At 34.2% G+C, this 57,671-nt stretch carries 55 protein-coding genes and 2 tRNA genes (2 of these 57 cut by a window edge); 26 read left to right on the forward strand and 31 right to left on the reverse strand.

The window, feature by feature from the left end:
* A protein-coding gene (locus FJV36_RS04725; protein ID WP_158729603.1) for a GAF domain-containing protein crosses the window boundary here: on the reverse strand, positions 1–385 show its 5' portion. 71 nt of this gene lie to the left of the window's left edge; only the first 385 of its 456 coding nucleotides appear in the window; the start codon lies at positions 383–385; its stop codon lies beyond the left edge, outside the window.
* Between the two features lie 77 nt (positions 386–462).
* Between FJV36_RS04725 and xrtF the strand changes: the two genes are divergently transcribed.
* The 6 genes from xrtF (at position 463) to FJV36_RS04755 (ending at position 5,287) form a co-directional block, all read left to right on the forward strand.
* Positions 463–1,011 (forward strand): exosortase family protein XrtF, encoded by a 549-nt coding sequence (xrtF, locus tag FJV36_RS04730; protein WP_158729604.1) that lies wholly within the window; start codon positions 463–465, stop codon positions 1,009–1,011.
* Positions 989–1,429, forward strand: coding sequence for an exosortase F system-associated protein (locus FJV36_RS04735; RefSeq protein ID WP_158729605.1), 441 nt, complete (start codon positions 989–991; stop codon positions 1,427–1,429). Before xrtF ends, FJV36_RS04735 begins: the two co-directional genes overlap by 23 nt.
* Positions 1,430–1,489: 60 nt before the next feature.
* On the forward strand, positions 1,490–1,891 hold the full coding sequence (locus tag FJV36_RS04740; RefSeq protein ID WP_158729606.1) for a hypothetical protein: 402 nt from the start codon (positions 1,490–1,492) through the stop codon (positions 1,889–1,891).
* 72 nt (positions 1,892–1,963) lie between these two features.
* Complete coding sequence (locus FJV36_RS04745; RefSeq protein ID WP_158729607.1) at positions 1,964–3,976, forward strand: TonB-dependent siderophore receptor; 2,013 nt, start codon at positions 1,964–1,966, stop codon at positions 3,974–3,976.
* Positions 3,977–3,995: 19 nt separating this feature from the next.
* Complete coding sequence (locus FJV36_RS04750; RefSeq protein WP_158729608.1) at positions 3,996–4,337, forward strand: heavy-metal-associated domain-containing protein; 342 nt, start codon at positions 3,996–3,998, stop codon at positions 4,335–4,337.
* A gap of 269 nt (positions 4,338–4,606) precedes the next feature.
* Positions 4,607–5,287, forward strand: a complete 681-nt coding sequence (locus FJV36_RS04755; RefSeq protein WP_158729609.1) for a DedA family protein — start codon at positions 4,607–4,609, stop codon at positions 5,285–5,287.
* Positions 5,288–5,556: 269 nt separating this feature from the next.
* On the opposite strand, the gene groL is transcribed toward FJV36_RS04755, so the two are convergent.
* The 8 genes from groL to miaB all read right to left on the reverse strand — a co-directional run bounded on the left by groL (position 5,557) and on the right by miaB (position 12,708).
* Positions 5,557–7,188, reverse strand: a complete 1,632-nt coding sequence (gene groL, locus FJV36_RS04760) for a chaperonin GroEL (RefSeq protein ID WP_158729610.1) — start codon at positions 7,186–7,188, stop codon at positions 5,557–5,559.
* Positions 7,189–7,263: 75 nt separating this feature from the next.
* A complete protein-coding gene (gene groES, locus FJV36_RS04765) occupies positions 7,264–7,539 on the reverse strand; it encodes a co-chaperone GroES (RefSeq protein ID WP_144889261.1) in 276 nt (91 codons plus the stop codon).
* Between the two features lie 139 nt (positions 7,540–7,678).
* A complete protein-coding gene (secG, locus tag FJV36_RS04770; RefSeq protein WP_158729611.1) occupies positions 7,679–8,017 on the reverse strand; it encodes a preprotein translocase subunit SecG in 339 nt (112 codons plus the stop codon).
* Between the two features lie 3 nt (positions 8,018–8,020).
* Positions 8,021–8,866, reverse strand: coding sequence for a tetratricopeptide repeat protein (locus tag FJV36_RS04775; RefSeq protein ID WP_158729612.1), 846 nt, complete (start codon positions 8,864–8,866; stop codon positions 8,021–8,023).
* An 85-nt stretch (positions 8,867–8,951) separates the two neighbouring features.
* A complete protein-coding gene (locus FJV36_RS04780; RefSeq protein ID WP_158729613.1) occupies positions 8,952–9,455 on the reverse strand; it encodes an LptE family protein in 504 nt (167 codons plus the stop codon).
* A gap of 52 nt (positions 9,456–9,507) precedes the next feature.
* Entirely contained in the window at positions 9,508–10,764 is a 1,257-nt protein-coding gene (locus FJV36_RS04785; RefSeq protein WP_158729614.1) for a sigma-54-dependent Fis family transcriptional regulator, read from the reverse strand.
* 51 nt (positions 10,765–10,815) lie between these two features.
* Positions 10,816–11,205, reverse strand: a complete 390-nt coding sequence (locus tag FJV36_RS04790; protein ID WP_158729615.1) for a GxxExxY protein — start codon at positions 11,203–11,205, stop codon at positions 10,816–10,818.
* A 57-nt stretch (positions 11,206–11,262) separates the two neighbouring features.
* Positions 11,263–12,708 carry a tRNA (N6-isopentenyl adenosine(37)-C2)-methylthiotransferase MiaB gene (gene miaB / locus FJV36_RS04795; RefSeq protein ID WP_158729616.1) on the reverse strand — a complete coding sequence of 482 codons (1,446 nt, stop codon included), beginning with the start codon at positions 12,706–12,708 and terminating at the stop codon, positions 11,263–11,265.
* A gap of 360 nt (positions 12,709–13,068) precedes the next feature.
* Here miaB and topA point away from each other — a divergent pair, with 360 nt between their 5' ends.
* The 7 genes from topA (at position 13,069) to FJV36_RS04830 (ending at position 22,705) form a co-directional block, all read left to right on the forward strand.
* Positions 13,069–15,600, forward strand: coding sequence for a type I DNA topoisomerase (gene topA / locus FJV36_RS04800; RefSeq protein ID WP_158729617.1), 2,532 nt, complete (start codon positions 13,069–13,071; stop codon positions 15,598–15,600).
* A 67-nt stretch (positions 15,601–15,667) separates the two neighbouring features.
* A complete protein-coding gene (locus FJV36_RS04805) occupies positions 15,668–16,819 on the forward strand; it encodes a formimidoylglutamase (RefSeq protein ID WP_158729618.1) in 1,152 nt (383 codons plus the stop codon).
* Between the two features lie 127 nt (positions 16,820–16,946).
* Positions 16,947–18,353 (forward strand): gliding motility lipoprotein GldK, encoded by a 1,407-nt coding sequence (gene gldK / locus FJV36_RS04810; protein WP_158729619.1) that lies wholly within the window; start codon positions 16,947–16,949, stop codon positions 18,351–18,353.
* A gap of 43 nt (positions 18,354–18,396) precedes the next feature.
* Positions 18,397–19,044, forward strand: coding sequence for a gliding motility protein GldL (gene gldL, locus FJV36_RS04815; RefSeq protein WP_158729620.1), 648 nt, complete (start codon positions 18,397–18,399; stop codon positions 19,042–19,044).
* Between the two features lie 43 nt (positions 19,045–19,087).
* Entirely contained in the window at positions 19,088–20,629 is a 1,542-nt protein-coding gene (gene gldM, locus FJV36_RS04820) for a gliding motility protein GldM (RefSeq protein ID WP_158729621.1), read from the forward strand.
* A 46-nt stretch (positions 20,630–20,675) separates the two neighbouring features.
* Complete coding sequence (gldN, locus tag FJV36_RS04825; protein WP_158729622.1) at positions 20,676–21,566, forward strand: gliding motility protein GldN; 891 nt, start codon at positions 20,676–20,678, stop codon at positions 21,564–21,566.
* Positions 21,567–21,652: 86 nt separating this feature from the next.
* Positions 21,653–22,705 carry an FAD-binding oxidoreductase gene (locus FJV36_RS04830; protein WP_158729623.1) on the forward strand — a complete coding sequence of 351 codons (1,053 nt, stop codon included), beginning with the start codon at positions 21,653–21,655 and terminating at the stop codon, positions 22,703–22,705.
* Here the strand turns inward: FJV36_RS04830 and FJV36_RS04835 are convergent.
* Complete coding sequence (locus tag FJV36_RS04835) at positions 22,702–23,091, reverse strand: DUF983 domain-containing protein (protein ID WP_158729624.1); 390 nt, start codon at positions 23,089–23,091, stop codon at positions 22,702–22,704. The genes FJV36_RS04830 and FJV36_RS04835 overlap by 4 nt on opposite strands.
* Positions 23,092–23,176: 85 nt before the next feature.
* Between FJV36_RS04835 and FJV36_RS04840 the strand changes: the two genes are divergently transcribed.
* Positions 23,177–25,084, forward strand: a complete 1,908-nt coding sequence (locus tag FJV36_RS04840) for an ABC-F family ATP-binding cassette domain-containing protein (protein WP_158729625.1) — start codon at positions 23,177–23,179, stop codon at positions 25,082–25,084.
* 32 nt (positions 25,085–25,116) lie between these two features.
* Here the strand turns inward: FJV36_RS04840 and FJV36_RS04845 are convergent, their stop codons facing one another.
* Positions 25,117–26,085 (reverse strand): App1 family protein, encoded by a 969-nt coding sequence (locus tag FJV36_RS04845; protein WP_158729626.1) that lies wholly within the window; start codon positions 26,083–26,085, stop codon positions 25,117–25,119.
* Between the two features lie 13 nt (positions 26,086–26,098).
* On the opposite strand from FJV36_RS04845, the gene FJV36_RS04850 reads away from it, so the two are divergent.
* Positions 26,099–27,037: a diacylglycerol kinase family protein gene (locus tag FJV36_RS04850; RefSeq protein ID WP_347752965.1), complete on the forward strand. Its 939-nt coding sequence runs from the start codon at positions 26,099–26,101 to the stop codon at positions 27,035–27,037.
* Here FJV36_RS04850 and FJV36_RS04855 read toward each other — a convergent pair.
* Entirely contained in the window at positions 27,030–28,178 is a 1,149-nt protein-coding gene (locus tag FJV36_RS04855) for an 8-amino-7-oxononanoate synthase (protein WP_158729627.1), read from the reverse strand. The two genes, FJV36_RS04850 and FJV36_RS04855, sit on opposite strands and share 8 nt — an antisense overlap.
* Before the next feature lie 241 nt (positions 28,179–28,419).
* Here FJV36_RS04855 and FJV36_RS04860 point away from each other — a divergent pair, with 241 nt between their 5' ends.
* Positions 28,420–28,698 (forward strand): 4a-hydroxytetrahydrobiopterin dehydratase, encoded by a 279-nt coding sequence (locus tag FJV36_RS04860; protein WP_158729628.1) that lies wholly within the window; start codon positions 28,420–28,422, stop codon positions 28,696–28,698.
* Positions 28,699–28,949: 251 nt separating this feature from the next.
* Positions 28,950–29,804: a leucine-rich repeat domain-containing protein gene (locus tag FJV36_RS04865; RefSeq protein WP_158729629.1), complete on the forward strand. Its 855-nt coding sequence runs from the start codon at positions 28,950–28,952 to the stop codon at positions 29,802–29,804.
* 364 nt (positions 29,805–30,168) lie between these two features.
* Here FJV36_RS04865 and FJV36_RS04870 read toward each other — a convergent pair whose 3' ends face one another.
* From FJV36_RS04870 to FJV36_RS04880, 3 genes are read right to left on the reverse strand one after another with little or no spacing between them, the layout of a single operon-like run.
* Complete coding sequence (locus tag FJV36_RS04870) at positions 30,169–30,738, reverse strand: hypothetical protein (protein ID WP_158729630.1); 570 nt, start codon at positions 30,736–30,738, stop codon at positions 30,169–30,171.
* A complete protein-coding gene (locus FJV36_RS04875; RefSeq protein WP_158729631.1) occupies positions 30,725–31,219 on the reverse strand; it encodes an RNA polymerase sigma factor in 495 nt (164 codons plus the stop codon). The genes FJV36_RS04870 and FJV36_RS04875 overlap by 14 nt, the downstream gene beginning before the upstream one ends.
* 1 nt (position 31,220) lies before the next feature.
* On the reverse strand, positions 31,221–32,057 hold the full coding sequence (locus FJV36_RS04880; RefSeq protein ID WP_158729632.1) for an alpha/beta fold hydrolase: 837 nt from the start codon (positions 32,055–32,057) through the stop codon (positions 31,221–31,223).
* 917 nt (positions 32,058–32,974) lie between these two features.
* On the opposite strand from FJV36_RS04880, the gene FJV36_RS04885 reads away from it, so the two are divergent.
* Complete coding sequence (locus tag FJV36_RS04885) at positions 32,975–33,625, forward strand: imm11 family protein (protein ID WP_158729633.1); 651 nt, start codon at positions 32,975–32,977, stop codon at positions 33,623–33,625.
* Between the two features lie 546 nt (positions 33,626–34,171).
* On the opposite strand, the gene FJV36_RS04890 is transcribed toward FJV36_RS04885, so the two are convergent.
* The 4 genes from FJV36_RS04890 to FJV36_RS04905 form a co-directional block, all read right to left on the reverse strand.
* Positions 34,172–34,426: a GIY-YIG nuclease family protein gene (locus tag FJV36_RS04890; RefSeq protein ID WP_158729634.1), complete on the reverse strand. Its 255-nt coding sequence runs from the start codon at positions 34,424–34,426 to the stop codon at positions 34,172–34,174.
* A 231-nt stretch (positions 34,427–34,657) separates the two neighbouring features.
* Positions 34,658–34,909, reverse strand: coding sequence for a GIY-YIG nuclease family protein (locus FJV36_RS04895; RefSeq protein WP_158729635.1), 252 nt, complete (start codon positions 34,907–34,909; stop codon positions 34,658–34,660).
* Between the two features lie 335 nt (positions 34,910–35,244).
* Positions 35,245–35,317: transfer RNA gene (locus FJV36_RS04900), tRNA-Met, on the reverse strand.
* A 130-nt stretch (positions 35,318–35,447) separates the two neighbouring features.
* Positions 35,448–35,520: transfer RNA gene (locus FJV36_RS04905), tRNA-Met, on the reverse strand.
* A 202-nt stretch (positions 35,521–35,722) separates the two neighbouring features.
* On the opposite strand from FJV36_RS04905, the gene era reads away from it, so the two are divergent.
* From era to FJV36_RS04930, 5 genes are all read left to right on the forward strand, one after another.
* Positions 35,723–36,604: a GTPase Era gene (era, locus tag FJV36_RS04910; RefSeq protein ID WP_144889172.1), complete on the forward strand. Its 882-nt coding sequence runs from the start codon at positions 35,723–35,725 to the stop codon at positions 36,602–36,604.
* 426 nt (positions 36,605–37,030) lie between these two features.
* Positions 37,031–37,579 (forward strand): DUF2975 domain-containing protein, encoded by a 549-nt coding sequence (locus tag FJV36_RS04915; protein WP_158729636.1) that lies wholly within the window; start codon positions 37,031–37,033, stop codon positions 37,577–37,579.
* Positions 37,580–37,582: 3 nt separating this feature from the next.
* Positions 37,583–37,792 (forward strand): helix-turn-helix transcriptional regulator, encoded by a 210-nt coding sequence (locus tag FJV36_RS04920; RefSeq protein WP_086453359.1) that lies wholly within the window; start codon positions 37,583–37,585, stop codon positions 37,790–37,792.
* A 170-nt stretch (positions 37,793–37,962) separates the two neighbouring features.
* Positions 37,963–39,273, forward strand: coding sequence for a ribosome biogenesis GTPase Der (der, locus tag FJV36_RS04925; protein ID WP_144889166.1), 1,311 nt, complete (start codon positions 37,963–37,965; stop codon positions 39,271–39,273).
* A gap of 293 nt (positions 39,274–39,566) precedes the next feature.
* On the forward strand, positions 39,567–40,565 hold the full coding sequence (locus FJV36_RS04930) for a hypothetical protein (RefSeq protein WP_158729637.1): 999 nt from the start codon (positions 39,567–39,569) through the stop codon (positions 40,563–40,565).
* Positions 40,566–40,713: 148 nt separating this feature from the next.
* Here the strand turns inward: FJV36_RS04930 and FJV36_RS04935 are convergent, their stop codons facing one another.
* The 8 genes from FJV36_RS04935 to FJV36_RS04970 form a co-directional block, all read right to left on the reverse strand.
* Entirely contained in the window at positions 40,714–41,460 is a 747-nt protein-coding gene (locus tag FJV36_RS04935) for a DUF2490 domain-containing protein (protein WP_158729638.1), read from the reverse strand.
* 130 nt (positions 41,461–41,590) lie between these two features.
* Positions 41,591–42,004 carry an Rrf2 family transcriptional regulator gene (locus FJV36_RS04940; protein ID WP_158729639.1) on the reverse strand — a complete coding sequence of 138 codons (414 nt, stop codon included), beginning with the start codon at positions 42,002–42,004 and terminating at the stop codon, positions 41,591–41,593.
* A 202-nt stretch (positions 42,005–42,206) separates the two neighbouring features.
* The gene (locus tag FJV36_RS04945) at positions 42,207–43,208 is read right to left on the reverse strand and encodes a hypothetical protein (protein ID WP_158729640.1); all 1,002 of its coding nucleotides are present in this window, start codon (positions 43,206–43,208) and stop codon (positions 42,207–42,209) included.
* A gap of 173 nt (positions 43,209–43,381) precedes the next feature.
* On the reverse strand, positions 43,382–44,191 hold the full coding sequence (locus FJV36_RS04950) for a YgcG family protein (protein ID WP_158729641.1): 810 nt from the start codon (positions 44,189–44,191) through the stop codon (positions 43,382–43,384).
* The gene (locus FJV36_RS04955; RefSeq protein WP_144889153.1) at positions 44,191–44,628 is read right to left on the reverse strand and encodes a TPM domain-containing protein; all 438 of its coding nucleotides are present in this window, start codon (positions 44,626–44,628) and stop codon (positions 44,191–44,193) included. The genes FJV36_RS04950 and FJV36_RS04955 overlap by 1 nt, the downstream gene beginning before the upstream one ends.
* A gap of 92 nt (positions 44,629–44,720) precedes the next feature.
* A complete protein-coding gene (locus FJV36_RS04960; RefSeq protein WP_158729642.1) occupies positions 44,721–45,302 on the reverse strand; it encodes a LemA family protein in 582 nt (193 codons plus the stop codon).
* Between the two features lie 63 nt (positions 45,303–45,365).
* Positions 45,366–45,698, reverse strand: a complete 333-nt coding sequence (locus tag FJV36_RS04965; protein ID WP_158980878.1) for a MerR family transcriptional regulator — start codon at positions 45,696–45,698, stop codon at positions 45,366–45,368.
* Positions 45,699–45,801: 103 nt separating this feature from the next.
* Positions 45,802–46,779: a M23 family metallopeptidase gene (locus tag FJV36_RS04970; protein ID WP_158729644.1), complete on the reverse strand. Its 978-nt coding sequence runs from the start codon at positions 46,777–46,779 to the stop codon at positions 45,802–45,804.
* A 317-nt stretch (positions 46,780–47,096) separates the two neighbouring features.
* On the opposite strand from FJV36_RS04970, the gene alaS reads away from it, so the two are divergent.
* Positions 47,097–49,733: an alanine--tRNA ligase gene (gene alaS / locus FJV36_RS04975; RefSeq protein WP_158729645.1), complete on the forward strand. Its 2,637-nt coding sequence runs from the start codon at positions 47,097–47,099 to the stop codon at positions 49,731–49,733.
* Positions 49,734–49,941: 208 nt separating this feature from the next.
* Here the strand turns inward: alaS and FJV36_RS04980 are convergent, their stop codons facing one another.
* Both FJV36_RS04980 and FJV36_RS04985 read right to left on the reverse strand, forming a co-directional pair.
* Entirely contained in the window at positions 49,942–51,687 is a 1,746-nt protein-coding gene (locus tag FJV36_RS04980; RefSeq protein WP_158729646.1) for an ABC transporter ATP-binding protein, read from the reverse strand.
* A gap of 221 nt (positions 51,688–51,908) precedes the next feature.
* Entirely contained in the window at positions 51,909–52,745 is an 837-nt protein-coding gene (locus FJV36_RS04985) for a hypothetical protein (protein ID WP_158729647.1), read from the reverse strand.
* 292 nt (positions 52,746–53,037) lie between these two features.
* Between FJV36_RS04985 and FJV36_RS04990 the strand changes: the two genes are divergently transcribed.
* Together FJV36_RS04990 and FJV36_RS04995 are read left to right on the forward strand one after the other, a co-directional pair.
* A complete protein-coding gene (locus FJV36_RS04990) occupies positions 53,038–53,994 on the forward strand; it encodes a GSCFA domain-containing protein (protein WP_158729648.1) in 957 nt (318 codons plus the stop codon).
* 2 nt (positions 53,995–53,996) lie between these two features.
* Entirely contained in the window at positions 53,997–54,617 is a 621-nt protein-coding gene (locus tag FJV36_RS04995; RefSeq protein ID WP_158729649.1) for a DUF4230 domain-containing protein, read from the forward strand.
* A gap of 118 nt (positions 54,618–54,735) precedes the next feature.
* On the opposite strand, the gene FJV36_RS05000 is transcribed toward FJV36_RS04995, so the two are convergent.
* A complete protein-coding gene (locus FJV36_RS05000; RefSeq protein WP_158729650.1) occupies positions 54,736–56,493 on the reverse strand; it encodes an aromatic amino acid hydroxylase in 1,758 nt (585 codons plus the stop codon).
* A gap of 222 nt (positions 56,494–56,715) precedes the next feature.
* On the reverse strand, positions 56,716–57,671 hold the 3' portion of the coding sequence (locus FJV36_RS05005; protein WP_233264935.1) for an esterase-like activity of phytase family protein. The gene runs 184 nt beyond the window's last position; the window shows 956 of its 1,140 coding nt (coding positions 185–1,140); its start codon lies beyond the right edge, outside the window — the gene reads right to left on this strand; it ends in the stop codon at positions 56,716–56,718.

Genomic DNA, 57,671 nt, shown 5'->3' on the forward strand with positions numbered 1-57,671 from the left:
TAACATGGCTATCAATATCAATTTGACCTATGTTTTGTCCGTTTACAAAAAGGGGTACAACAATTTCTGATTTTACGGTAAAACTGCAAGCAATATAATTATCTTGGGCACTTACATCAGGTACTACAAAATTAGCATTTGATTCAGCCACTTGTCCGCAAATTCCTTTTCCAAAAGGGATAACGGTATGGTCTGTTTCTGCGCCTACATAAGGACCTAAATGTAAAGTTTTGGCTTCATGATTAGCAAAGTAAAATCCTACCCAATTATAGTAGGAAATAGAGCTGCTTAATAATTGACAAACTTCTAATAATTTTTCGTCTCTTGTTTGTTCAGAACGTGCTATGATTTCGGTTACTTTTGGTTTTAAATCTTGAAATGTCATTTTTCTTAAATTTTAGTTAGTACAAAAGTATTTAAAGAGATTTCTTTATTTTACATAAATTTGTTAAAAATTTTATTTTGAAAAAATATTTAGAACGCTACAAACCCTTTTTACAATTCTTAGGATTGTTTTTTATGAGTTATTTGTTTTTTATGCTTTGTTATCAATATTATCTTGGGACTTATAGAAATAATGAAGTTGATGGTTTTACTAGAGTTGTAAGTATAAATACTGCCCAATTACTTCAAGTTTTTACAGAGGGATCTTATGTGGTTAAAGATGCATCTCAAGATTATATCAAATTGATTTATAGTGGGAAATATGTAGCTAAAATTGTGGAGGGATGCAATGCTATGAGTGTTATTATTTTATTTGCCTCGTTTGTAATTTCTTTTTCAGGAAGGTTTAAACCAACGGTTTTATATGTTGCTTTGGGTAGTTTGTTGATTTATGTACTCAATGTGATACGAATAGCATTGTTAAGTTCGTTGATTTTTCATTATCCTAAACAAGAACCTTTATTGCATGGGGTAATTTTTCCGCTGTATATTTATGGTGTGGTTTTTATTTTATGGATTTATTGGGTTCAAAAACATTCAAAGTATGCATCAAAAAAAACAAAATAAAACATTAAGAATCTTAGCGCTTGTAGCGTTACTTTTTGCAATAATACTTGTTAGAGCCTTCGAAAATCAATTGTTTAATGATCCTTTATTGGAGTTTTTTAAAAAAGATTTTTCTAGTTCGAGTCTGCCTGATGTTTCAAATTATGCTTATTTTTTAGGGTTGTTTTTTCGATATGCCGTAAATACAGTACTGTCATTAGGTATTATTTATTTTGTGTTTAATGAATTTGAATTGGTAACATTATCTCTGGTTTTATATGTGTTGTTTTTTGTGGTTTTGACCATTGGTTTTTTTACTGTTGCCAACATTTCATACGAGAACCAAAAATGGCATTTGTTTTACATTCGGAGATTTATCATACAGCCCATTTTTTTGTTGTTGTTTGTTGCGGGTTTTTACTATCAAAAAAGAAAATAAGATTCGTTTTTTTTACAATAATTTGATTTTCGGATTTGATAAAATGATTAATTTTGCAAAGTGAAATTTAACAGACATATAAGTTTACTTCTTGCTTTTTTCCTATTGGTTTCCAATATTGGATTCGCATTTAATGTTCGCTATTGTGGTAATGACATTACTTCGGTTACTCTTAAAACGTCTACTCAGGATGAGAAATTAGAGAAGGATTGTTGTGGCGTTGTGGAAAAAGAATCACATTGTTGCAAAGACAAAGAGGTTAAATTTGAAAAGAAAACAGATGATTTAATTCAAAAAACAGTTTCTTTTCATCCGGTTTTTATTTTGCAATCAAATGAATGGAATCCTTGTGTGTTTTCATTTGTTTCAAATTTTAAAAAAAACGCATTTACTTCGTATTATTGTGATGCAAATGCACCTCCTTTTTTTAAATTATACCACCAATATATTTTCTACGCTTAGTTTTGATGTTTTTACAAAAGTTAAATCACATTTTTTGTGGTGTTGTATTTTTTATAACATTAAAAATCAATAATGAAAAAACAAATTTCAATACTTTTATTGTTCTTATTTTCTGGGTATAATTCGTTTTCGCAAGATACTTTGCAAGAGATTAAAGTGCAGAATGAACGTAAAAGTTTAAAAAAATCATACAGTCTTACGGCTAATACTACAACAATGACAAGCAAAGAATTACTCAAAGCTGCATGTTGTAATTTGGCAGAAAGTTTCGAAACAAATCCTTCAATCGATGTCAATTTTTCGGATGCTTTGACGGGAACGAAACAAATAAAAATGCTAGGATTGACAAGTCCTTATTTAATGATCACGGAGGAGAATATTCCTTCGGTTCGTGGAGCTTCTCAAGCCTACGGATTGTCATTTACGCCTGGAACTTGGGTAGAAAGCATCCAAATTACCAAAGGCGCCGGAAGTGTTGTCAATGGCTTCGAAAGTATTTCAGGGCAAATTAATACCGAATTGATAAAGCCCATCAATGATATACCATTTTTTCTGAATTTTTATGGTTCAACAGATTCCCGTTTTGAATTAAATACTCATTTCAACAAGAAAATCTCTGACAAGTGGAGTAGTAGTTTGTTTGTTCATGGAAACACGAGAGTTTCAAAAAACGATATGAATGAGGATGGTTTTCTGGACAATCCATTAGCTAAACAAATTAATGTTTTGAATCGTTGGCAATACACCAACGCTGCAAAAGGGTGGGTGAGTTTCATCAATTTCCGGTATATGAATGATCAAAAACAAACGGGAGAATTAAATTTTGATCCTGATAGGGACAAGGGCACAACTAATTATTGGGGTTCTGAAATTAATACAGAACGTTTTGATGTTTCCACTAAATTAGGATATGTTTTTCCGGACATGCCTTATCAGAGTATTGGTTTTCAAAATGCTTTTAATAGCCATGATCAAAAGTCTTATTTTGGCTTAAACCAATATAATATTAAACAAAAAAGTTATTACTCAAATCTGATTTTTAATTCGATTATCAATAATACGAAACATAAATTCTCAACAGGTTTGAACTTCACGTATGATAAATACGGTGAGTTTGTCAATGTAAATGATTACAGCAGAATTGATAATTCGGTGGGTGCTTTTTTCGAATATACGTATGATAACACGGATAATTTTAGCGTAGTTCTTGGTGTTAGAATAGACAATCACAATCGTTTGGGGGCTTTTGCTACGCCAAGATTGCATGTGCGATACAATCCTTGGGAGAAAGGAGTTCTTCGATTTTCAGCAGGAAGAGGAAAGCGAAGCGCTAATGTTTTTGCCGAAAATCAGCAGCTTTTGGCAAGTTCAAGAACCTTTAATTTTTTAGATACGAATGGGAAAATATACGGTTTGAATCCTGAAATTGCATGGAATTACGGAGTTAGTTTTATGCAGGGTTTTTTGCTTTTTGGTAAAAGTGCTGATGTTGGTTTTGATTTCTACCGAACCGATTTTCAAAATCAAGCTGTTGTTGATGTATTGCAAAGTCCGCAACAGGTTTTGTTTTATAACTTAAAAGGGAATTCGTATGCGAATAGTTTGCAAGTAGAGTTTAATTATGAACTGAAAAAGCATTTTAATTTGAGAACAGCCTACAAATTCTATGACATTCAAACAGGCTATTTATCAGGAGTTTATCAAAGACCATTGCAGGCAAAACATCGTTTTTTTGGGAATTTAGGATACGAAACTCATGTTCTAGATAAGGGCAAACAATGGAAGTTTGATTATACTTTTAATTGGCTCGGGAAACAACAATTACCCAATACTTCAACTAATCCAGAAGTGGATAGGCTGCCTGATTTTTCGCCGTCATTTTCTGTGATGAATATTCAAGTTACTAGAACTTTTTCTTCTACTTTTGAAATGTACGTTGGCGGAGAAAATATTGGAAATTACAAACAAGAAAATGTTATTTTGGGTAGTGAAAACCCATTTGGACCTACTTTTGACGCATCAATAGTCTATGGTCCAGTTTTTGGACAAATGTATTACATGGGTTTGCGTTATAAAATTAAATAATCTTAAAAAAAGTTAAAGGATGAGAAATATAATAGTAGTGCTCTTACTGGTGTTTGCTGGGCTTACAGTTCAAGCACAAGAGATAAAAAATAAAAATGCCAAGGTTGAATTTCATGTTAGTGGGAATTGTGACATGTGTAAAAAGAGAATCGAGAAAGTAGCTTTGAGTGTTTCAGGGGTGAAATCTGCGGATTGGCATATGGATTGCGGTACGTTATACTTGATAGTGAACGAACAGAAAACTGATCTTCTTACGATTCAAAAAGCAATTGCAAAAGTGGGTCATGATACAAATGAGGTCAAGGCTTTACAAGAGGATTATGAAAAGCTTCATACCTGTTGCCAATACGAACGAAAATAATTTTAGAGAAAGCCAAAGTGAAAACTTTGGCTTTTTTAATGCCCATATATATTGTGTGAATAAATTAGGGTTGTAGTCACTTAAAAAGGATATTTTTAAGTGACTGCAATCTCGAAATGCAAAACCAAAATTTAATTGCGTGTGCAAGAAAGTAAATTTAGATAATTTAAATAGTTAATAAAACTTTAAAATAAGGCATTATTTTGCTCTAGAAACTTATTATGCTTACTTTCACGCACTATAAATTTAGGTTTAAAATATTTTTTAGAATGAACGAATTTGATTGGAAAAATTTAATTGACCCGCTTTTTTACATCCATTTTGACATAAACGGAATTAAGTTGGGAATTTATATAGTTTTATTTATTGTTTTTGCTGAAACCGGTCTTTTTGCAGGTTTCTTTCTGCCAGGTGATAGTTTGTTGTTTTTGGCTGGGATCTACAGCCGAGAATTAATTGAAAATATATTTATAATTGACAATGATTTTCTGAATGTAGTTTTGTTATCTACATTGGTAGCGTTTTCAGGGATTTTGGGTAATGTCGTAGGCTACTGGTTTGGTTCTAAAAGTGGCTATTATTTGTATAACAAAGAAGATAGCTTTTGGTTCAAACGTAAATATTTGGTTCAGTCTAAAGATTTTTTCGAAAAGTATGGTGGTAAGGCAATTATTTTTGCTCGTTTTTTGCCAATTTTTAGAACATTTGCGCCTATAGTTGCAGGAATTGTATCAATGGATAAGAACAAGTTTATGTTTTATAACATTCTGAGTTCTTTTATATGGTCATTCACATTAATTTTCGCAGGACATTATTTATATGGTTTCTTATTGGAGAATTATCAAATTGATCTAAAAGAGCATATAGAATTAATTGTATTAGCTTTAGTGGGAATTACAGTTCTACCAGTGATTTATAAGTTTAGTAAAAAATCAAAGGTTCAAGAGTAATTTAATTGGTACTTTAACAACAATTGTTTAGCATAAAAAAGGATGTAGTTTATAGAGAACTACATCCTTTTTTTATGTTGAAATTTTATGAGTTTAAGAGTTTTATATTTTCAAGAAAAAGTCTTTAGAATTTCCGCAGATAAAAATAATCTGAAATTCTAGTGTCCTAAGCGCGGATATAATATAATTCTATTTCTAGATGTGTAAAAAAAAACCGAAGCAACTTGCTTCGGTTTGGTTATTTTTAAAAGACAATTCTTAAATTAAGACTACATCATCCCTGGCATACCACCACCCATTGGCATTCCGCCGCCAGCGTTTTCTTCTTTAATGTCAATTAGAGCACACTCTGTAGTTAAGATCATCCCAGCTACTGATGCAGCATTTTCTAAGGCTACACGAGTTACTTTTTTGGGATCAATAATCCCAGCAGCAAGCATATCTACATATTCGTCAGTTTTAGCATTGTAGCCAAAATCTCCTGAACCCTCAGCAACTTTTGCTACTACTACTGAACCTTCAAGACCAGCATTTTCTACAATAGTTCTTAACGGAGCTTCTACAGCGCGGGATACAATTTGAATTCCTGTTGCTTCGTCAGCATTATCTGCAATTATGGTGCTTAGAACATTTTTAGCTCTTAATAGTGCAACACCACCACCAGCAACAATACCTTCTTCTACAGCAGCACGAGTAGCGTGTAATGCATCATCAACTCTGTCTTTCTTTTCTTTCATTTCAACTTCAGATGCAGCTCCTACATAAAGTACAGCAACACCACCCGCTAATTTAGCCAAACGCTCTTGTAATTTTTCTTTATCGTAATCAGATGTTGTTACTTCCATCTGACCCTTGATTTGGTTTACACGGTTTTTAATCATGTCTGCATCTCCAGCACCACTTACAATAGTTGTATTGTCTTTATCGATAGTTACTTTTTTAGAAGTACCTAACATTTCAATAGTAGTGTTTTCAAGAGTGTATCCTCTTTCTTCAGAAATTACAGTTCCACCAGTTAAGATAGCGATGTCTTCTAACATTGCTTTTCTTCTGTCACCAAAACCAGGTGCTTTTACAGCAGCGATTTTCAAGGCTCCACGTAATTTATTTACTACCAATGTTGATAAAGCTTCTCCGTCTACATCTTCAGCGATAATCAATAATGGTTTTCCAGATTGAGCAACTGGCTCAAGAACTGGTAATAATTCTTTCAGTGAAGAAACCTTTTTGTCATATAAAAGTATGTATGGATTTTCTAATTCTACTTCCATTTTTTCAGAATTAGTTACAAAATAAGGAGAAAGGTATCCTCTGTCAAATTGCATTCCTTCTACTACATCAACATACGTATCAGTTCCTTTTGCTTCTTCAACGGTAATCACTCCTTCTTTTCCAACTTTTGCGAAAGCAGTAGCGATTAATTCACCAATTACTTCATCATTGTTAGCAGAGATAGAAGCAATTTGTTTGATTTTCTCAGAATCACTTCCTACTACTTTTGCTTGCTGTGCTAAGTCGGCAACGATAGCTTCAACCGCTTTATCAATTCCTCTCTTTAAGTCCATTGGATTTGCTCCTGCAGCTACGTTTTTCAAGCCTTCTTTTACGATTGCTTGTGCTAAAACAGTTGCAGTTGTAGTTCCGTCTCCTGCTAAATCATTTGTTTTAGAGGCTACTTCTTTTACCATTTGAGCTCCCATGTTTTCTAATGGGTCTTTCAATTCAATTTCTTTGGCTACAGTAACACCATCTTTGGTTACATTTGGTCCACCAAATGCCTTTCCAATGATTACATTGCGTCCTTTTGGTCCTAATGTTACTTTTACAGCATTTGCTAATGCATCAACACCACGTTTTAATCCGTCACGTGCTTCTATATCAAATTTTATATCTTTTGCCATTTTTTCAAAAATTGTTTAATTGTTTTAAGTATTGAAAGTTTCAATTTTTTTATTCCCTTTATGGGATTCTCTAGACTATACTATTGCTAGAATATCGTCTTCACGCATAATTAAGTAGTCAACACCTTCTAATTTCAATTCTGTACCAGCATATTTGCCATAAAGTACGGTATCTCCAATTTTTACTGTCATAGTATGCTCTTTTGTTCCATTTCCTACTGCAACAACGGTTCCTTTTTGAGGTTTTTCCTTTGCTGTATCAGGAATATAGATACCAGAAGCAGTTTTTGTTTCAGCAGCCATAGGTTCAATTAGAACTCTATCCGAAAGTGGTTTAATGTTTAAATTCATGGTCGTATGTTTTTATATAAAATTAAAAAGTTGTGATTATCGTTTTTCAGAAATTGTGCCATCTTGCTTGAACTGACATATTTTCCTAAAAAAAATGCCAGCTTTGACAGGCTGGCATTTTATCTATATGGGTTTTTATTTATTTTGCTGGAGCTGGAGTAGCTGGAGCGTTTTGTACTGGTGCAGCAGGAGTAGTTGGCGCAGTTGTACTTGTATTTTCAATTATCTTAGAATCAGTATCGCTAAGCGTTCCTGTAAAACTTAAACTTGAAAACAAAATCAATAATATAAGAACTGTTGCTAAGGTCCATGTACTTTTGTCTAAAAAATCAGTAGTTTTTTGAACTCCGCCTAACATTTGTGAACCTCCAATGTTTGAAGATAATCCGCCACCTTTAGGGTTTTGAACCATGATAACGACGATTAATAAAAAACATACTATAGTTATTAAAACTAAAAAAATTGAAAATGTGCTCATTGTTTAATTATTATTATGTTGTAAAATCTTTATATCCGAAATGCGTTTCGCAAAGAAACTACTTTTTTCTGGATATTTCAAAATTAATATTTCATAAGCTTGAATTGCTTTTTGATATTTTTTTTGTTCCAAATACACTCGTGCAAGCGTTTCGGTCATTAATGATGAATTATCAGTTGTATTGATATCAATGGTAATTGGTATTATTGTTCCATGTTTTCCGGGTGTGATTTTGGGACTGGTTTCAATAAACTTGTCAATTAGTTCTAATTTTTTTCTTTTTTCTTCATCCATTAAAGTTTCTTGTTCAAGTACTGTTTGGTCACGTTCTATAGGTTCGCTACGAGATAATTGAAGCCATTCCTGGAACGAATGTTGTTCTCGTTTTGAAAAATCTAATGGTGTTCCTATGGCTAGTTTTTCCTCAATTTTATGGATTTGTTGTTCGGGCTCTACTGTGCTAGATTTAGAAATTGAGGTTAAAATCGATTTTTCAAGAGTATTAATTTTAGGATCTATTTCTTTTTCCGAAACATTTTTTTCATCGTCAATTACTTGATTGTCTAATATTTCTTGAGCTTTCTTTTCATACAAACTAGTGTGTATAGAGATAAAAGTATCAGATGTTATAAAGTCAAACAGTACAGATCTATCTGTGGTATAAGCTGCAGTTCGTTTTAAGGCGTAGTTATACTTGTAGCTATTTTCATTGTAAAGGCCTTTAAGCTGTAACGCTCGTGCACTTTGAAAATACGGAAATTCATCTATTACCTTTTCTAAATCCTGTGTTTGTTGCACATGAATAGTATCCGGTTTATTTATGATGTGGATAAAGTCAGTTACATTCATTTTTTAATTGTTCAATGTTCCGTAATTTCTTTTCTGTGATTATTTTTATTAGCTCGCAAAAGTATTTTTGAACTTACTTTTGAATTTACCATTTAGCTAATGACTCATTAAAAATTTCTTGTGTAATTCTTTCAAAAATTTCTTTTAAAGCATTGTTTAATGTTGTTCCAGTAAGTTGTTGATCAGCTGGGTAATCAAAAAAGAAGGAGAATGGTTTTTCAAAATTATCTGTTTCTTTCTTCTTGTTTGTAAAACGTACATTTACTCTTAGTGTTAGTCGGTTTTGCGCAGCACGTTGATCAGCAGTAGCGGTCATGGGACTAATACGGTATTCTACTATTTCCCCTTCATAAGTCAAATCGGCACTGTTTTTTACCAAATTTAAATTGGTTTGATTTTGAATTAAATCTTGAAGTTCACGTGTAAAAGTTAGGTCAATTCCAGGCTCAATAAGTTCAGCATTGTTTTGAAAAAAACCTACCTGAAACGTTTCGGCGTCTATTTTACCGGTTCCGGTGAAGTTATACACGGAGCATCCTTGGAAAGAAGCAGCAAATAATAATACAAGTACGAATTTTAAATATTTCATATAATGAGTAAAAGTTAATTTCGATTTGTTTGACTTTTATATTTAAAGGTTTTTACAAGTCAAATTGTTTGATTTTTCTATATAAAGTGCGCTCCGATATTCCTAACTCATCAGCAGCGGCTTTGCGTTTTCCTTTGTTTTTTTCTAATGATTTTTTGATCATTTCTATTTCTTTCTGCTCTAGTCTTAGGGTTTCTTCTTCCTCGATTGTTTCGGCAAATAAATAGTTTTCTTCTGGTTCTTGATACAAACTTTCGTTATTTAAAGTTGTAATTTGGTTATTTCTAGGAGATTCTTCAAAGTCTATTTCATTATCATTTTCCTTAGAACCGTATATTTTTTTGATCAAACTTTGATTGGTCTCTTGCACTTTTGAACTTCCGTTCTGAATCAGTTCCAGAGTCAGCTTTTTCAAATCATTCAAATCACTTTTCATGTCAAAAAGGACTTTGTATAAAATCTCTCGTTCAGTACTGAAATCGTTTTCACTTTTTTTATCCTTAATAACAGAGGGTAAGTTACTGCCTTGTTCTGGTAAGTAAGATTGTAAAGTGGTAGATGTAATATCTCTGCTTGTTTCTAAAACTGAAATTTGCTCGGCCACATTTCGCAACTGACGAATGTTACCGCTCCAGCGAAATTTTTGCAATACTTGTATGGCATTTTCCTCAAGTTTAAGAGGTGGCATTTTGTATTTGTGTGCAAAATCAGCAACGAATTTTCTAAATAATAGGTGAATATCGTCTTTTCTATCTCTTAAAGGAGGCAAGGAGATATCAACGGTACTCAATCTATAGTATAAATCTTCTCTGAATTTTCCTTTTTCTATGGCTTCAAATAAATTAACATTGGTTGCGGCCACAATTCGAACATCAGTTTTCTGTACCTGAGAGGAACCTACCTTAATAAACTCACCATTTTCAAGAACACGCAACAAGCGTACTTGTGTGGTAAGGGGTAATTCTCCCACTTCATCAAGGAAAATGGTGCCTCCATCAGCCACTTCAAAGTAGCCTTCTCTGGTACTTGTAGCGCCTGTAAAAGCTCCTTTCTCATGACCAAAGAGTTCACTATCTATAGTTCCCTCTGGAATTGCACCACAATTCACAGCAATATATTTTCCGTGTTTTCTATGCGAAAGTGAGTGTATGATTCTAGGTATATTTTCTTTTCCAACGCCACTTTCACCGGTTACCAGCACGGTAATATCAGTTGGGGCAACTTGTATGGCTTTTTCAATGGCACGATTGAGTTTTGGGTCATTCCCAATAATCTCGAAGCGCTGTTTTATTGATTGTACTGATTCCATAAATTTTTTTTCTCAACCACAAATTACACAAATTATCGCAAATTTATATTTTTAGGTGTTTATTAATCTTTTGTGAACTAATGATTTATTTTGGAAATTTGCTATTATTCCAATGGGAGTATCGGCTAATTTCATATAGTTTAATGTTTGCGCAATATGATCATTACTGATTTCTTTTATTGATTTTACTTCTAGAATAATATCGTTGTAAACCACAAAGTCGGCATAAAATTTATGAGGTAAAATTATTCCTTTATATTCCACAGTATACTCTTTTTCTCTTTCATACGGAATATTATGGTTTTTGAATTCTATTTCTAATGCATCTTTATAAACGATTTCTAGTAAACCAGGCCCAAGTAATCTATGTACTTCCATACAAAGTCCAACTATTTCGTAATTTTCATCTTTTTTATAATAATACTCATTAGACTCACTCATGTTTGATGCTTATATTAAATGAATTTGTGAAAATTTGCGTAATTTGTGGTAAGTAAATCAATTCATCTCACTTAAACTAATTGCTGTCCCTTTTAAAGTTCCGCTTGTGCAAGAAGTAATTTTGACATTTACAAAATCTCCAATTTTATAATTTTCTTTTGGGAAAACTACAGTTATGCTTTGTGAATTTCTACCTGAGAATTCTTCTGTTGATTTCTTTGAAACTTTCTCTACTAAAACTTCTACGGTTTGACCAATGAATTCTTCACTACGAAACCAAGCGTGTTTTTGTTGTAAATCTACAATTTCTTGTAATCTACGGGCTTTAGTTTCATCGTTAACATCATCTTCCATTTTTCTTCCAGCCAATGTCCCAGGACGTTCAGAATACGAATACATATAACCAAAATTATACTTTACGTACTCCATTAAACTCATTGTGTCTTGATGATCTTCTTCAGTCTCTGTTGGGAAACCCGCAATCATATCCTGAGAAATAGAGCAATTCGGGATTATAGTCCTAATTTTATCAATCAAAGTCATGTATTCTTCACGAGTGTGCAAACGGTTCATTTCCTTTAAAATTCGGTTGCTTCCAGACTGAACCGGTAAATGAATGTGTTTGCAAATATTAGGATGCTTAGCAATAACATGCAATACACTTTCATGCATGTCTTGTGGATTAGAAGTTGAAAACCGAATTCTCATTTTTGGGAAACTTAAAGCAACCATCTCAAGCAATTGATCAAAATCAACAGCAGTAGCTTTTTGCATTTCGCTAGCATTTTCAAAATCCTTTTTCAGTCCACCACCGTACCAGAGGTAGCTGTCTACGTTTTGTCCGAGTAAGGTAATTTCTTTAAATCCTTTGTCCCATAAATCTTGAACTTCTGCCATGATACTTTGGGGTTCACGACTACGTTCTCGGCCACGGGTAAAAGGCACTACACAAAAAGTACACATATTATCGCAACCACGAGTGATAGAAACCAAAGCCGTAATCCCGTTGCTCATCAATCTAACCGGAGAAATATCGCCATAGGTTTCGTCTTTTGATAAAATAACATTTATAGCATCTCTACCTTCCTCAACTTCTTGTAATAAATTGGGTAAATCTTTGTAAGCATCAGGACCTACAACAAGATCTACAATTTTTTCTTCCTCAAGAAATTGACTTTTCAAACGTTCAGCCATACAGCCCAAAACGCCAACTTTCATTTTAGGGTTAATGCGTTTTACGGCATTGTATTTTTCTAAACGTTTTCTAATGGTTTGCTCTGCTTTATCGCGTATAGAACAGGTATTTACCAGCACTAAGTCGGCATCCTCCAGAACTTGTGTGGTATTATATCCATTTCCAGATAAAATGGAAGCTACAATTTCGCTATCCGAAAAATTCATCGCACAGCCATAGCTTTCTATAAAAAGTTTCTTTGTGTTCTCAGGTTTATTCTCTAAAACAAGACTTTCTCCTTGTTTGCTTTCTTCAATAATCTTTTCCATGCTATTTTTTCAAAGCACAAAGATAAGCTAAAACAAATAAATATGACAACTTGTCAGATTAAGAATTAACAGTATTTTGTGTTTGATTTTTAAGGCTGTTATTATCTTTTAATTGAACATCTTCTGTTAGGCTCGTCCATAAATAAAAATTTTTTAAACTAAAAAAATAGCTTTCTTAGTTTGCTATGTTACGCTGGGGACAAATGTGTTTTGCTTTCTGATTTTTACTTTGGTCAGAGTAAAAAGGGATCATTGCAGATGACAAAGTCACTGGTGTTAAGGTTTAAAGTATTCAAATCTTACCGCAAAAGCTTAAATTTTAAAAAAAAATAGATACTTTTGTCCCAGAAAAATAGATCAATGGCAAAGAATTTAGTTATAGTAGAGTCCCCAGCAAAGGCAAAAACAATCGAAAAATTCCTAGGTACAGATTATCAAGTAGAGTCTAGTTATGGACATATTGCTGATTTACCTTCAAAGGAAATAGGAGTAGATGTAGAGCATGATTTTAAGCCTAAGTATGAGGTTTCTGCAGATAAAAAAGCCTTGGTCACCAAGCTGAAAGGGTTAGCTAAGAAAGCCGATATGGTTTGGCTAGCAAGTGATGAGGATCGTGAGGGTGAAGCTATTTCTTGGCACCTTGCCGAAGAGCTTAATTTAGATAAAAACAAAACAAAAAGAATTGTTTTTCACGAAATTACAAAAACAGCTATTCTTAAAGCTATTGATAATCCTAGAGAGATAGACTACAATTTAGTTAATGCACAACAAGCGCGACGTGTTTTAGATCGTTTGGTTGGTTATGAATTATCTCCTGTATTGTGGAGAAAAATTAAGGGTGGTTTATCTGCGGGTCGTGTTCAGTCAGTATCTGTACGTTTAATTGTAGAACGCGAACGAGAAATTCAAAATTTCAAAGCGGTTGCGACGTACTCGGTGGTAGCCGAGTTTACAAACGAGTCTGGAAAAATATTCAAGGCTAAATTGCCTAAAAATTTTAATACAAAACAAGAAGCTCAAGATTTTTTAAACAAAAATATTGGTTCTACATATAAGGTATCAGATTTAGAAACAAAACCTACCAAAAAATCTCCAACAGGTCCTTTTACTACTTCTACATTACAACAAGAAGCAGCTCGTAAATTGTATTTGCCAGTGGGTATAACCATGCAACTTGCGCAGCGTTTGTATGAGGCGGGATTGATTACCTACATGAGAACGGATAGTGTTAATTTATCCAAAGATGCAATGGAAGCTGCTCAAGCTGAAATCATCAAATCTTACGGAAAAGAGTTTTCTAAGCCAAGAACCTTTGTTAATAAAAGTAAAGGAGCACAAGAGGCCCACGAGGCAATTCGTCCCACTGATATGTCACGTCATACGGTAGACATTGACCGAGATCAAGCACGTTTGTATGATTTAATTTGGAAAAGAACATTGGCCTCGCAAATGAGTGACGCGCAATTGGAACGTACCAATGTGAAAATTGAAGCGAGCAACCACAATGAAATATTCACTGCATCTGGAGAGGTATTGCTTTTTGAAGGTTTCTTAAAAGTGTATCTTGAAGGTCATGATGATGATGAGGAAGAGCAGGAGGGAATGTTGCCTGCAATGAAAGTGAACGAAAAATTACAAAATAATTACATTACAGCAACCGAGAGATACTCAAGAGCTCCAGCTCGTTTTACCGAAGCTTCTTTGGTAAAAAAACTAGAAGAACTAGGAATAGGTCGTCCATCTACTTATGCGCCTACAATTTCAACGATAATTAATAGGAATTACGTTGAGAAAGGAAATCTAGACGGTCAAGAGCGTAATTATACGCAGTTGATTTTGCAATCTGGTAAGGTAGATGAGAAGGCACTTAAAGAAAATACTGGATCAGATAAAGGGAAATTAGTACCTACTGATATCGGAACTATTGTAACGGACTTCCTTGTTAAGAATTTTGGAAATATTCTAGATTATAATTTTACGGCAAAAGTAGAGCAAGACTTTGATGAAATTGCCGAAGGAAATATTGTTTGGACAAAAATGATGAAGGAGTTTTACGATCAATTTCATCCTACTGTAAAAGATGTGGAGGCAAATGCTGAGCGAGAAAGTGGCGAAAGAATTCTAGGGACTGACCCTAAAACAGGAAAACCAGTTTCGGTTCGTTTGGGGAAATTTGGACCGATGGCTCAAATTGGCGCTCCTGATGATGAAGATAAAAAGTTCGCCAGTTTGATGAACGATCAAAATATTGGTAATATTACGCTTGAAGAAACTTTAAATTTATTTTTATTGCCTAAGAATTTAGGAGAGTATAAAGGTGAAGAAGTTGAGGTGAGTAATGGTCGTTATGGTCCTTATATTCGTCATGGTGCTGCATTTGTATCTTTGCCAAAAGGCGAGAACCCATTAGATGTTGATTATAAAAGAGCTCAAGAATTAATTGATGAAAAAGCTTTAGCAGATGCGCCTATAGCGGTTTATAAAGGTGAAGGAGTTCAGAAAGGTGTTGGTCGTTTTGGGGCTTTCATCAAATGGAGCGGATTGTTCATCAATGTGAGTAAAAAATACGATTTTGATAATTTATCTCAATCAGATATTGAAGCTTTGATTGAAGATAAGCTTCAAAAAAATATCGATAAAGTATTACACAATTGGGAAGAGGAAGGGATTCTTGTAGAAAAAGCACGCTGGGGTCGATCTGTGATTACAAAAGGCAAAATTAAAATTGAGTTAAGTAAAGATGTAGACGCGTCAAAACTAACACTTGAAGAAGTTCAAGAAATGATTGCCAAAAAAACACCTGCTAAAAAAGTAGCTGCTAAAAAAGCACCTGCAGCAAAGACATCTGCAAAGAAAGCAGCCGTTAAAAAACCTGTCGTAAAAAAGAAATAATTAATAATTTAATTTGTTCGCTACACAATTTTAAGTAAATATCGTAGTGAAGATGAAAAAGGAATAAATGGAATTTGATTTTTTAAACCCCGTTGATGATGAGGTTCTTGAATATTGTTTTGGATTGACTTCACAACAACTTGGTAGTAAAGTTGTGATGCATACTCAGGAGCAATTTCCGGATATCAACAAAATCAAATTAGCAATTATAGGTGTTTTAGATAATAGAGGGCGATCTATTGAAACTAAAAATGTAAGTTTAATAGCTTTAAGAAAAGAACTTTACGGTTTATTTCCAGGTAATTGGGAAACATCAATTGCTGATTTAGGAAATATACAAGCTGGAAATTCGGTATCTGATACGCATTTTGCTGTTAAAAAAATCACTTCGGAGTTATTAAAAACAGGTGTGATCCCTGTTGTTTTGGGCGGTTCTCAGGACATTACGTATGGCATGTATAGGGCGTATGATGTGCTGGAGCAAATGGTAAATATTGTTGCAATTGATAGTAGGTTTGATTTTGGAAAAGATGAGGAAGAATTATCTGCAACTTCTTATTTGACAAAAATAATTGTAGATGAGCCTAATAATTTATTTAATTTTTGTAACTTGGGGTACCAAACGTACTTTAACTCGCAAGAAGAAATTGATTTAATTGAAAAATTATTTTTTGACGCATATCGACTTGGGGAAGTTTCGAACAATATAGTTATCTCAGAACCTGTTTTTAGAGACGCAGATCTTGTAAGTATTGATGTAAGTGCCGTTAAATCTTCGGATTCTGGTAATTTTATTTCGTTTCAGCCAAATGGTTTTAATGGGAAAGAAATATGCACTTTAGCGCGTTATTCAGGAATTAGTGATAAAGTAAGTTCTTTTGGAGTCTTTAATTTTAATGATACGGAACAAGAATCTCACCTCGTTGCACAAATTATTTGGTATTTTATAGAAGGAGTTCAATATAGATCAAATGAATATCCTTTCGGGAGTAAAGAATCATACTTAAAGTATATCGTACCACTAGAGGAAGAAGAATTAATTTTTTATAAAAGCGATAAAACAGAAAGATGGTGGATAGAAATACCATTTATTTCAAATGTTAATAATAAATTAAAAAGAAATACGTTATTACCATGTTCTTACGATGAGTACTTGCTTGCATGCAACAACGAATTGCCAGAAAGGTGGTGGAAAGCCCAAAGAAAAAACCTTGTTTAGAGATATTTAACATAGATATATGATTTTTTTATAAAAAGCGATTTGTTTAGTATAAAAAAATTGTTTTTGTTAAAAATAATAAATAGGTTTACACCCTCAAATTTAATGAATAGATAACCGAAATTATATGAATAAGTTCATAGCTTTTACGACGATTTTAACCCTATTGATTAGCTGTGCTAAATCAAGTGATAAAGGGGAATTAGTTGGTGTTAATGGTGGAAAGTGGCACCCTGAGAAACCATACGGAATGACTTTAGTCCCTGGAGGCTCATTTATTATGGGTAAATCTGACGCGGATTTAGCAAGTATTGAGGATGCTCCTACAAAAACAGTTACGGTGCGTTCTTTTTATATGGACGAAACTGAAATTACAAATAGTGAGTACCGTCAGTTTGTAGAATGGGTTAAAGATTCAACTATAAGAGTTAAATTAGCAATAATGGCTGATTTAAGTGGTCAGCCCGCCGCTGCTGGGTCAAATAAAGGTAAGAAATCAGGAAGTATTGCTGACTATGCTTTTAGTGACTCCGATACTACCAAGATGACAGCATATGATAAATATATGTACGATAATTATTATAGCATAGGTACTGAAGACGATCAGTATGCTGGTAGAAAATTAAATAGAAAAGTGAAATTGGCTAAGGGACCAAAAGAATATCCAGATGCAGCATACACTGAAGTTATGGATTCTATGTATTTACCAAGCGAAGAATCTTATAACGGCTTAAGAACAATTGATGTAAATAAATTGAAATTTCGCTACTCTTGGATGGACATACAAGCAGCTGCAAAAGCTAAAGTGGGTCGTAGAAAAGATTTTATCAAAACAGAAGAAGTTAATGTTTATCCTGATACCACGGTGTGGATTAAAGATTTTGCTTATTCTTACAATGAGCCTATGCATAACGATTATTTTTGGCACAAAGCATATGGTGATTACCCAGTGGTAGGAGTAAAATGGACACAAGCAAAAGCTTTTTGTGCGTGGAGAACATTAAATAAAAATGGCTATATAAAATCAAAAACAAAAGGACAAGATTTAATTAATCAATTTAGATTGCCTACAGAGGCTGAGTGGGAATACTCCGCTAGAGGTGGTTTAGAATCGGCCACATATCCTTGGGGTGGTCCTTACACCAAAAATGATAGAGGTTGTTTTTTAGCTAACTTTAAACCTAATAGAGGGGATTATGCTGCTGATGAGGCTTTGTATACATTAGAAGCTAAATCATATGAGCCTAATGGTTATAATTTATATAACATGGCTGGTAATGTATCTGAATGGACGGACTCATCTTATGATGCAAATGCTTATGAGTATGTTTCATCAATGAATCCAAATGTTTTAGATGCTTCTAACAAACGTAAAGTGTTGCGAGGTGGTTCATGGAAAGACGTTGCTTACTTCCTACAAGTTAGTACTAGAGACTATGAGTATGCTGATTCTGCAAGAAGTTATATAGGCTTCAGAACCGTGCAAGATTATATGGGACTTCAAACTACAGGTAACGGTAAAAAAAAGAAATAAATTAAACAAAAACCCAATCTATTAAAATTTAAAATTTATTATTATGGCATTATTAGGAAAAAAAGCAATGAATTTCGCTTACGGTATGGGGGCTGCAGTTGTAATCCTTGGAGCATTATTTAAAATTACTCACATTGAATTCGGTGTTATAACAGGGAATTTGATGCTTACTATCGGTCTTGTTGTTGAAGCTTTGATCTTTGCATTATCTGCTTTTGAACCGGTCGATGATGAATTAGATTGGACCTTAGTATATCCTGAATTGGCTAACGGTCAAGCTAAACCTGCCACTAAAAAAGCCGAACCTGTTGCTGATACTCAAGGATTATTATCTCAAAAGTTAGATGCAATGCTTAAGGATGCTAAAATTGATGGTGAATTGATGGCAAGTTTAGGTAGTAGTATAAAGAATTTTGAATCAGCTGCTAAAGGAATTGCTCCTACAGTAGATTCTATTGCTTCTACAAAAAAGTACAGTGAAGAGTTAACTCTTGCAGCATCTCAAATGGAATCTTTAAACAGTTTATATAAGGTACAATTAGAAAGCGCTTCTAGAAATGCTCAAATAAATGATGAAGTAGCACAAAATAATATGAAGCTTAAAGAGCAAATGCAATCTTTGACTTCAAATTTATCTTCTTTGAATTCAGTTTATGGAGGAATGCTTTCTGCAATGAATAACAAAGGATAATTAGTTTCGAACTATTATTAATTTAAACTAATTATTAGAAAATATGGCAGGAGGAAAACTAACCCCTAGACAGAAGATGATAAACCTGATGTACCTGGTTTTCATCTCAATGTTAGCATTAAATATGTCCAAAGAAGTATTGTCTGCTTTTGGAATAATGAATGAAAAATTTGAAGGTTCTAATAGTGCTGCTGAGCAATCAAACGCACAAATGTTGATGAGCTTAGACGCTAAGGCTGCTGAAGCCGGCGGAGAATTTGCTGCTGCATCTGGAACTGCTCATAAAGTAGAAGCGATTACAAAGAAATTTTATGATTATATCGCTAATATAAAAACGGATGTTTTAAAAGGAACTGAAATTGATGCAGAAACTGGTAAATTGCCTTATGAGTCTATGGACAAGGGTGATAATTTAGATCAATCTTGGTTTAGCCCTGCAGGTTATTCTGCAAAAGGGAATGAAGTGGTGAAAACGGTTGAACAATATAAGGCAGACATGAAAGCTGCTTTAGGAAGTAACAAAAAACTTTCAGCTATTGTTTCAGAAGTTGAGTCTAAATTCTCTTTACAACCTGTTAAAAATAAAGACGGAATTTCGATCCCGTATTTAGATTATAACTTTAAAGGTTTTCCGGCTGTTGCTTCACTTGCAAAGTTATCTGCTTGGCAGAATGATGTTAAGAAAATGGAGACTGATGTTTACAATACGTTATTAGGTAAAGCGGCTGTTGCTGCTGCATCTTATAGCAATTATCAGGCAATTGTAGTTCTTGACAAAAGTGCTTACTTTCAAGGAGAGCAAGTTACAGGTAAAGTAGTTTTAGGAAGATATGATGAAAACACTAAACCAACTTCATTTTCAGGACCTGGTAAAATTGTTAACGGTCAGGCTGTAATTGCTATGACTGCTGGGAATGTTGGTGAGCAGACAATCAACGGACAATTTACATTTCTTGAGGATGGCAAAAACATTCCATTAAAGTTCGCTGGTAAGTATGTGGTAGTTCCTAGACCTAATTCGGCTACTATCTCTGCTGATAAAATGAATGTGGTTTATAGAGGTGTTCAAAACCCTATCACGATTTCGTTTGCAGGTATTCCAGATAATCAAGTAAATGCATCAGCACCTGGATTGTCAAAAGTGGGTAATGGTAAATATGTTATGTCTCCTGGAGCTGGAAATGAAGTTATCATTAATGTTTCTGGAAAAATGGCAGATGGTAAAGTAGCATCTGATAAAAAAGTATTCAGAATTAAAGGTATTCCTGGTCCAACTGGTACAATAAGAGGTGAAATGGGTGTTGTTAAAGGACCTAAATCTAACTTAGAAATATCTACAGTTGGAGCTAAACTAGTAGACTTTGATTTTGAGGTAGGATTAAGTGTAATTGGTTTTAATCTTAAGGTTACAGGTCAGCCAACAGTTGTTGTACAAGGAAATAAATTAAATGCTCAGTGTAAATCTGTATTATCTAAAGCAGGTAGAGGCGATCAAGTTACCATTTCTGAAATAAAGACAAAACTTGACGGTGCTGGTAGTTATTTATTACCAAGGACTTCTCCGGTTATTTTTGAAATACAATAATAAATTGGGTTTTTAAATCCTTTTCAATATCAATAAGAATACCACTATGAATATTAGAAATTTATTTATCGCAATCTTCGCTGTAACGGGTTGTTTTGTGTCTAGTGCACAATCCAATTTGTTGAATGCGAAAACTCCAGATCAAATTGGATTAAAAACAGCTGCGCAACTTGACTCTGATAATGATAAGCCTCTTGCTTATGGTTATGTTCATGATAGAGACGTGTTGATGGGTAAAACAACGTGGGAAATTATAGATCTTAGTGAAAAGATTAATTTTTCTTTATACTTCCCTATTGATACCGCCAATATAGGTAATGACAGAAGATCGCTTTATGATGTACTATCTAAGGCAATTAAAAGTGGAAAAATTACTGAAGTATATACTGATAGTTATTTTAATACTAAAAAATCACTTCAAGATATTCAGGCGTCGCTAACAAGAATTGATACTACTGATGCTGGTAGAGAACAAATAAATTCAGGTACTAAGGTTTCTGAAGAGTATATCACAAGACAAGATCTTGCTGCTCAAGATGTAACGCAATATAAAATAAAAGGGTATTGGTACTTTGACAAACGACAAAGTGAATTAAAATATCGTTTGTTAGGTATTTGTCCTGTTACTCCTGATGTTTATACTATGAATAGTGACGAGAAAGATTACATTGAATTGTTTTGGATCTTTTTCCCTGCTGCTAGAGAGGTGTTGCATGATGCTAAATCTTTTAATGATAAAAACTCGGCATTGCCAATTTCATTTGATCAAATTTTAAACTCTAGACGTTTTAATGCCTTTATTTATAAGGAGGAAAATGTATACGGAGATAGAAGAATTGATGAGTATATGAAAGACAATGCTCAAAATCAATTATTAGAATCTGAAAGAGTTAAGGATAAAATTCGAAACTTTGAATCAGATATGTGGAACTACTAGTAGTTTTCAATAAACTTAAAAAACTCTTACCTTGTGGTAGGAGTTTTTTGTTTGAATCCCTTTTCCTTAAAATTTATTTTATTTAAATGTTAGATTATATTATAGTTGGTTCTGGTTTGGCTGGTTTGTCATTTGCTGAATATGCCTTGCGCAATCATAAATCTATTATGGTTTATGACAATAGTTCTCAAAACTCATCTAAAATTGCAGGAGGCTTATACAATCCTGTTATTTTAAAGCGATTCAGTGAAGTCTGGAATGCGCAACAACAATTGGATGTGATGAATGAATTTTATACCATTTTAGAAAAAACACTCGACAAACAATTTGATTTTAAAACTCCTATTTTAAGGAAGTTTTATTCTGTTGAAGAACAAAATAATTGGTTTTTAGCGGCAGATAAAAAAGGTTTAGAACCTTTTCTTTCTACTAATTTGATTTATAAAAATGTAAGTGGAATAGATGCCCCATTTGGCTATGGAGAAGTTTTACAAACGGGTTATGTAGACACTGCTTCTTTTTTAGAATCTTTCCATTCCTATTTAAAAAAACTAGACGTATTTATCTCAGAAAGTTTTGATTACAATGAATTAATTCAAGATGAAGAGGGAGTTTCTTATAAAGGTTTAAAAGCAAGACATATTATTTTTGCGGAAGGCTTTGGGTTAGATGCTAATCCTTATTTTAATTATTTACCTTTAGATGGGACTAAGGGTGAACTATTTATTATAAAAGCAAGTGATCTAGATCTAGACGTAATTATTAATACTAGTGTTTTTATTTTGCCTTTAGGAGATAATTTATTCAAAGTGGGAGCTACTTACAATTGGCGAGAGAAAGATGATTTTCCCACAGAAGATGGTAAAATAGAACTCATTGATCGTATTAAAGAGATATTATCCTGTGATTTTACTATAGAGGCGCATTTTGCAGGAGTTAGGCCAACGGTTAAGGATAGGAGACCTCTCATTGGTACACATCCTAATTACTATCGTTTTCATGTTTTGAATGGTCTTGGAACGCGGGGAGTAATGCTTGGGCCTACAATGGCTCAAGAATTATATAACCATATTGAACACCAAATAAAATTAGATCCTGTTATTGATATTAAAAGGTATGAAGCTAAATACTATTCTTAATTCTTGTTAGTAGTTGCTTTTGGATCGTAAGATATAAACATGTTGATGTATATATTTCTGGACCATCTAAGGACAAATGGAAAAGTTACAATGAGGGTAGCTATAATGGCAGCGAAAGCTATTTTTAAATTCGTTTTAAAAAAAATAAAAGAGACAATAAATGCAGCTACTCCTAAAGCAACATTAAGTCCGTAACTAACATACATGGCTCCATAAAAAAATGAAGGTTCTATTTGATAGCGCAATCCACAATGACTACAATTTTCTTTCATTTTTAGAATTTTTGTCAATTGAAATGGATTTTTTTCCAAATACATGCTCTCATTCTGGCATTTAGGACAAGTTCCTGTTAAAATGCTATATAATTTGGATCCTTTTTTTAACATTTGCAAAAAATTAATTTTTTCTTTTTGAAAAGCAGTGTTTGTTGTTACAAATTTACACATTCATTAAGGAAATAAATCATAATACATGCTTAATATACACAATTTATCTGTTTCTTTTGGTGGTACTTATTTGTTTGAAGAAGTTACTTTTCGTCTAGGTGCTGGAGACAGAGTAGGCCTAGTTGGAAAAAATGGAGCGGGGAAGTCTACCATGCTTAAAATGTTGGCTAGAGATTTTGCACCTGATTCTGGTGTGATTTCACAAGAGAAAGACATTAGAATGGGTTTCTTGCGTCAGGATATTGATTTTGAGCAAGGAAGAACTGTTCTTGAAGAAGCGTACGAAGCTTTTACTGAAATTAAAATTGTTGAAAAAAAGCTTGAAGAAATAAACCATCTACTTGTTACTAGAACAGACTACGAAAGTGATGCCTACAGTCAAATCATTGAAGATTTATCAGATTACACCCATCGCTTTGAACTTTTAGGAGGGTATAATTATGTGGGAGACACCGAAAAAATCTTGTTGGGATTGGGTTTTAAAAGAGAAGTTTTTGACAATCAAACTGAAACTTTTTCTGGAGGATGGAGAATGCGTATTGAACTAGCCAAATTATTGCTTCAGGCGAATGATGTATTGTTACTGGATGAGCCAACGAACCACTTGGATATCGAGAGTATTATTTGGTTAGAAAGTTTTTTAAGAAATTATCCAGGTGTTGTAGTGATTGTTTCTCACGATAAAATGTTTCTTGATAATGTTACGAATAGAACTATTGAGATTTCTCTAGGGAAGGCATATGATTTCAACAAACCGTATTCACAATATCTTGAACTTCGTCATGAAATTCGAGAAAAGCAATTGGCTACTCAAAAAAACCAGGCCAAAAAAATTGAAGAGACCGAAAAATTGATCGAAAAATTTCGTGCCAAGGCATCAAAGGCATCGATGGCTCAGTCTTTAATCAAAAAATTAGATAAAGTTGAACGTATTGAGGTTGATGAAGATGATAATTCGGTAATGAATATTTCCTTTCCTGTTTCTAAAGAACCAGGTAGAGTTGTTATTGAAGCCGAAGATGTAACCAAAAGTTATGGTGACACTACTATTTTAAAAGACATTAGTTTATTAGTAGAACGCGGTAGTAAAATTGCTTTTGTTGGTCAAAATGGTCAAGGTAAATCTACATTCATTAAAGCAATCGTAAACGAATTTGAGTATCAAGGGACTATTAAACTAGGACACAATGTGCAATTGGGTTATTTTGCTCAAAATCAGGCAGAATATCTTGATGGTGAAATTACATTGTTACAGACTATGGAAGATGCCGCTGCAGATACCAACCGTATGAAGGTGAGGGATATGTTGGGTTCTTTTTTGTTTAGAGGAGACGATGTGGAGAAAAAAGTAAAGGTACTTTCAGGAGGTGAAAGAAACCGTCTTGCGTTGTGTAAATTATTGTTACAGCCTATCAATGTATTGTTGATGGATGAGCCAACGAATCACTTAGATATTAAGTCTAAAAATGTTTTGAAAGCTGCCTTGCAAAAATTTGGAGGAACATTATTATTGGTATCTCACGATCGTGATTTTTTACAAGGAATGTCTAATATTGTGTATGAATTTAAAGATCAAAAAATTAAGGAGTATTTAGGAGATATCAATTATTTCTTGGAACAGCGCAATTTGGAGAACATGCGCGAAGTAGAGAAAAAAGATATCGAAAAGGCTGCTGCACCAAAGGAAAGCAATAAAACCTCTTATGAAGATCAAAAAAAGGGTAAAGCACTTCAAAATAAATTGAGTAAAATTGAAAGTCAAATTAAACAGTTAGAACGCGACATTCAGCAGGATGATAAAATGCTGACTTCTAATTATGACAAACATATTGAAGACGCTAAGTTTTTTACAGCTTACAATAAAAAGAAATCAGATCTAGATCAATTATTATTAGACTGGGAAATAATACAAGAAGAAATTGATAATTTATAATGTTACTTAGAGCTCCTTTTGGGGCTCTTTTTTTAGGTAATAACTCCAATAGATTTAGAATGAGAAATCGCCTCGCTACTTTCCTTAAAATAGCACACAGCAACGTTAAGTGTAGTTAAGTTGTTTAAAACTGAACAGACTTTTTCTTTTTTTGAACTTCCGGTTTGCCTGATGTAGACCGCTTTTACGGTTACTGGAAATATTTTACAAATGGATTGGTATAAGTAGGGATCGTGCTGCGAGTCATCACCAAGCAGTACATATTCTAGATTGGGATAAAATTCAAGAATGTGTTTAATTTTTTCGAATTTATGATTGTGACCACCTCTGCCAGTCATAAAAAAATCAGTTAAACTGCTTTTAATATCTTTTAATAATAACACCGCTTTTGGGAGTTTGTGAATTGCCGTAAAATTGATAATAAAACGGTATAAATTCCATTCACTGCTAGAAACATAAAAAAAAGCATTGAATTCGGCCTTGTTATTTCTTCCCGCAGTGCTCAACGCTTGGTAATGCGTTACTACATCATCGTAGATTTTACGTTTGTTAATATTTTTAAAAAGAAGGACATACAACTTCAATAAAGGATTGAAAGTATAGGAAACCAGAAAGGTATCATCAATATCTGATATGATCCCTAAATTTCCCTTGTGCGGCCTGATATAGCTTTCTTTTTTTATGATGGTTTCTTTTTCATAAGTCATGCTTACTTCATAGTCAATCCATCCATAATCGCTGTTGGGATCTAGAGGAATACAAAACTTAAAATAGCCATCATCAAGCGTTTTAGTGTGAATCTTAGTGCCATTTAGTTCTAAGTAAACATCGGCATTGGCTTGTGTTTTCATCTGAAACATTTTGATGACCGATGTAGCATTTTTGAGGTTTTTCTTTTGAAAATTATACTCTTCTCTAGTTGTGGGTTTAAACACATGCCCCATGACAATTAGTTCTTGATCATTTGCATAACCACGGTATAATTTTAAAATAGGCTTCATAAATTTTGTATTTTTGAAAAAAGTTAAAGTAGAGGTTTTAATCGAAAAAAAGAAAAGAAATTTGAAAAAGAATATCTTAATTGTTGTAAATCCTATTTCTGGAGATATCGATAAATCAGCCTTGATAGAATCTGTATCTCAATTTGCTGCAAAAGAAAATTTGAATATCAGAGTTTTTACTACTACTGGTGAAAACGATATTCAAAATATAAAAGACTTTTATACTAACTACAAGCCTGAAAGAATTATCGTTGCAGGTGGTGATGGTACCATTAAAATGGTTGCCGAAGCCATGGAAAAAGAGGATGTGATATTAGGAATATTGCCAGCAGGCTCTGCCAATGGTTTGGCTGTTGATCTCAATTTACCCACAACTGTAGAGGAGAATCTTTCAATTGCATTCTTGAATGATTACCTAGCTATTGACATGATTTCAATCAACGGAAAAAAAAGTATTCATTTAAGTGATATTGGTCTTAATGCAGCATTGGTAAAAAATTATGAAAGCAGTAGTGTAAGAGGAATGTGGGGATATGCCTTGCAAACCGTGTCAACGTTAATGGAGCTTGATGATCCTTTTATTGCAACTATCACTGGAGATTTTCCAACTATTGTGAGCGAAGCTAGAATGGTGGTTATAGCTAATTCTCAAAAATATGGTACTGGTGTTACTATAAATCCCCATGGAGTAATGAACGATGGGAAATTTGAATTGGTAATATTGAAAAATATGGATTTACTCTTATTGGGTAAAATAATAACGGGAAATATGCCTCTTGATGATGAGGATGTCACTATTATATCAACCAATAAAGCTCAAATTTCACTCAATGTGCCAGCAGATTTTCAAATAGATGGTGAGTATTGTGGTAAAGAAACCAAATTAAATATTGAAATACTTAAAGGGCAAATGAAAGTAGCTATTCCTTATACAGATCTCTCAATTATTTAAATGGATTGCGCTCTTGCCAAATGGTTTCGGGTTCTAAGTACCTGAATACTTTTGGTAGTAAAATATTAAAAAAATAAGATTCATGGCGCATCAAACCAAATACTTTTTCCGGTTTAGCACCTACTGAACTTTTTATTTCTAATGCTGTTCTGGCAAATACAATTGATTTAAATTTTTTATTTATGGAATAGGCTATCATATCATAAAGCATATTCAAATAAAGCATTTTTTCTCGTTGAATGGTTTCATCATAACCTAAAAAATAGGTATCCATAATAGATCCGTTTTTTATTAATGTGTTGAAACCAATGAGTTTTCCGTTCAAGAAATATCCATAAAAAAGAAATTTATCCTTAAACTGCTCTTTAAAAACACTAAAATGATTTTTGGGTAGAAAAAAAGTATTAAAAGGAGCGTTTTTAGCCACATACAGATACAATTCGTAGATAGTGTCTTCAAGGGCTAGGATTTCCTCTAGAGGCAATTTTCTTTTTTCAATTCCAATAGCCCTTTTACGACCTCTTTTATATTGATCTCTGTATTTTTTTGATAACGAATTGATATAATCAGTTTCTTGGTGCCAATTTTCATCAATTGTAAAAATCATATTGGGCTGAGTAGAAAACTTGAAGTCTTTTCTAAAAGCGGGGATTCTAAACAGTTCGAATTCTTTGGAATTGTAATCTTTAAAAGACGTAATGTGTATTTTTATACCTTTTTGTGCAAATTTATTTTTTAATTCTTGAACCGATTCATGTAACGTTTGAATTGCTCTTGTAGGATTAGCATTTGAGCTTAACGCAAATGAATTTTGGCCTGTGAGCATATTGTTGCCAACAATCAATACATGCGAAGCTATTTTTTTAAAAACAAAATTCCGTATCCTATTCTTGATGCTGTTATCACGTTCCCCAAAGCTATCAAGTGCATTTAAATCAATAAATTGAGAAATAGCAATCCCAATTAAGTGATCTTGGTTAAATATACCAATGAAATGGCATTGCATATTTGTTGGGCAAGCATTTTCAAGTACTTGAAGGTATTTTTTGGATAAAAAAACAGTCGTATTAGCAAGGGTGTCCCAATTTGCAGGTAAAGATGTGGTATTGTCGAAAATTTTGAACGAATATGATGAATCCAAATTGAGTACTACTATTTATACAAAATTAGGCATTAAAGTTTAATGATGCACATAAATGTATGGAAGTATTATTCTAAAAGCAGGTGTGTGTTTAGATTGAATTTCAAAGCAGGGAATCTAAGTTAATTTGTATAGTTTTAAAAGGTATTCGTAAAACATGTTTTAACAATAATCCTTTATTGGTTTATAATAGTTGTACCTTTATCAATATACATTTAGAGATTTAATTCAAAGAACGATTATGAAAACATATACCGAAACGACTATTCAAAAAGAATTAGTTGCATTGCAAGATTGGAATTTTATCGAAAATGCTTTAGAGAAAAAATATGTTTTTAAGAATTTTAATCAAGCCATGGGGTTTATCGTTCAAGTAGGTATTATTGCTTCGTCTGTTAATCACCATCCAGATTGGTCAAATTCCTATAATAAGGTGCACCTTAAACTCAGTACGCATGATGCAGGTGGAGTAACAATTAAAGACATTGAACTTGCAACGGCTATAAATGCAATTGTGTAATTTAATACCAGGGAATAATCTTAGGATATTGACTGCTAGTGTTTTGTGTTTTGGTAGCAATTGGTACTGAAGTTTCCTTTGTTTGATTTTTCGAGTTAAGAGTTATAAAATCTAAATTCTTAAATCAAAAGCATAAATGCGTAAGAAATTATGTTATTAATAAGTAAAAAAGATGTATTTCGTCGATTTTATTTGCTATACAGCTGTAAAAAAACTAATTTTATGTTAATAAGTAATATAATTTTTAGGACATGAAAAAAGCTTTACTATTATTTTTGATTTTATTAAGCAGTAATGTAATCTTTGCTGCAATTTCACCAAAAGAAAAAGAGGCTCTGATTAAATTGTATCATGCTACTGGTGGTCAGCAATGGAAAGTGAAGTGGGATTTAAACGCAACCGTTACAGCTTGGTATGGTGTTAAAATTCAGGATGATAAAGTGGTTGCTTTAGACTTATCAGATAATAATTTAACGGGTAAGATTCCTAGTGAAATTTCGAATTTAGTAAATTTACAGCTTTTAAATTTACACAAAAATCAACTTACTGGAGATATTCCACAATCATTAGGAAAATTGAAATTATTGCGCGTTTTAAATCTTTCTTTCAATCAATTATTTGGATCTATACCAACTTCTTTATGTCAGTTAGAAAGTTTAAATACTCTAGAATTATACATGAATGCCTTGTCTGGAAATCTTCCAGCACGATTAGGACAATTACAAAAATTAGAAACGTTATCGTTGTTTAGTAATGAACTTACAGGTGAAATTCCTATATCATTATACGAATTAAAAGGTTTGAAAACCTTGATGTTGAACAGTAATAAATTGGTAGGGAGTCTTAGCAAGGATGTTCAAAACATGGTTTTTTTAGAAAACTTAAGCTTGTTTGATAACAATATGAATGGTCAAATTCCTGTAGAATTAAGAAAACTTAATCATCTTAAAGAAATGAATTTGTCCTATAATAAATTTAATGGATTTGTATCTAAAGATTTAGCTTTATTAGATATTATGAATATGACGATGTTAAATGAAAAAGGCTTGGCAGTAGCATTAAAAGTAAATTCAGACCGAAATTCTGCTATTGTATCCGAAGATTAAATAGTTTTACGTAATAGTTGGTTTTAGATTAAATTTAATAAACGTAGTTGAATTAAACCTGCAAGAAATTGCAGGTTTTTTTATGAAGAGGTTTTAAGACAGGTTGGCTCGTTTGGTTTCTATATTTCTGTTATGTTTGAAGCACTGAATTTAAATGTTTATTTAGATCATTATTTTAGCAGATTTTCCCGCTCTCCAAAGAGTGTTTTGCCAGAAGCTGTGCCAATGTCTCTAACTTCGCACCTGCAATCTAAACACCAAAATAAGCGGATATTCAAAAATAAAGATATAAACTAGAAAAGCTCCAGATTTTTCCGAAGCTTTTCTAGTAATGGTAAACGGTACAATAGCTACCAATTGTTTTTTACGAAATGTTTTTCAAGAAGTGCAAAAGTTTTATTTCCTTTTGGATGAATCGTATCATGATAAATGCAAATAGAAATAAAAAAATATATCCGCTTAATAGAATGTAAAGATAAAAGCCTCTTGAGAAAATGGTTTTAAAAACTGGTAAAAGCAATGTAAATCCAGCAGTATACGTGAGGTAAATGATAGGTGTAAGGATGTAATGTATTTTTTTTCTCCAAGTATAAAACTGATGTGCTAGTTTACTGTATTCTATTAATGTGAGATCAGTATTTAAATTGGCTAGCTTTTTTATACTGATCCATTCTAAGGCTACACGGCTCACAAGCATTACAATCATAATGCACAAGCCAATACTAAACTGTATGTTTCTATAAGCACCAGCCCAAATATAATAAGAGATTAATATTATTGAGGTCAAGCTTAAAATTATTCTGGTCCATAAATGACTGCGTTTAATTTTTTTAGTATGTGACTCCGCTTTTTTTATAATTTCGGTGGGAGTTGGTTGTGATTTAGATGTTGTCTGCTGATCCCAGATATTTTGTAATTCTTCAAATGTTTTCATTTTGTACACATTGAGTTAAACTTTTTTTGATTCTATGAATTCTAACGCGAAGAGTTTCTTCGGTTATCCCGATTACTTCTGATATTTCCTGATATTCTAAACCGTCTAAAGTCATTAGGATAATCATTTTGTTCGTTTCTTCCAATTTTTGTATGCATTGATACATTTGTCTAAGCTGCTCATCTTTTTCATTCGAATAGGATTCTGCAACAACCTGAGGCAGGATATCGGTCCTGATTTCTTTCTTTATAGATGATTTTCTCAAATAAAGAAGGCAAGTGTTTACTGTAATTCTGTAAATCCAAGTGCTGATACTCGATTCATTTCTAAAAGTGTCTAACTTCTCCCAGACTTTGATGAAGATTTCCTGAGTTGCATCAGAGGCCAATGCGGTATCGCCACAAAAATATCCTTTGCACAAACGAAATACTTTATTGTAATGCTTGTAATAAATCTCGTCGAATAGTTCTTTTTTAGCCACCTTATTTTAATTCAAGTTTAACTTTATTCATAAACCATTCCGGTTGATCGTACATAACAAAATGAGCGGAGTTTGCTGCATACTCAATTTTAACAGAAGGCAGATTTTCATACTGGGCTTTATAGGTGTTTTGTACTGTGGTAAGATCTGGATTTGAAGCAGCTAAAATTACAACAGGAATTTTAATTTTAGAAATTTCTTTTCGCAGGTCTAAATTTAGCATGTCGATATAACCGTGAACGTAAGTTTTTCGATCCACAAGATGCATCCATTCATTAATAGTTTTTTGTTTTTCTTTGTTCATGCACATAAAAGAAGTTGACTGCGAATTCATTCCGTCAAACGCTTTTTGATCCATGTTGAGCATCATTTTACTTTGCGGATTGTCATACGGTATAATTTCTCCCTTGTAGTTAGGAATCATCAAAGCGGCAGTTGCAGGCAAAGCATCAACGATAATTAATTTTTTGAACAAATTAGTTTCCTGAGAGGCTAACCACAAGCTTAAAGTTCCTCCTAAACTATGACCAATTAATGTAGCATTCTTAAGTTTTTTTGTTTTTACATAAGATATGACTTGATCTTTGATGGTAGCCAACCAAGGAGTTTCAATTGGCGGGACATTCCCAAATCCAGCAAAAGTAAAAATATGACATTCGTTAGTTTTAGAAAGTTCGGCTACTGTTTCATTCCAAACTTCACCGGTACAACCAAAACCAGGAAACAACATTACAGGAGTTTCTTTTCCTTTTACCTCTACTTTGAAGGCGGTTTGAGCAAAAACAGATTTTGAGATCAAAAGGAAAAATGCAATAATTAAAATAGATTTCGTTTTCATAAGATATATTTTTTTAAAGTTTACCTTTTGATACAGAACTAGATTAATTGTTACCTCAAAAAAGCAATTTTTTTTAAATTTTTTTTTCGAGAATCAAATTTTGGGTTTAAAGTCCAGTGAATTAGAGTTGTTGTAGGTTTTTAAAAAGCAAAAACACCAGCTTTTTCAAGTGGTGTTTTCTTAATAGTTCCCGCTCTCTCAGAAAAGTGTCATATCAAAAGCTGTGCGAATGTCTCTGACTTCGCACCCTCAATCTTAATAATCTTTATGAAATTTAATAGAACCGCAGATTCGCTGATTAAATAATGCCATAATCTGCGAATCTGCGGTGCAACACAGTATAAATTCACGCGAAGTCAGAGACATTCGCGCAGCAAAATGTGGTTTTTAAGAATGTTTTGTTTACTGAATCAAGCTTTACTAAATCCTCCGCTCCCTCGCTATCCGAAGAATATCGTTACAAAATCTGTGCGAATGTCTCCGACTTCGCACCCGTAATATGGATAAGCTTTCTTAATTCTAAAATAGCCTCGCTAGGGTGGAAACCAAGCCTACAGTACGTCTTTAATATAAGATAAATTACTTTCTATTTTTTAGATATTTTTTACTTGAAATACAACAAAGACTACAAATAAAACAATCACAACGTTTTAATTTATTTTCATGTAGATTTGCTTTGTAGGCACGGATTGCAAATCCGCGCTATCGTACATTAGAGACTTAATTGCATATCCGAGCGATCGGGATTATGATATTCAAATTAGAAATCAAATTGATGATGTACTCAGAGCGAATAACTTAACTTCGACTAGCAACTTATCGAATCTTACAAATCAACAATTAATTAATATGATTGATGATATTGAAGATATGTCTTTAAATGTTTTAGAAAATTGGAAACCTTCAAAATTAAATTAATGAAAGTATACGAATTAAATTGGGAGTTTGATCATCTACTAGATATGGATGAGGATTGTTCTGTTATTCCTTTTGAAGGGCTTGATGATTTTAGATTTCAAATAAGTGGTCTTGATGTTTTTACTCTAAAAAATGAAATTATTTTACAGGGTAATTTTAATGTAATACCCAAAAATACGGATTATCCGATTGTTGATATTGCAGTACCATTGATGAGCAAAAAAATGGTGTTATTGATTGAACATCATAATCAATTTGAAATGAACAAAGTAGATACAACAATTATAGACGATACTTTTTTGGGGGTTATATTTGACAAGGAAGGAAATCTAAACAGTAATATTAAAAAGAATAATGATTATCAATTTGTACAGGTTTTAGAATACATAAAGGCGTTTGATTATGATAGTTCTATTTTTAAACCCTTGAGAAGTAACCCTGAAAAAATTGGTATTATTAATAAATTAGTTTTAAAAGAGCCTATTCATGGCTTTCCCTCAATATTTAGAATTGCTGAAAAACCAAGTATGCTTTTTGTTTCTGACTTCACGAAAAAATCATTAGAGTCTAACGGAATAAAAGGATGTGTTTTTAATGAAGTGTTAGTGAGTAAAGGCTCATCAGAGTCTTCCGATTTTGAGGAAGATTAAAAAAGAAAAAATGAAATAATTTAAAAGAAAAACCTTCAACTGAAAAAACCCCGCTCTCCGAAGAGTATCTTCTTAAAAGCTGTGCGAATGTCTCCGACTTCGCATGCGGAAACTGAGTTAAACTTTAAAAAATCAAAGATAACCGCAGATTCGCTTTGTGGGCACGGATTGCAAATCCGCGCTATCGTATATTAGAGACTTAATTACATATCCGAGCGATCGGGTTGTAAATCCTGTATAGTTTTTATTGAATTTTTCAGAATATAAAATGTAAACCACAAATTCATCCATAGTAGAAAGTTTTTAAAAACAAAAAAAAGCCAGCTTTTTCTGAAGCTTTTATAGTAGTCTCGCACTGGTGGAGAGTCGAACCTGTGTCCGCCGCGGCGGATATGTGCCCTCCAAATTCGTTTCTACAATCTGAATCAAGCTTCATTAAAGCTAAGATAAACAAAAAAAGCTTCAGATTTCTCTGAAGCTTTCTAGTAGTCCGCCGTGGCGGAGACTCGAACCTGTGTCCGCCGCGGCGGATAAGAGCCCGACGAGTTATAATTTTAGAATTAAATTTTTAATAAACTCTCTTCCTGTTCCTGACTTTAGATATTTTTCTCTTCTCATGGCTGCAGCTTTAGAAGAGAAAAATTCAACATGAATTACAGTCCAAGGTCTAAATTTCAAGGTATATCCTTTAGTGCCTAAAACGTTATGTGATTTGAAACGTTCTATGAGGTTAGATGTAAATCCTGTATAGTTTTTATTGAATTTTTCAGAATATAAAATGTAAACCACAAATTCATCCATGATAGAAAGTTTTTAAAAACAAAAAAAAGCCAGCTTTTTCTGAAGCTTTTATAGTAGTCTCGCACTGGTGGAGAGTCGAATCTGTGTCCGCCGTGGCGGATATGAGCCCTCCTAATTCGTGTCTACAATCTGAATAAGGCTTCATCAAAGCTAAGATAAACAAAAAAAGCTCCAGATTTCTCTGAAGCTTTTATAGTAGTCCGCCTTGGCGGATATGAGCCCGACGAGTTTTTATTTTAGAATTAAGTTTTTAATAAACTCCCTTCCAATTCCTGACTTTAAATATTTTTCTCTTTTCATGGCTTCAGCTTTAGAAGAGAAAAATTCAACATGAATTACAGTCCAAGGTCTAAATTTCAAGGTGTGTCCTTTGGTGCCTAAAACGTTATGTGATTTGAAACGTTCTATGAGGTTAGATGTAAATCCTGTATAGTTTTTATTGAATTTTTCAGAATATAAAATGTAAACCACAAATTCATCCATGATGGAAAGTTTTTAAAAACAAAAAAAAGCCAGCTTTTTCTGAAGCTTTTATAGTAGTCTCGCACTGGTGGAGAGTCGAATCTGTGTCCGCCGTGGCGGATATGAGCCCTCCTAATTCGTGTCTACAATCTGAATAAGGCTTCATCAAAGCTAAGATAAACAAAAAAAGCTTCAGATCTCTCTGAAGCTTTCTAGTAGTCCGCCGTGGAAGAGACTCGAACCTGTGTCCGCCGCGGCGGATATGTGCCCTCCAAATTCGTTTCTACAATCTGAATCAAGCTTCATTAAAGCTAAGATGAACAAAAAAAGCTCCAGATTTCTCTGAAGCTTTCTAGTAGCGGGAACAGGACTCGAACCTGTGACCTTCGGGTTATGAGCCCGACGAGCTGCCTACTGCTCTATCCCGCGATGTGCGTTTGTACTTTCAATAAGATTACTTTTTTTGAACTTGTGTCCGCCGTGGCGGATATGAGCCCGACGAGCTGCCTACTGCTCTATCCCGCGATGTGCGTTTTGTAATCTCAATAAGGCTACTTAGTAGCGGGAACAGGACTCGAACCTGTGACCTTCGGGTTATGAGCCCGACGAGCTGCCTACTGCTCTATCCCGCGATATATTTTTAATCAATGTTTCAGAACCTGTGTCCGCCGTGGCGGATATGAAACCCTACGAAAGCATTACTGCTCTATCCCGCGTTGTTTCGGGTGCAAAGATACAATCAATTTCTGCATTTCACAACATTATTTTAAAAAAATGTTTTATTTCGTCTATTCACTTGATATGACTACCTTTGTGACATAAATTTTACTACAAATGTCACATAAAGCAGGTTTTGTAAATATCATAGGGAATCCAAATGTTGGTAAATCAACATTAATGAATGCCTTTGTTGGAGAGCGATTATCAATTATTACTTCAAAAGCACAAACAACTCGTCATAGAATTCTAGGTATTGTAAACGGTGAGGATTTTCAAATGATCTTATCGGATACGCCAGGAATCATTAAGCCAGCGTACGAAATGCAGGAATCGATGATGAACTTCGTGAAATCGGCTTTTGAAGATGCTGATGTGTTGATTTACATGGTCGAAATAGGGGAGCAGGAACTTAAGGATGAAGCGTTTTTTAATAAAATCATCCACTCGAAAATTCCAGTTTTGCTATTGCTTAATAAAATTGACAATTCGAACCAAGAACAATTAGAGCAACAAGTAGCTTTTTGGACAGAGAAAGTGCCGAATGCTGAAATATATCCAATATCAGCATTGCAAAATTTTAATGTTCCTGAGGTTTTTCAAAGAATCATTACACTTTTGCCAGAGTCGCCAGCGTATTATCCAAAAGATCAGTTGACGGATAAGCCAGAACGTTTTTTTGTGAATGAAACCATTCGTGAAAAAATCTTGTTGAATTACAGCAAAGAGATTCCGTACGCAGTTGAAATTGTTACCGAAGAATTTTTTGAAGACGATAATATCATTCGCATTCGTTCTTTGATTATGGTGGAACGCGAAACTCAAAAAGGAATTGTGATTGGTCATAAAGGTGCCGCTTTAAAAAAGGTAGGAACTGAGGCGCGTGAAGATTTAGAGAAATTCTTTGGAAAACAAATTCACATTGAGCTTTACGTAAAAGTGAACAAAAACTGGAGAAGCAACGCGAATATGTTGAAGCGTTTTGGGTATAATCAGTAGTGAGGAGTGAATAGTGAGGAGTGAATAGTGAGGAGTGAGGAGTGAGAAGTGAAAAGTGAGAATTGAAAAGTGAGGAGTGAGAGGTGAGGAGTGAATTGATTGTAATCTTTTAGTTTTCATTTAAATGCAATATTTAAAATCAGTACTGGAGTTAGTCTCTTGTACTGATTTTTTTTTTTTAGCCCAGAGCGAAAAGGAAACCCCGGAGCGAAAAAAGGATGCTGTTGCTGCGCGTGTAGAGCGACCAAAGGAAGCTCCTGCACGGGCTTTGCAACAGCTCCTTGAGGCGCGAGGAGTTGTATTGTAGCGCTGGAAAAGCTCCTAAAGATTTTAAAAGCGATAAAAATATTTTGATAAAGGATGTATTTTTATTGCTTGTCAATAAATAACGTTATATTTGTGTTTTAATTTTAAATACTTTGTATCATGTCTAGAAAAACCAATTTTGTTTTTAAAGTAGTGCAAGTGGTATCTTGGATTATTTTTGTGGGGCTTTGTATCCAGGCGGGTGGCTTTATTTTTAACACTGTTTTTACGTTACTGCTCAATCCTGCTGGGGCAAGTAAGTTTTGGACAGCAATTGATTTGGCAGCTTTGTATCACTTCAACAAGTCGCATTATGTGACTTTGACTGTTTTAATGTGTATTGTTGCGGTCTTGAAAGCGGTCTTGTTTTATACTATTGTACTTGTTTTTCACAGTAAGAAAATTGATTTAGCACAGCCTTTTAATAATTCTTTGAAAAAATTTATTGATTTGGTGGCTACTATTTCTTTCGGAATTGGGCTTTTTTCTTTGTGGGGAGCAGGCTTTACAAAGAATTTGATTGAGGGCGGACTACAAATGCCTAACATTGCCGATTTAAGTTTTGGAGGTGGTGATGTGTGGTGGTTTACCAGTGTCATTTTATTGGTAATTGGGCAAATTATAAAAAAGGGAATCGAAATGCAGCAAGAAAACGAACTAACCATTTAAGTTATGGCAATAATTGTAAACCTAGATGTGATGATGGCCAAGCGCAAGATGTCATTGAACGAGCTCTCGGAGAAGGTAGATTTGACCTTGTCTAATTTATCCATATTAAAAACAGGAAAGGCTAAGGCGGTTCGGTTTAGCACTTTGGAAGCTATTTGTAAAGCCTTAGATTGCCAGCCAGGCGATATTTTAGAATATTCGAAGAACGAATAAATACAAAGGGTAGTGGTACGGTTGTGAGTTTTGTTTTGAAGATGAGGTGGTTAGGTTTTGCTAATGTGGCTAATATTCGAAAAAAATTGATAATCACGCTTTTAAACACTACCTTTGCCACCCGAAACGGAAAAATAAGGTTTCGGAAAAACGAATTTTCAAATTATATTATGAATAACATTGTTGCGATAGTAGGAAGACCTAATGTAGGGAAATCGACCCTTTTTAATAGGCTGATACAAAGAAGAGAAGCTATTGTAGATTCAGTATCTGGGGTGACCCGCGATAGAAACTATGGTAAAAGCGAGTGGAACGGAAAAGAGTTTTCTGTAATTGATACTGGAGGATACATAAAAGGTTCTGATGACGTGTTTGAGGGCGAGATCCGCAAGCAAGTAGAACTGGCTATTGATGAGGCCGATGTAATCATTTTTGTGGTTGATGTTGAGGAAGGCATTACGCCTATGGATGATGTTGTGGCGCGCTTGTTGCGTAAAGTGACTAAGCCAGTTTTGCTAGCGGTAAACAAGGTAGACAACGCCATGCGTGAGAAAGATGCCTTAGAGTTTTACAATTTAGGTTTAGGTGAATACTATACGTTTGCCAGTATATCAGGTAGTGGAACAGGAGATTTATTGGATGCTTTAATTGATGCTTTCCCGGTAAAACCAGAACCTGTTCAAGAGGAAGTGGTATTGCCTCGTTTTGCAGTGGTTGGGCGACCAAATGCTGGTAAATCAAGTTTTATCAATGCCTTGATTGGTAAAGAACGTTTTATGGTTACGGACATTGCGGGTACTACGCGTGATGCTATTGATACGAAGTTTGACCGTTTTGGGTTTGAATTTAACTTAGTAGATACTGCGGGAATTCGTCGTAAGGCTAAGGTTAAGGAAGATTTAGAATTCTATTCGGTAATGCGTTCTGTGCGTGCTATTGAACACGCTGATATTTGTATCCTTGTAATTGACGCCACACGTGGATTTGAAGGGCAAGACCAAAGTATTTTTTGGTTGGCCGAAAAAAACCGCAAAGGAGTTGTAATCTTAGTAAACAAATGGGATTTGGTTGAAAAAGATACCATGTCAACCCGCGATTACGAGGAGAAAATCAAGAAGGAATTAATGCCGTTTACGGATGTGCCAATTCTTTTTGTTTCGGCTTTGACCAAGCAGCGTTTGCTAAAAGCATTAGAAGCTACGGTAAAAGTATACGAAAACAGACAGCAGCGTATTGCGACATCTAAATTTAACGAATTCATGCTTAAGGTAATTGAGGCCTATCCGCCACCAGCTACCAAAGGGAAATATGTAAAAATTAAATATTGCATGCAGTTGCCTACACAAACGCCTCAGTTTGTATTTTTTGCCAACATGCCACAATATGTTAAGGAACCGTACAAACGTTACCTTGAAAATAAAATTAGAGAAAATTGGGATTTTTCAGGAGTGCCAATCGATATTTATATTAGAGAGAAATAAAATTAGAAAACCACTTTGTAACGAAGTGGTTTTTTTGTTATCACAGATGCCAAAAGCCTAAGATTTTATTCTTGGGCTTTTTTTTGTAGTATTTATTACTTACTAACAGATTTGTGAGTTATTTGAAGATTTCTACTGTTAAGAAAATTATTATGATTATTTTCGTAGAAATAAGAGCTATTATAATGGTATGAAGCTATCTATATTTGGATAGACTGGATTTGTTTTATGGTAAGTATTTATTAGGTGATAGCTTAACAAACTGAAGAGAAATCAAAACCGAAATTTATAAAATGACCGTATTCGAAAAACTTAAAGAAGCACAAGAAAAAAGAAAAAAAGCTATTCCTTCTCAAGTTTTTTTTAATCATTTTTTTGCTGTATCATATCATATTGAATGCAATACAGAACGTTTTGATTTGAAAAAAAATGCTTTTTTTAATGGTTTAAAATTGAGAAATGAAAATTTTGATTTGGATTCAATTAGAAAATTATTGTGGAATTCGTGGAGCACAGAATATGCCTTTACATTAACAACTTTGGCGAATAATGAAGAATTTTATAAGTTTGCTTTGCATTGGAACTTTCCACAAGCTTATTATTCAATTTATCTTTCATTAACTGCATTTCACGAAACTCAAGGATTAGCAAATGAACAACACGAAAAATCAATAAAAATATTTGGAAACTCTATAAAAGACGGACATTATCCAGAAGCGATAAGTTTCTTTAGTAAAGGGTTACACGAACAATATGAATATGTCGGAATTGAAACATTTAACGGTTTTCCAAAAGATTATTGTGGTTTAACGAGAATTCAATCATTAGATGAAGCTCAATTACAAATTGCATTGTTTCTCAAATCTACACGAAAAAAAATAGCCGAAAATAAAAGAGAGAAATTAAAAAACAATAAAGACAAAAAGTTTCTTAATGCAAAAGGTGAATTCAGAAAATCATTTTCAAAAAATCATTGGAATTTAATCTATCAAACAATTCCCGAAACGACAATTTTGAACATAATGTATCGATTGAGAATAAAGGCAAATTATCACGATGTTGAAACTTTTATAAATGCAGATATAGATTTCAAAACATTTCACGAATCTTTAAGTAGTATTATTTATTATTTAAATTTTGTTCACGAAGCTTATATTTGTAAAGTTTTAGGGAAAATAGACTATGAAAAAATATTACATAGTTTTCCTGGTCATTTGAATAAAGAAACTGCTATGAAAAGATACTCTGAATTTGAAAAAATAATTGAAGTTAACAAAAAAGCTATTAGCTAACACACGCGTCAAGTAATTTGGGTTTTAGGCTTAATTTGAAATTAGTTTTGTCTTTGGAGGATATGGCAAATCTATATAATGGGCTTAATTTAGTCATAAACCTGCTCTAGCACGAAAACCATAATCCCGAACAAATTCGGGATTTTTTTTAGGATTTATTTTTCCAATTCAAACGATGAAAAACACTCAATCGGATAATATCACGATCAAAAAAGTAAACACCGCTAGGGCGTCTTTGATAGCTGTTGAGGTAGCCTAACTCATACGAAAAATGGTTGCTAGCTTGAAAATGTATCGCTGCGTAAATTCTGTTTTGGTCAAAGGTGTTTTTATGGGTTGATTTCCCAGCATTGAACATGATTTCATCAGAGAGAATGGCTTTTACTGCTTGGTCTTCTTTTTTCCAAAACGTATAATCTCCTTGCAGGCGGTATCTAAAACGCCATGAAAAAGTATTTCCTGGTAGTAATCCTGAGGAATTAGCATTGTGAATAAAACGTTCCTCCACCTGAAAACGCTGATTGAGTACTAGTTTTTTGCCGCTGATTCTCCAAGTCAAGTCTTGTTGCCCGCGATATTCAGGAATTCTAAAGTCGGGATTGATTTCAGGTATTTGTGTAGTAACCGAAAAATGAGCTAAACCAGCACCTGTTTCCAGATGGCTGTTTATTCTGTAGCGTCCTTGCAGGCGCAACACATAGACATTTTGCTGAATGGGTTTTGTAAAAACTCTATTGTCAATTTCAGAATGCAAAGACCATTTTTCACTCAACAGCAATTGATTGTAATAGCGCGTCCAAACAATACTTTGGTGGTCTACTTTTTTTACGGTTTGTGCATTTGACGTAGCAGAGCAAATAAGGAGTAGCAGGAATAATTTTTTAAAGTCAATCATCAAAAAAATAAAGATAACAAGTGAGGAAATACAGGACCAATTCTCATGTTGCTGGAGTAATTGGAATAGCTATTAAAAATGCAAATATATATAAATTCTATAAAATTAGTCGAGTTTAAAAAATATTTTTTTAACGATGTATTAACGAAGCAATAGTAATGCCTTGCATGGCCTTTAAGGTCTCATCTCGAATAAGCATTAAACCATGGCGCAGGCTGCATTCAGACTCTGTTTTACAATCTGAACAAGGCTCATAAAAATTTAAAGAGGCGCAAGGCAGTAAAGCGATTGCACCATCAAAAAGCCGATGAATATCAGCTAGAGTGATGTCATTTCCTGATTTTAGAAGATAATAACCTCCAAATTTCCCTTGCTTGCTACCCACAAAATGACCCCGTTTTAGATCCAATAAAATCTGTTCCAAAAACTTTTTTGGAATAGAAGCTGCCTCAGCAATTTCAATTGTTTTAGAGATATGCTCTGCGTCCTGCTCGGCTAGATAGAGCAGTGCTTTAAGGGCATATTTGGTTTTTTGTGAAAGCATTTGGTATTCGTATTACGCTTTTTTTAGTGTTTAAAAACGAGGTTAAAGATACTTGTTTTTTTAAACGAATCAACTTAAACGATGAAGTTTATAGACCTTCAGGATTTTTGTTATTAATGAGATTGCTTACCGTTAAATTAAAAAAGGATAAAGAAGCCTGTAGCAGCTTTATCCTTTTTTGAGTTACAAGTACTTCATAAATTTATTTGCAGCTGCTTTTCAACTTAATAGCGTAATTTGGATTTAACGGTTCGTTTGTTTGTGCTAGTCGTTGTGAACCTACATTTGCCGGACAGGCAATGTCATTAGTCGCATCATAAACGATTCGTTTTCCAGCAGCCAATATTGTTTTTGGAACATAAATTTGCACTTTGGTTATAGCGTAACCGGACGGGTAATACCGAATGTAGTATCCATCAGGATGTAAAGTCCAAATCCCACTTGGAATATCAGTGCGTACAGGTGCCATACCCGCAATAATGGCGTATTTTTCCATTTCGGCGTAGGTGTAATTTCCATTAGCAACCATTTGTCGAATGTTATTTTCGGCTTCAAAAACATTTTGAACCGCTTCAGGAAGTTTTGATTTTGCTTGATTCATAAGGCTAGCAGGCAATAGGCCTAACATACCACCTTCAAGGTGCGTTAATTCAGCTGTACTCAAAAGAGCGATAGCTGTTAGTTTTAGTTGTCCACTGAAATCGGCAAAACGGGATTTAGCAATTATAGCCCATAATAATTCTTGAATGTTCTGCTGCTTTATTTCAGGATGTTTTTCGGCATTTTTTAAAATTGTAGTTATAATTTCTTGCTTAGGTCCTAGAGTGGGTGCGTACATGTACCCATCGCCTTGAGAAGGGGCAAAGGTACCTGCTTTTAAACAATAACTTTTGGCACTCATTTCATAAAAGCCATCGCACAATACAAAACCGCCTTCAGTAGCTTTTGGTAATAAATATAAAGGCTGTACATTTTTGACCACCAGTAAATCAGGTAATTTTGATCCTGTTTGATCTACATCTTCAAATGAGGTCGTAATAGATTCTGGTTTTTTTAGTACTTGATCAAGTCCCATTTTTTTGGCTCCTAATGCAGCGCCTGCTTGTAATACTTTTTCTTTCCAACCGCTAAATTGGGAGTAACCTTGAAATCCAATGCACAACATTAGGATTGCAATACCATGCGATAATTTTAATTTTTTCATTATTTAAAATTTAGTTTTTTATTCAAAGATAAAATTATTACTACTAAATAAATTAAAAAGAAGTTTAATTTTTCTATCGAGGTGTTGCCTTTTAAACAGTAATAAACTATCGTAAAGTGCTGTTTAGAAACAAAAAAAGCTGCAGTTGCAGCTTTTAATTAATTGTATGTGTTTTACCAGTCGCCTCCAGATCCTCCTCCAGAAAAACCGCCTCCGCCAAATCCACCACCGAATCCGCCTCCGCCAAATCCTCCTCCAGAAGAACCACCACCAAAACCTCCGCCTCCGCCACCACGGCCAAGACTGCTAAGTATGATGACATCCATAAGGCTAGGGCCAAAGCCACCGCCGCGATTTCCAGAGTTGCCACCGCCTTTGTTTCGAGAAGCTAGTACGATGATAACTACTATAATCACAATAATGGGAACAATGGGGAATTTTTTTTCTTTTGATTTGTCTACGCGTTTCCCTTTATATTTCCCTTTAAAAACATCAAAAAGTGCATCAGTTCCTTTATCAAGTCCATTGTAATAACTTCCGGCTTTAAATTCGGGAATAATAATGTTTCGAGTTATTTCACCGCCAATTCCGGCCGTCAATCGATCTTCAAGACCATATCCTGCTGAAATCCATATTTTTCGTTCCGCTTTTGCTAATAAAATAAGAACACCATTATCATTTTGTGCAGTGCCTCCAATTCCCCAAGTTTGCCCCCATTTAGGAGTAAGAATCCCTATGTCTTCGCCCTTAAGGCTTTCAATGGTAATAACAACAATTTGAGTAGTGGTTGAGTCTGCATATTTGACTAATTTTTCCTCAAGCTGTGCTTTTTCGCTTTCGCTTAAAACCTTAGCGTAATCATATACTGAAGTTTGAAAAGTAGGTTTTTCCGGAATTGTAAATTGTGCAAAGCTTATTTGTGCGAAAAATAAAGTGACAAATAGTTTTAGATACAACAAGGCATTCTTTTTTTGTACTACCATTATCCTCTAGATATTTCGTTTGATAATTCATTTGTATCACCTTCTTGCCAAGGAAAATAGTGTTGCAATTGTTGCCCAGCACTTGTAATGCCATCAATAAGTCCTTGTTTAAAATTACCTTGTTTGAAGTGCGCTACCATTACATCACGAGTACTGTCCCAAAAATCACTTTTTACAGCATCGTTGATTCCTTTATCACCGCAAATGACAAAATTACGATCTTCAACCGCTAGATAGATCAAAACACCATTTTGGAGTTCAGTTGCATCCATTTTAAGTTCGTTAAAAACTTCCATAGCACGATCAAAATGATCCATAGTGGTGGTTTTTTCGATGTGAACTCTAATCTCGCCCGAAGTGTTTTTTTCAGCATTACAAATAGCTGTTACAATTTCTTGTTCCTCTTCTTTGGTTAAAAAATCTTCTACTTTTGACATCGGAAATAGTTTTGAGTGAAAAATAACGATTTTCAATCCCACTAGTTTGCTAGTAGTAATCAAAAATCGTTATTCAAAATAAAAAATAAGGTTTAGAATTTTACTTCAACAGGTTTTTCAGCTCCTGCAACAGCTTTAAAGGCTGCTTTTTCTTTGTAGTCTGATAAAAACAATTTTCTAGGATTTTTCAAAACATAATTGTTGTATACTTCAACCGACTCGTTAAAACGTGTTCTTGCTGTTAAAATTTGATTCTCTGTGCTCGCTAATTCGTCTTGCAATTTCATGAAATTTGAATTTGCTTTCAATTCAGGATAGCGTTCTACAGAAACTAATAATTTAGACAAAGAGCTACTCACCCCGCTTTGAGCTGAGTTGAACGCTGCTAATTGTTCTGGGCTCACGTTTGCTGGGTCAATTGTTACAGAGGTAGCTTTAGCACGTGCTTCTATAACAGCTGTTAAGGTTTCTTTTTCAAAATCAGCTGCTCCTTTTACAGTGTTTACTAGGTTGCCAATTAAATCATTTCTTCTTTGGTACGAAGTTTCTACATTACCCCATTCTTTTTTAACTGATTGATCTACTACAACAGCTCCGTTAGTTACATTGATGTAGTACATTATAGCTACTACAACTAATCCTCCTACTATAATCCAAGGCAAAAATCTTCTCATGTTTGTTTAATTTAGTGTTTAAAATTTAGTTATTTAGTTTTTCTCACGCGGGTGAGGTTTGTTTTAAAGTTCGTTTTTTATGTTGGTTAATTGCATTCGTATTGATTCTAGTTTTCTAATAATTTCAAATTTATCCAAAGTTTTCTTTTGGCCTTCTTTCAAATGGGTCTTAGCACCTTCTAGTGTAAATCCTCTTTCTTTGACAAGGTGATAAATCAATTGCAAATTAGTAATATCCTCAGGCGTAAACATTCTATTGCCTTTTGCATTCTTCTTTGGTTTCAAAATATCAAACTCACTATCCCAAAACCGAATGAGTGATGCATTTACATCAAAAGCTTTGGCTACTTCGCCTATGCTGTAGTATCGTTTGTCTTTTGAAAGCTCAATGTGCATTTTTATCTATTTTCTAATTTTTTGTAATTCTAATTTTGTTATCCAATGAAATTTCATCTTTCACAACTCACTTTTCACAACTCACATTTCACATCTCACTATCCTAATCCAGCGACTGGTTTTCTTGATTCGCTAATTGTGAAATAGCTACATATTCAACCGCCGATATGTTTCCGTAATAAAAATTAAGTGGGTTTACTACCTTTTTATCTTTCAACACTTCATAATGTAAATGCGGAGCTTCTGATCGGCCAGTACTTCCTACGTAACCTATAATGTCACCTCTTTTTACACGCTGTCCTGCTCTTGTATTGTACTTGCTCAAGTGTGCGTATAAAGTTTCATATCCAAATCCGTGCCGAATTACAATATGATTTCCGTAGCCTGATGCTGTATTGTCCGCTTTTGCCACAACACCATCACCAGTAGCATAAATTGGTGTTCCACTTTTGGCTGTAAAATCCATGCCTTCATGCATTTTACGAGCTTTCGTAAAAGGATCTGTTCGGTATCCAAAACCAGATGCCATGTGTTTTAAGTTCTCATTTCGTACCGGTTGAATGGCAGGAATAGCTGACAAAAATTCACTTTTAGCTGCTGCTAATTTTAAAATTTCGTCTAGTGACTTTGATTGAATGGCTAATTGTTTACTCATAACATCAATCCTTTTGGTGGTATTGATGACTAATTGTGAATTATTATAACCTTCCAGCAATTCATATCTATTTTTACCCTGAAAACCAGCTTTCCTAATAGAGTCTGGGATTGCAGTTTTGTTAAAATACACCCTATAAACATTGTTGTCACGTTCTTCTATTGCGTCAAGCGCACCGTTCACCTGATCCATTTTTTTATTGAGAATGGCATAATTTAATTTTAAATTTTCAATCTCTCGGGCTTGCAAGCGGTCTTTTGGTGTTTCAAAAAATGGGGTGTTCAACAAAATGATAAAACTCAAAAAACCAAACAACGCGGCAGCTAGTATAAATAGAATAACAACACCAAATTTTCTCCTTTTTTGTGTTTTTATTTTCCTGTAGGCTAGATTTTCAGAATCGTAATAATATTTTACTTTCGACATATTTTAAAATACCCTATTTTTGCACACTATAATGGGTTAGACGAACAAATTTAAGAAATGTTTCATTTGTTACCGTCTTTTTTTAAGAATAAATAAATTAGGTGCCTGTTCCAGCTATTCGTTGCAAGTTTACCTTTTTGCCCTCTTTTTTTCTTTGGATCCAGCAGGAGCTTCCTACGGTCGCTCTGCCAGCTCCAGAAAAAATAGTAGGCAAAAATGCAAAGCTTTACACTGCTATCTGGGGCAAAAAAGAGTGAAAGATTAAAAGATTGAAAAATTCAATTCTTAGCAATCTTTAAAATATTTAAATCAAATCAATGACATCACAAGACGTACGCAAGCAATTTCTAGAATTTTTCGCCTCAAATGGGCATTTAATTGTTCCATCAGCACCTATTGTCCTAAAGGATGATCCCACCTTGATGTTTAATAATTCTGGAATGGCTCAATTCAAAGAGTTTTTTTTAGGAAACGGAACTCCAAAAAATAATCGAATAGCCGATACTCAGAAATGCTTGCGTGTATCAGGAAAACACAATGATCTCGAAGATGTAGGTTTTGATACGTACCACCACACCATGTTTGAAATGTTAGGAAACTGGTCTTTTGGTGATTATTTCAAAAAAGAAGCCATCAATTGGGCTTGGCAACTTTTGACCGAAGTGTACAAAATCCCAAAAGAAAACTTATACGTTTCTGTTTTTGAAGGAAGTAAAGAAGATAATGTTCCTTTTGATCAAGAAGCTTGGGATATTTGGAAAGAATTGATTGATGAAGACCGAATCATTCTTGGAAACAAGAAAGACAACTTTTGGGAAATGGGAGATCAAGGACCGTGTGGACCATGCTCTGAAATACACGTTGATTTGCGTACCGATGCTGAGAAGTCTTTGGTTTCAGGAAAAAGTCTTGTAAACAATGACCACCCACAAGTAGTTGAAATCTGGAATAATGTATTCATGGAGTTCAACCGTAAAGCCGATGGATCTCTTGAAAAACTTCCGGCACAGCACGTAGATACCGGAATGGGATTTGAGCGTTTGTGTATGGCTTTGCAAGGCAAAACATCTAATTATGACACGGATGTTTTCACGCCACTTATTGAGAAAGTAGAACAAATTACAGGTTTTAAATACACATCTGATGAAGTGAAAAACATTTCAGAGGAACAAAATAAAACCAATATTGCCATTCGTGTTATTGTAGATCACGTGCGCGCCGTAGCGTTTGCAATTGCTGACGGACAATTGCCGTCAAACACAGGAGCTGGTTATGTAATTCGTAGAATTTTGCGTCGTGCTATTCGTTACGGATTTACATTTTTGGACACCAAAGAACCTTTTATCAATAAACTGGTAGCGGTTTTGGCAAATCAAATGGGAGAGTTTTTCCCAGAGATTAAAGCACAACAACAATTGGTTACCAATGTAATTCGCGAGGAAGAAGCTTCGTTTTTACGAACTTTAGACCAAGGATTGCAATTGTTAGACAAAGTGGTTGCGGAAACCTCAGGAAATGAAGTATCAGGAGCAAAAGTTTTTGAATTGTACGATACATTTGGTTTTCCAAAAGATTTGACTGCTTTGATTTTAAAAGAAAAAGGATACACCTACAACGAAACAGATTTTGAAGTTGAACTGCAAAAGCAAAAAGCGCGTTCGCGTGCCGCATCTGAAGTTTCAACCGAAGATTGGTCGGTTTTAATTCCTGGAAATGTAGAAACTTTTGTGGGTTACGATCAAACACAAAACGAAGTAAAAATTACTCGTATTCGTAAAGTGGATTCTAAAAAAGACGGAATTTTATATCAGATTGTTTTAGACAATACACCATTTTATCCAGAAGGTGGAGGACAAGTGGGTGATAAAGGAACACTAGTTTCTGCTAATGAAACGATTGATATCATTGATACAAAAAAAGAAAATAACTTAATATTACATTTTGCAAAACAGCTTCCAGAAAATATTGAGGCTGGTTTCACAGCAAAAGTAAATACGGATTTAAGAACGTCAACTTCTAAGAATCACTCGGCTACGCACTTGATGCATTTGGCTTTGAGAAGTATTTTAGGAACGCACGTAGAGCAAAAAGGATCCTTAGTAAATCCAAACTATTTGCGTTTTGACTTTTCGCATTTTTCTAAAGTTTCAGATGAGGAATTGCGTCAAGTGGAGGCAAGTGTGAATGCTCAAATTGAAGCGCAGTTGCAATTGGTAGAACACCGCAATATTCCAATTAAAGAAGCATTGGGCAAAGGTGCAATGGCTCTGTTTGGAGAAAAATACGGAGATTCAGTTCGAATGATAGAATTTGGCGAAAGTAAAGAACTTTGTGGCGGAATTCACGTAAAAAACACAGCTGAAATCTGGCATTTCAAAATCATTTCTGAAGGTGCAGTTGCAGCAGGAATTCGTAGAGTTGAAGCCATTACGGGTGATGCAGTGAAAAATTTCTATCAAAATCAAGAAAATACTTTGGCGGAAATCAAAGAAACCTTGAAAAATCCACAAGATGTTTTAAAATCAGTAACTTCATTACAAGACGATAACACAAAGTTAAAAAAACAGATTGAGCAATTATTAAAAGAGAAAATCGACGGATTAAAGAATGTTTTAGTCGCTGATTTTCAAGAGGTAAACGGTATTAACTTTTTGGCAAAGCAAGTAGATTTATCAATGAGTTCCACTAAAGATTTGGCGCAAGCCATTGGAACAGCTAAACCAAATTCATTTGTATTTTTAGCTTCAATTGAAGATAATACACCAAATATTCATTGCTATATTTCTAAAGAATTGGTTGCAGAAAAAGCATTAAATGCAGGAACTGTAATTAGAGAATTAGGGAAATTAATCGAAGGAAATGGTGGCGGACAGCCGTTTTTCGCTTCTGGAAAAGGAAAGAATGTAAACGGGATTGCTGAGGCTTTGGCTAAGGCAGTTGAATTTCTGAAGTAGTAATTACTTTAATCTCGCAAGACGCAGAACTGCAAAGTTTTTATAAAATCAAACCCGACAAGTTTTAAAGCTGTCGGGTTTTTGTTTGTCGTATTGATTCTTCCTTCTCATTTTTTGTCATTTCTCCTTCGTCGAAATGACAAATAGTACGTTTAATTGTTTTTTTACGGTAGCGACTTAAAGTCTTAGTAACTTAGAATCTTAAAATTTATTTTCGTTCCCCAATCTGCTGACGCCACATGGCGTAATACAAACCTTTTTCTTCTAATAATGCTTCGTGTTGGCCTTGTTCAATAATTTGTCCTTGTTCCAAAACAAAGATTTTATCAGCATGCATAACGGTTGACAATCGGTGTGCAATTAAAACAGTAATTCGGTTTTGGTCGGATATATTTCTAATTGTAGTATTAATTTCTTCTTCGGTAATAGAATCAAGAGCAGAGGTTGCCTCATCAAAAATCAATAAATTTGGATTTCTCAAAATGGCTCTAGCAATAGATAAACGTTGTTTTTCGCCACCAGAAACTTTAATACCGCCTTCACCGATAGTGGAATTCAAGCCGTCTTCGGCACGCGCCAATAATGTTTGACAACTTGCTTTGTGTAGCACTTCTAGCACTTCTTCATCGGTTGCAGATGGTTTTACAAACAATAAATTTTCGCGAATTGTACCGCTAAATAATTGTGCATCTTGTGTTACAAATCCGAGTTGTTTTCTCAAATCTAGCAAATCAATTTCTTTAGAATCCATTTCGTTGTAACGCACATTTCCCTTTTCGGGAGGGTACAATCCAACAAGAAGTTTAACCAAGGTTGTTTTTCCTGCACCTGACGGGCCAACAAAGGCAATTGTTTCTCCTTGTTTGATCTCAAAATTTATGTTTTCAACAGCATTGTGTTTTGCTGATTTGTGCTTGAAACTCACATTGGAAAAGGCTAAAGATTGTATTGCACCAACATTTCTAGCATTTTTTGGACGAAATTCTGTGGGTGCATTTAATAATTCTTTGAAGTTTTCCATTGAAACTTTGGTTTCATTCAGCGCGATTATGAATGTTCCTAACTCTTGTAACGGTCCAAAAATAAAGAAGGTAAAAAAGACCATTGTCAATAAATCACCAACAATAATTTTGCCTCCAAACAAGAAATAGTACAAGGTAAAAACAACACATGTTCTAAGAAAATGAACCGTTGTTCCTTGAATAAAACTTAAACTTCTAATAAAACGAATTTTTTGTAATTCGAGATGTAAAATTTTAAGGGTGTTTAAATTGAGACGTTTTTCTTCTTGATACGTTAATCCCAAGCTTTTCACAAGTTCAATATTGCGTAAACTTTCTGTAGTTGATCCTGCTAAGGTGTTTGTTTGGGTTACAATTTTTCTTGAAACTACCTTTATTTTTTTGCCTAAATAAGAACTTACCAATGCAATAATTGGGGCTGTAATTAAGAAAATGAGTGAAATTCGGTAATCAATTTGCGAAACATACACCACTACAAAAACAAACCCAATAACGGTCTGGAATATTAACGAAATAGAGAGTGTAATTAATTTTTCGGAATCCTGACGAACCTTAGTTAATTTACTTAAAGTTTCGCCACTTCGCTGGTCTTCAAATTGTTCATAGGGCAAATCGAGCGATTTTTTGATGCCCTCTGTGTACATAGCTGCACCAGTGCGCTGAATGACAATATTGGTAAAATAGTCTTGAAAGTTTTTCGTAATTCTGGAAATCATTGCTGCGCCAAGGGATAATCCTAGCCAAAATGAAACCGATTTTAAAAAACCTATTTCATTGCCTTTGTATTTTGAAATTCCAACACCGCAATCCTGAATTAATTTTCCAGTAATAATTGAGTCAGATAAGCTAAAGCAAATGTTTATTGTTGCCATAAGTAAGGCAATAAATAGTAAGGCTTTATGTTTTTTGAGATAAGAATATAATAGTTTCATAGTAATTCAAGAGTAGTTGGGTGGGCTTTTGCCCATGCAAAAATATCAAATAAATGTGCACCTTTGGATTCTTAAATTAGGAATGATTGTTAAATACAAATTTTAATCATTTTTAAAACTATATTCAAATAGTTGTTGGAATTAGGACTCTATTTTTACTACTAAAAATGCGGCTAACATCCTAAAATGTAATAGCCGCATTTTCTGTAATGAAAGATGTTTTATTTAGTCATGGTGTATTGGTTTCCTTCGGTAGGAGAACATTTTTGGAATCCATATTCGTAATCTGGAGCAATTAGTTGCCAAAATACGGTTTGGTTTGGTTGCAGTATGTGCGTTGCAAAAGATGTTCCAATTTCGCCAGAATTATAAGGATTTGCTTTACCATTGATGGAATAAAACCAAAATACATAATCTGCATTTGGATTGTTTAAATCATAACAACTGCTGCTAAGATCTGCTGTGATTTCATAAGTTGACAAAGGTATTAATGATTTAACATACAACTGTCCGCCGATGGTTACTGTTGTGTAGGGCATGTAGCCAAAATAGCGTTGGTTTACTGCATCCATAACATCTTTGATACTCGGATTAGGATTGCTAAGTTGAACAGTGTACGCTGGAGTAGAAATGGCGTAAGGTCCTCCATACTGCGGCTGCTCGACAAATTCATTTGTTTGGCACGTAAAATCTACCGGACCACTTGTTACCTTAGGTAAATTGTAAACAATAGAAAAAGTATACAAAGCAGCACTGTTAGCGTCTTCGTTTACTGGTATTGCATCTTGTACCATTTTCGAACCTACGTTATGAAGTACGTTCTGTAAAAGTCTTAAAGAGCGTCTGTAAGATTGAAGGTGTCTCGCTACTGTATAACCATTAGCTGATTTATTGCTTAAATGAGCAATTGTTCTTCGTAGTACCGCGCGTTCCGCTTTAGTTATTCCATGAACATTTTCTGGTTCCGTTATCGGGTCAACCAAAAAAGTGTTCAATGCTTCATCGTTTGATAATAGTAAGTTTACATAATTAAGTAAACTAGAATTTGATTGTTTCATAGTATTAATTTAGAGTTAAGTTTAGTTGTTAAATTCCATTTATGGCTGCGTTTAAGTCAGCTTTTGGTTTTTATTGTTTCATTGGGGCTACTTCAAAAACAATGTTTCGAATTCTTTATAATTTAAGTTTTGAAAAGAATAAATTTTATTCTTTTCAAAACTAATACAATTGAGAAAACTCAAAGCAAGTATAAATACCTGATTTGTAAAAATATATGTATTTTTTTATAAAAATAGATGGAAGAGCCTAACGAAAAATAATTTTGTATTTTTGAGCTATTAATTAATGAAAATGAATTTTACCACCGCAATTCCCATTCCTACCAGTAAATATCCTATTGATTACAATTCTAAAATCATGTCAATAGGTTCTTGTTTTGCGGTGAACATGGCTCAAAAAATGGATAGTTTTAAATTTCAAAACAGCTGCAATCCGTTTGGGATTTTGTTTCATCCATTGGCATTTGAAAAACTCCTTTATTTTGCTGTTTCCGAAAAGAAATTTACAGAAGAAGATGTGTTTTTTTATAACGAACGTTGGCATTGTTTTGATGTACATTCAGATTGGAGTAATGCTGGTAAACACGAATTACTCGATAACTTGAATGCGATTGTTACAGTAACAAAGCGACAAATAATCGAATCAACGCATGTCATTATCACCTATGGAACCTCATGGGTGTATCGCAATATAGAAAGTCAAGCCATTGTAGCAAATTGTCATAAAGTACCACAAAAACAGTTTCAGAAAGAATTACTTTCTGTTACAACGATACAAGAAAGTATAACCAAAACAGTAGGTTTGATACATTCTCTAAACCCTGAATGCAAGCTTATTTTTACAATTTCTCCAGTACGACACATCAAAGACGGTTTTGTTGAAAACCAAAGGAGCAAAGCCAATTTAATTTCTGCTTTACATACTGTTTTGCAAGTTCCCCCTTCGGGGGCGGAGGGGGCTTATTTTCCTTCGTATGAGATCATGATGGACGAACTTCGAGATTATAGGTTTTATGCTGATGATATGCTGCATCCTAATGCTTTAGCTATCGATTATATCTGGCAACGCTTTAAAGAAACTACGATTTCTGAAACGGCTCACGCTCTGATGAATGAGGTAGAAGCAATCCAAAAAAGCCTGGCTCACAAGCCATTCAACCCCAAATCTGAAAGTCATATTAAATTTGAGACAAGACTTAAGGAAAAAATAACTATCTTGGAACAACAATATTCATTTATGAAATTTTAATTATGCTCAAAAGAATACTTATCGGAATCGGAATTATTATTGCTGTCTTTTTATTATTTAAATATTGCGATTTTAAGAAAAATGAGGATCAAGATATTACCTATAATACCAATCTCATTCAGCAGCAAATTCTTAATGTGGGTAAGTTGGTCGTTACTGAAGGGCATTTCTCTGAAGTGATCACCTATAAAAACCAACAGAAATATTTAATGGACATGCTTTCTTTTGAGAAAAAAGCCTTAGTTGTTGTGAATGCTGACGTTACTGTGGCTTATGATTTGCATCTTATGAAGTACGACATCGATTCTGTCAACAAAACAATTACCATTGTGAGTATTCCCAAAGAAGAAATCAAAATCAGTCCAGATATTCAGTTTTATGATGTAGAACAAAGTAAGTTGAATCCGTTTACGGGCGATGATTACAATAAAATAAACAAATCTGTTAAAGCAAATCTGGCTAAGAAAATTGAGAAATCAAGTTTAAAAACAAATGCTCAAAACCGATTGATCAGCGAGTTGTCTAAACTATTAATCACAACAAGTCAATTAGGTTGGACTTTAAAATACGAGGGACAGGTGATCACAACCGAAAAAGAATTTGGACAAAAAATAAAATTGTAAAAAAAAACATTCGGGTCTGAAATCCAGTAGAACTTTCTTAAAATAGAATAACCGCAAATTTGCTCAGAAATTTGCGGTTATTTTTTTATCGGACTACAAAATAATTATTTTTAGTATATTACACTTTCTCTTTATCAAAAATCAAGTCCAAACCTCCTGTAACTAAATGAGATACTTCGGGTCTTTTCAGTTTCATTTGATCTAAAAATACCAACACTTCTTGTAATAATTGAGGTTCATCTCTATCTTTTAGCAGTTCTGTAAGTTCTACAGCTAACAACCAATCGTTAGGATGATTGCGCTGTATTTTTTCAAAAATGGGTCTCAAAGACGTTTCTTTATCTTTTGTTTCTCTGATATTTCGAACTGTTTGATATAAAATTTCTAAATCATCACGCTCAGCGGTATGTTTTGCTTTTATGGTAGTACTCGATGGAAGATGCGAAATCAAATCAAAGCTATTTACATCAGCAGGGCCAGAAAAAGCCGAAGTTACTTTCTTGCCCACCGCCATATCATAAACGCCCCATTCTGGCTGGAATAAAACCGTTTCACCATGGGTTACCGTGCAATTTTTAAAACGAATCAAAGTAATTTCGCCTTGTAAGTTTCTGGAGCCTGTAATAATTTCACCTTTAACCGTTATACCTCCCTCAAACTCTAGTGTAACCGTTTTTGATTCGAGTATGTCATAAGCGTTCAAGTCTTTTGGACTCATATCTTCAATAGCAAGGTTAATGCCTTGTAGTTTGCCTATTGGGCTACCAAAGCCTTCAGCGTGTGTCAAGGTTCCATGACCTACTAATTCTTTTTCTCTGTATGCAAGCGCCGTTTTTCCAGTAGTTTGAATGTAAATGGGTCTGCCTTCATGTTCGATAACCGAGCTGAAAACACCTGAAATTTGCAATCCAGTACTCAATTCGATAGTTCCTAAGGCATTCGAATCAATTAACTTGTTAATACCAGATAATCCACCAGTACGCAACGCCATTTTATTAGCAAACTCCTCTAAAACTAAATTCAAATAGGCGAATGTAGGGGTAACATACAATTGTGGTTGCAGTTTAGTAATGTCAAAACTCTGGTTGGCTGCAGAAATATCATAAGGTATTTTCTTCACTTCCTGAGTCATACAATGCGCACTCTCGCCTATAGAGGAAAGCAAACCAGCACCATAAATCTTAGGATTTTCAACCGTACCAATCAATCCGTACTCTACAGTCCACCAGTGTAAGTTGCGTATTTGTGCCATTTCTGAGAGTTCGCCCATATTATTTTGCAAATCTTCAACTGCTTTTTCAGCAGCATCAATCGTAGCTTGTGGCGTACCTTCGGCTTCTTTTACGATTGAAAGCAGTCGGATAGCTTCATACATTTCGTAATCCTTGTGCGAAGAAATTGCTTTGCAACCTATTTCTCCAAAACGACGAAGGTATTCCGCATATTCTGGATTGGCAATAATTGGTGCGTGACCAGCACCTTCGTGAATAATATCAGGTGCAGGAGTGTATTCAATATGCTCGAGTTGACGAATATCCGATGCAATTACAAGCACATTATAGGCCTGAAATTCCATAAAAGCATTGGGCGGAATAAAACCATCAACTGCAACGGCAGCCCAGCCTATTTCGGTCAAAATGCGGTTCATGCCATACATACTCGGGATATTGTCTATCTCAATACCTGTTTTTTTCAACCCTTCTAGGTAGGAATTATGCGCCACTTTGGATAAATAATCCACGTTTTTGCGCATCACATAACGCCAAACCGCCTGATTTATAGGTGTGTAATCGCTATAGTCCTGAGGTTTAATAAATTGTTGTAAGTGTTTTGGCAATCGGTCTAATAACGGATTACTTTCTATAGTTGTGTTCATGTCGAAAACGTTGTAGTTTTTATGCAAAAATACGAAATTCAGGAGCTAATTCCCGCTTTTCATTGCAAGTTTTTGCAAACCCGTTTGTTTTTCTAAAGTTTATAAAAGAGCTTCCTGCGGTCGCTTTTTATAAACAAGAAAAACCAAAACGGCTTTTTCAAAAAGCTTTCCATTGCAATCGGGGCTAGGGGAGTTGCGAATGATAAGATGTTTTTTGATTTCCTACTCCATCACCTCAAACAGAAAGAACTGTGTTTTCTGTTTCTCCGCAAAATTGTTGTCTGAAACCAAGATTAAAGATCGATTGCCATTAGCCAACTTTGGACCAAACGTAATTCCTTCAATATTATCAATAAATATACCTAAATCATCCATGTTTAGAACCAGTTTTTTAGATCCCAATTGTATGTTTTGGTTCAGTAAGGAGGTGTTATTTTTAACGTTAGTTGCTTTTTTTAGATCACACACAAAAACTTTTACGGAGCATTCTTGGGTTCCCGTGGAGTAGGAGCGTTCCACGACAAGTAGTTTATTTTTACTGTAATACTGAATTGCCGAAATTCCATTGACAGCAAAAGCACCACTCGGATTGGGTTCGCGGGCAATAGGTTCTAAAAGATAGCCGTATTGAGCCGTATTTTTTCTGGTTTTTGCATTAAACTGGTACAAACGTATTAAACCTCCTTTGCTAGTTGTGGCTTGGTTACCATCCTCAAATAGCGGTTCTTCAATATTGGTGTAAATATTTTTAAATTTTTTATCAAAAGTAATGCCTTCTAAAGTGCCATTGTTTCTTGGCCCTTTTTCTAGTTTTTGCATTTTTAGATTTTCTGGGAGTGTTACATTTCCTAGAAAATCACCTTTTAAAGTCATGAAGTTCAAGGCAGGGTTTTGCAAAACTTCCTTATCTGCGGTTATCACTCGAGCTCCTTCGCTGCTCCATACCAAAGTGTTTGTTTTTGGATTAAATCGGATGTCTTCTGGATCTGTTGAGGTGTTTGGTGTAGTATTCCAGTTTCCATATACTTTTCCGGTTTCATTTTTTAAAGTACTCATGCTTTGAAATGTAACATTTTTTAGTAGGTCATTTTCCAAAGCTATGGTGGCAGTGTAATAGCGAGCCTCATTAAACACCGATCGATCATCGGAAATGATGTAATACAACTCTTTTTTTGGAT

The sequence above is a fragment of the Flavobacterium sp. I-STPP5a genome, assembly GCF_009764685.1.
Taxonomy (GTDB): Bacteria; Bacteroidota; Bacteroidia; order Flavobacteriales; family Flavobacteriaceae; genus Flavobacterium.

Excerpts from the sequence above, each read along its gene's own strand:
- gldM (WP_158729621.1), top strand. The coding sequence starts at position 19,088 with ATGGCAGGAGGAAAACTAACCCCTAGACAGAAGATGATAAACCTGATG.
- FJV36_RS04995 (WP_158729649.1), top strand. The coding sequence starts at position 53,997 with ATGCTCAAAAGAATACTTATCGGAATCGGAATTATTATTGCTGTCTTT.
- FJV36_RS04970 (WP_158729644.1), bottom strand. The coding sequence starts at position 46,779 with ATGTCGAAAGTAAAATATTATTACGATTCTGAAAATCTAGCCTACAGG.
- FJV36_RS04965 (WP_158980878.1), bottom strand. The coding sequence starts at position 45,698 with ATGCACATTGAGCTTTCAAAAGACAAACGATACTACAGCATAGGCGAA.
- FJV36_RS04745 (WP_158729607.1), top strand. The coding sequence starts at position 1,964 with ATGAAAAAACAAATTTCAATACTTTTATTGTTCTTATTTTCTGGGTAT.
- FJV36_RS04945 (WP_158729640.1), bottom strand. The coding sequence starts at position 43,208 with ATGAAAAAATTAAAATTATCGCATGGTATTGCAATCCTAATGTTGTGC.
- FJV36_RS04755 (WP_158729609.1), top strand. The coding sequence starts at position 4,607 with ATGAACGAATTTGATTGGAAAAATTTAATTGACCCGCTTTTTTACATC.
- FJV36_RS04845 (WP_158729626.1), bottom strand. The coding sequence starts at position 26,085 with ATGAAGCCTATTTTAAAATTATACCGTGGTTATGCAAATGATCAAGAA.
- FJV36_RS04830 (WP_158729623.1), top strand. The coding sequence starts at position 21,653 with ATGTTAGATTATATTATAGTTGGTTCTGGTTTGGCTGGTTTGTCATTT.
- groES (WP_144889261.1), bottom strand. The coding sequence starts at position 7,539 with ATGAATTTAAACATTAAACCACTTTCGGATAGAGTTCTAATTGAACCT.
- FJV36_RS04885 (WP_158729633.1), top strand. The coding sequence starts at position 32,975 with ATGAAAGTATACGAATTAAATTGGGAGTTTGATCATCTACTAGATATG.
- gldK (WP_158729619.1), top strand. The coding sequence starts at position 16,947 with ATGAATAAGTTCATAGCTTTTACGACGATTTTAACCCTATTGATTAGC.
- topA (WP_158729617.1), top strand. The coding sequence starts at position 13,069 with ATGGCAAAGAATTTAGTTATAGTAGAGTCCCCAGCAAAGGCAAAAACA.
- der (WP_144889166.1), top strand. The coding sequence starts at position 37,963 with ATGAATAACATTGTTGCGATAGTAGGAAGACCTAATGTAGGGAAATCG.
- secG (WP_158729611.1), bottom strand. The coding sequence starts at position 8,017 with ATGAGCACATTTTCAATTTTTTTAGTTTTAATAACTATAGTATGTTTT.
- FJV36_RS04860 (WP_158729628.1), top strand. The coding sequence starts at position 28,420 with ATGAAAACATATACCGAAACGACTATTCAAAAAGAATTAGTTGCATTG.
- FJV36_RS04980 (WP_158729646.1), bottom strand. The coding sequence starts at position 51,687 with ATGAAACTATTATATTCTTATCTCAAAAAACATAAAGCCTTACTATTT.
- gldN (WP_158729622.1), top strand. The coding sequence starts at position 20,676 with ATGAATATTAGAAATTTATTTATCGCAATCTTCGCTGTAACGGGTTGT.
- FJV36_RS04985 (WP_158729647.1), bottom strand. The coding sequence starts at position 52,745 with ATGAAACAATCAAATTCTAGTTTACTTAATTATGTAAACTTACTATTA.
- FJV36_RS04785 (WP_158729614.1), bottom strand. The coding sequence starts at position 10,764 with ATGGAATCAGTACAATCAATAAAACAGCGCTTCGAGATTATTGGGAAT.
- FJV36_RS04935 (WP_158729638.1), bottom strand. The coding sequence starts at position 41,460 with ATGATTGACTTTAAAAAATTATTCCTGCTACTCCTTATTTGCTCTGCT.
- FJV36_RS04775 (WP_158729612.1), bottom strand. The coding sequence starts at position 8,866 with ATGAATGTAACTGACTTTATCCACATCATAAATAAACCGGATACTATT.
- FJV36_RS04960 (WP_158729642.1), bottom strand. The coding sequence starts at position 45,302 with ATGAGAAGATTTTTGCCTTGGATTATAGTAGGAGGATTAGTTGTAGTA.
- FJV36_RS04880 (WP_158729632.1), bottom strand. The coding sequence starts at position 32,057 with ATGAAAACGAAATCTATTTTAATTATTGCATTTTTCCTTTTGATCTCA.
- FJV36_RS04940 (WP_158729639.1), bottom strand. The coding sequence starts at position 42,004 with ATGCTTTCACAAAAAACCAAATATGCCCTTAAAGCACTGCTCTATCTA.
- FJV36_RS04950 (WP_158729641.1), bottom strand. The coding sequence starts at position 44,191 with ATGGTAGTACAAAAAAAGAATGCCTTGTTGTATCTAAAACTATTTGTC.
- era (WP_144889172.1), top strand. The coding sequence starts at position 35,723 with ATGTCACATAAAGCAGGTTTTGTAAATATCATAGGGAATCCAAATGTT.
- FJV36_RS05000 (WP_158729650.1), bottom strand. The coding sequence starts at position 56,493 with ATGAACACAACTATAGAAAGTAATCCGTTATTAGACCGATTGCCAAAA.
- FJV36_RS04805 (WP_158729618.1), top strand. The coding sequence starts at position 15,668 with ATGGAATTTGATTTTTTAAACCCCGTTGATGATGAGGTTCTTGAATAT.
- FJV36_RS04930 (WP_158729637.1), top strand. The coding sequence starts at position 39,567 with ATGACCGTATTCGAAAAACTTAAAGAAGCACAAGAAAAAAGAAAAAAA.
- FJV36_RS04955 (WP_144889153.1), bottom strand. The coding sequence starts at position 44,628 with ATGTCAAAAGTAGAAGATTTTTTAACCAAAGAAGAGGAACAAGAAATT.
- FJV36_RS04790 (WP_158729615.1), bottom strand. The coding sequence starts at position 11,205 with ATGAGTGAGTCTAATGAGTATTATTATAAAAAAGATGAAAATTACGAA.
- FJV36_RS04915 (WP_158729636.1), top strand. The coding sequence starts at position 37,031 with ATGTCTAGAAAAACCAATTTTGTTTTTAAAGTAGTGCAAGTGGTATCT.
- FJV36_RS04920 (WP_086453359.1), top strand. The coding sequence starts at position 37,583 with ATGGCAATAATTGTAAACCTAGATGTGATGATGGCCAAGCGCAAGATG.
- FJV36_RS04780 (WP_158729613.1), bottom strand. The coding sequence starts at position 9,455 with ATGAAATATTTAAAATTCGTACTTGTATTATTATTTGCTGCTTCTTTC.
- FJV36_RS04840 (WP_158729625.1), top strand. The coding sequence starts at position 23,177 with ATGCTTAATATACACAATTTATCTGTTTCTTTTGGTGGTACTTATTTG.
- FJV36_RS04735 (WP_158729605.1), top strand. The coding sequence starts at position 989 with ATGCATCAAAAAAAACAAAATAAAACATTAAGAATCTTAGCGCTTGTA.
- gldL (WP_158729620.1), top strand. The coding sequence starts at position 18,397 with ATGGCATTATTAGGAAAAAAAGCAATGAATTTCGCTTACGGTATGGGG.
- FJV36_RS04865 (WP_158729629.1), top strand. The coding sequence starts at position 28,950 with ATGAAAAAAGCTTTACTATTATTTTTGATTTTATTAAGCAGTAATGTA.
- FJV36_RS04990 (WP_158729648.1), top strand. The coding sequence starts at position 53,038 with ATGAATTTTACCACCGCAATTCCCATTCCTACCAGTAAATATCCTATT.
- alaS (WP_158729645.1), top strand. The coding sequence starts at position 47,097 with ATGACATCACAAGACGTACGCAAGCAATTTCTAGAATTTTTCGCCTCA.
- FJV36_RS04895 (WP_158729635.1), bottom strand. The coding sequence starts at position 34,909 with ATGGATGAATTTGTGGTTTACATTTTATATTCTGAAAAATTCAATAAA.
- groL (WP_158729610.1), bottom strand. The coding sequence starts at position 7,188 with ATGGCAAAAGATATAAAATTTGATATAGAAGCACGTGACGGATTAAAA.
- FJV36_RS04870 (WP_158729630.1), bottom strand. The coding sequence starts at position 30,738 with ATGAAAACATTTGAAGAATTACAAAATATCTGGGATCAGCAGACAACA.
- FJV36_RS04890 (WP_158729634.1), bottom strand. The coding sequence starts at position 34,426 with ATGGATGAATTTGTGGTTTACATTTTATATTCTGAAAAATTCAATAAA.
- FJV36_RS04750 (WP_158729608.1), top strand. The coding sequence starts at position 3,996 with ATGAGAAATATAATAGTAGTGCTCTTACTGGTGTTTGCTGGGCTTACA.
- miaB (WP_158729616.1), bottom strand. The coding sequence starts at position 12,708 with ATGGAAAAGATTATTGAAGAAAGCAAACAAGGAGAAAGTCTTGTTTTA.
- FJV36_RS04835 (WP_158729624.1), bottom strand. The coding sequence starts at position 23,091 with ATGTTAAAAAAAGGATCCAAATTATATAGCATTTTAACAGGAACTTGT.